General features: G+C 61.4%; 51 protein-coding genes and 1 pseudogene (1 of these 52 running past the window's edge). 18 read left to right on the forward strand and 34 right to left on the reverse strand.

Annotated features, from left to right (window positions below; translation table 11 throughout):
• Positions 1-298 precede the first annotated feature (298 nt).
• On the reverse strand, positions 299-694 hold the full coding sequence (locus tag H7995_RS08860) for a DUF4440 domain-containing protein (RefSeq protein ID WP_182343582.1): 396 nt from the start codon (positions 692-694) through the stop codon (positions 299-301).
• Complete coding sequence (locus H7995_RS08865; protein ID WP_182343584.1) at positions 694-1929, reverse strand: MFS transporter; 1236 nt, start codon at positions 1927-1929, stop codon at positions 694-696. The genes H7995_RS08860 and H7995_RS08865 overlap by 1 nt, the downstream gene beginning before the upstream one ends.
• A 110-nt stretch (positions 1930-2039) precedes the next feature.
• Between H7995_RS08865 and H7995_RS08870 the strand changes: the two genes are divergently transcribed.
• The gene (locus H7995_RS08870; RefSeq protein WP_166588690.1) at positions 2040-2921 is read left to right on the forward strand and encodes a LysR family transcriptional regulator; all 882 of its coding nucleotides are present in this window, start codon (positions 2040-2042) and stop codon (positions 2919-2921) included.
• A gap of 94 nt (positions 2922-3015) precedes the next feature.
• Here the strand turns inward: H7995_RS08870 and H7995_RS08875 are convergent, their stop codons facing one another.
• The 15 genes from H7995_RS08875 to yaaA form a co-directional block, all read right to left on the reverse strand.
• Positions 3016-3840, reverse strand: coding sequence for an SDR family oxidoreductase (locus H7995_RS08875; protein ID WP_185818249.1), 825 nt, complete (start codon positions 3838-3840; stop codon positions 3016-3018).
• A 35-nt stretch (positions 3841-3875) separates the two neighbouring features.
• Positions 3876-4340: a multidrug transporter gene (locus H7995_RS08880; protein ID WP_166588688.1), complete on the reverse strand. Its 465-nt coding sequence runs from the start codon at positions 4338-4340 to the stop codon at positions 3876-3878.
• A gap of 151 nt (positions 4341-4491) precedes the next feature.
• On the reverse strand, positions 4492-5943 hold the full coding sequence (locus tag H7995_RS08885) for a mannose-1-phosphate guanylyltransferase/mannose-6-phosphate isomerase (RefSeq protein WP_166588687.1): 1452 nt from the start codon (positions 5941-5943) through the stop codon (positions 4492-4494).
• A 149-nt stretch (positions 5944-6092) separates the two neighbouring features.
• The gene (locus tag H7995_RS08890; RefSeq protein ID WP_166588686.1) at positions 6093-6746 is read right to left on the reverse strand and encodes an alginate O-acetyltransferase AlgF; all 654 of its coding nucleotides are present in this window, start codon (positions 6744-6746) and stop codon (positions 6093-6095) included.
• 15 nt (positions 6747-6761) lie between these two features.
• The gene (locus tag H7995_RS08895; protein WP_166588685.1) at positions 6762-7937 is read right to left on the reverse strand and encodes an alginate O-acetyltransferase; all 1176 of its coding nucleotides are present in this window, start codon (positions 7935-7937) and stop codon (positions 6762-6764) included.
• 11 nt (positions 7938-7948) lie between these two features.
• On the reverse strand, positions 7949-9427 hold the full coding sequence (locus H7995_RS08900; protein WP_185818250.1) for an MBOAT family O-acyltransferase: 1479 nt from the start codon (positions 9425-9427) through the stop codon (positions 7949-7951).
• A 200-nt stretch (positions 9428-9627) separates the two neighbouring features.
• A complete protein-coding gene (locus H7995_RS08905; protein ID WP_185818251.1) occupies positions 9628-10752 on the reverse strand; it encodes a mannuronate-specific alginate lyase in 1125 nt (374 codons plus the stop codon).
• Between the two features lie 8 nt (positions 10753-10760).
• Positions 10761-12209: an alginate O-acetyltransferase gene (locus H7995_RS08910; RefSeq protein ID WP_166588682.1), complete on the reverse strand. Its 1449-nt coding sequence runs from the start codon at positions 12207-12209 to the stop codon at positions 10761-10763.
• Between the two features lie 11 nt (positions 12210-12220).
• Entirely contained in the window at positions 12221-13828 is a 1608-nt protein-coding gene (gene algG / locus H7995_RS08915; protein WP_371927738.1) for a mannuronan 5-epimerase AlgG, read from the reverse strand.
• The gene (locus tag H7995_RS08920) at positions 13828-15315 is read right to left on the reverse strand and encodes an alginate export family protein (RefSeq protein ID WP_166588680.1); all 1488 of its coding nucleotides are present in this window, start codon (positions 15313-15315) and stop codon (positions 13828-13830) included. The genes algG and H7995_RS08920 overlap by 1 nt, the downstream gene beginning before the upstream one ends.
• Positions 15312-16853, reverse strand: a complete 1542-nt coding sequence (algK, locus tag H7995_RS08925) for an alginate biosynthesis TPR repeat lipoprotein AlgK (RefSeq protein ID WP_425312221.1) — start codon at positions 16851-16853, stop codon at positions 15312-15314. Before algK ends, H7995_RS08920 begins: the two co-directional genes overlap by 4 nt.
• Positions 16854-16862: 9 nt before the next feature.
• Complete coding sequence (locus H7995_RS08930; RefSeq protein ID WP_166588678.1) at positions 16863-18032, reverse strand: alginate biosynthesis protein Alg44; 1170 nt, start codon at positions 18030-18032, stop codon at positions 16863-16865.
• 35 nt (positions 18033-18067) lie between these two features.
• Positions 18068-19549 carry a mannuronan synthase gene (gene alg8, locus H7995_RS08935; protein WP_371927735.1) on the reverse strand — a complete coding sequence of 494 codons (1482 nt, stop codon included), beginning with the start codon at positions 19547-19549 and terminating at the stop codon, positions 18068-18070.
• A 77-nt stretch (positions 19550-19626) separates the two neighbouring features.
• Positions 19627-20943, reverse strand: coding sequence for a nucleotide sugar dehydrogenase (locus H7995_RS08940; RefSeq protein ID WP_185818252.1), 1317 nt, complete (start codon positions 20941-20943; stop codon positions 19627-19629).
• A gap of 813 nt (positions 20944-21756) precedes the next feature.
• A complete protein-coding gene (gene yaaA / locus H7995_RS08945) occupies positions 21757-22536 on the reverse strand; it encodes a peroxide stress protein YaaA (RefSeq protein WP_182343600.1) in 780 nt (259 codons plus the stop codon).
• Positions 22537-22691: 155 nt separating this feature from the next.
• Between yaaA and H7995_RS08950 the strand changes: the two genes are divergently transcribed.
• The 6 genes from H7995_RS08950 to H7995_RS08975 all read left to right on the forward strand — a co-directional run bounded on the left by H7995_RS08950 (position 22692) and on the right by H7995_RS08975 (position 27821).
• A complete protein-coding gene (locus H7995_RS08950) occupies positions 22692-23816 on the forward strand; it encodes a polysaccharide deacetylase family protein (protein WP_166588674.1) in 1125 nt (374 codons plus the stop codon).
• A gap of 346 nt (positions 23817-24162) precedes the next feature.
• Positions 24163-25557: a PhoH family protein gene (locus H7995_RS08955; protein WP_166588673.1), complete on the forward strand. Its 1395-nt coding sequence runs from the start codon at positions 24163-24165 to the stop codon at positions 25555-25557.
• 129 nt (positions 25558-25686) lie between these two features.
• Positions 25687-26160, forward strand: coding sequence for a cyclic pyranopterin monophosphate synthase MoaC (gene moaC / locus H7995_RS08960; protein ID WP_095171238.1), 474 nt, complete (start codon positions 25687-25689; stop codon positions 26158-26160).
• Positions 26157-26399 (forward strand): molybdopterin converting factor subunit 1, encoded by a 243-nt coding sequence (moaD, locus tag H7995_RS08965; RefSeq protein WP_166588672.1) that lies wholly within the window; start codon positions 26157-26159, stop codon positions 26397-26399. Before moaC ends, moaD begins: the two co-directional genes overlap by 4 nt.
• Positions 26400-26402: 3 nt before the next feature.
• Positions 26403-26855 (forward strand): molybdopterin synthase catalytic subunit MoaE, encoded by a 453-nt coding sequence (moaE, locus tag H7995_RS08970; protein WP_166588671.1) that lies wholly within the window; start codon positions 26403-26405, stop codon positions 26853-26855.
• A 189-nt stretch (positions 26856-27044) separates the two neighbouring features.
• Entirely contained in the window at positions 27045-27821 is a 777-nt protein-coding gene (locus H7995_RS08975; RefSeq protein WP_185818253.1) for an ABC transporter substrate-binding protein, read from the forward strand.
• Between the two features lie 83 nt (positions 27822-27904).
• On the opposite strand, the gene H7995_RS08980 is transcribed toward H7995_RS08975, so the two are convergent.
• From H7995_RS08980 to H7995_RS09000, 5 genes are all read right to left on the reverse strand, one after another.
• Positions 27905-28531: a helix-turn-helix transcriptional regulator gene (locus H7995_RS08980; protein ID WP_166588669.1), complete on the reverse strand. Its 627-nt coding sequence runs from the start codon at positions 28529-28531 to the stop codon at positions 27905-27907.
• An 87-nt stretch (positions 28532-28618) separates the two neighbouring features.
• On the reverse strand, positions 28619-29746 hold the full coding sequence (locus H7995_RS08985) for an NAD(P)/FAD-dependent oxidoreductase (RefSeq protein WP_185818254.1): 1128 nt from the start codon (positions 29744-29746) through the stop codon (positions 28619-28621).
• A gap of 73 nt (positions 29747-29819) precedes the next feature.
• The gene (locus H7995_RS08990) at positions 29820-30770 is read right to left on the reverse strand and encodes an ornithine cyclodeaminase family protein (RefSeq protein WP_185818255.1); all 951 of its coding nucleotides are present in this window, start codon (positions 30768-30770) and stop codon (positions 29820-29822) included.
• Between the two features lie 129 nt (positions 30771-30899).
• Positions 30900-32366, reverse strand: a complete 1467-nt coding sequence (rhlB, locus tag H7995_RS08995; protein ID WP_166588666.1) for an ATP-dependent RNA helicase RhlB — start codon at positions 32364-32366, stop codon at positions 30900-30902.
• 97 nt (positions 32367-32463) lie between these two features.
• A complete protein-coding gene (locus H7995_RS09000; RefSeq protein ID WP_185818256.1) occupies positions 32464-33120 on the reverse strand; it encodes an alpha/beta hydrolase in 657 nt (218 codons plus the stop codon).
• Between the two features lie 468 nt (positions 33121-33588).
• On the opposite strand from H7995_RS09000, the gene H7995_RS09005 reads away from it, so the two are divergent.
• The 6 genes from H7995_RS09005 (at position 33589) to H7995_RS09030 (ending at position 39882) form a co-directional block, all read left to right on the forward strand.
• Entirely contained in the window at positions 33589-34620 is a 1032-nt protein-coding gene (locus H7995_RS09005; protein WP_095171222.1) for an amino acid ABC transporter substrate-binding protein, read from the forward strand.
• A 65-nt stretch (positions 34621-34685) separates the two neighbouring features.
• Complete coding sequence (locus H7995_RS09010; protein ID WP_166588664.1) at positions 34686-35867, forward strand: amino acid ABC transporter permease; 1182 nt, start codon at positions 34686-34688, stop codon at positions 35865-35867.
• 10 nt (positions 35868-35877) lie between these two features.
• Entirely contained in the window at positions 35878-36975 is a 1098-nt protein-coding gene (locus H7995_RS09015) for an amino acid ABC transporter permease (protein WP_185818257.1), read from the forward strand.
• Positions 36976-36985: 10 nt separating this feature from the next.
• Positions 36986-37750 (forward strand): amino acid ABC transporter ATP-binding protein, encoded by a 765-nt coding sequence (locus H7995_RS09020; protein WP_166588662.1) that lies wholly within the window; start codon positions 36986-36988, stop codon positions 37748-37750.
• Positions 37751-37916: 166 nt separating this feature from the next.
• Positions 37917-38576 carry a FadR/GntR family transcriptional regulator gene (locus tag H7995_RS09025; RefSeq protein WP_185818258.1) on the forward strand — a complete coding sequence of 220 codons (660 nt, stop codon included), beginning with the start codon at positions 37917-37919 and terminating at the stop codon, positions 38574-38576.
• Positions 38566-39882: a CynX/NimT family MFS transporter gene (locus H7995_RS09030; RefSeq protein WP_166588660.1), complete on the forward strand. Its 1317-nt coding sequence runs from the start codon at positions 38566-38568 to the stop codon at positions 39880-39882. The genes H7995_RS09025 and H7995_RS09030 overlap by 11 nt, the downstream gene beginning before the upstream one ends.
• 110 nt (positions 39883-39992) lie before the next feature.
• Here H7995_RS09030 and H7995_RS09035 read toward each other — a convergent pair.
• From H7995_RS09035 to H7995_RS09060, 6 genes and pseudogenes are all read right to left on the reverse strand, one after another.
• Positions 39993-40535 (reverse strand): annotated as a pseudogene (locus tag H7995_RS09035) (DUF1120 domain-containing protein); the annotation flags it as partial.
• Between the two features lie 193 nt (positions 40536-40728).
• Positions 40729-41349: a DUF1120 domain-containing protein gene (locus H7995_RS09040; RefSeq protein WP_166588658.1), complete on the reverse strand. Its 621-nt coding sequence runs from the start codon at positions 41347-41349 to the stop codon at positions 40729-40731.
• 82 nt (positions 41350-41431) lie between these two features.
• A complete protein-coding gene (locus tag H7995_RS09045; RefSeq protein WP_185818259.1) occupies positions 41432-42574 on the reverse strand; it encodes a DUF1120 domain-containing protein in 1143 nt (380 codons plus the stop codon).
• A 10-nt stretch (positions 42575-42584) separates the two neighbouring features.
• Positions 42585-45062, reverse strand: coding sequence for a fimbria/pilus outer membrane usher protein (locus H7995_RS09050; protein WP_166588656.1), 2478 nt, complete (start codon positions 45060-45062; stop codon positions 42585-42587).
• A gap of 130 nt (positions 45063-45192) precedes the next feature.
• Complete coding sequence (locus tag H7995_RS09055; protein ID WP_425312222.1) at positions 45193-45906, reverse strand: fimbria/pilus chaperone family protein; 714 nt, start codon at positions 45904-45906, stop codon at positions 45193-45195.
• 182 nt (positions 45907-46088) lie between these two features.
• Positions 46089-46721, reverse strand: a complete 633-nt coding sequence (locus tag H7995_RS09060) for a DUF1120 domain-containing protein (RefSeq protein WP_166588655.1) — start codon at positions 46719-46721, stop codon at positions 46089-46091.
• Between the two features lie 380 nt (positions 46722-47101).
• Between H7995_RS09060 and H7995_RS09065 the strand changes: the two genes are divergently transcribed.
• Complete coding sequence (locus H7995_RS09065; RefSeq protein WP_166588797.1) at positions 47102-47737, forward strand: response regulator; 636 nt, start codon at positions 47102-47104, stop codon at positions 47735-47737.
• Here H7995_RS09065 and H7995_RS09070 read toward each other — a convergent pair.
• Positions 47698-48234: a hypothetical protein gene (locus tag H7995_RS09070; protein WP_182343614.1), complete on the reverse strand. Its 537-nt coding sequence runs from the start codon at positions 48232-48234 to the stop codon at positions 47698-47700. The genes H7995_RS09065 and H7995_RS09070 overlap by 40 nt on opposite strands.
• A gap of 283 nt (positions 48235-48517) precedes the next feature.
• Positions 48518-49147 carry a DUF1120 domain-containing protein gene (locus H7995_RS09075; protein WP_166588653.1) on the reverse strand — a complete coding sequence of 210 codons (630 nt, stop codon included), beginning with the start codon at positions 49145-49147 and terminating at the stop codon, positions 48518-48520.
• A gap of 682 nt (positions 49148-49829) precedes the next feature.
• Here H7995_RS09075 and H7995_RS09080 point away from each other — a divergent pair.
• The 3 genes from H7995_RS09080 to H7995_RS09090 all read left to right on the forward strand — a co-directional run bounded on the left by H7995_RS09080 (position 49830) and on the right by H7995_RS09090 (position 51676).
• Entirely contained in the window at positions 49830-50300 is a 471-nt protein-coding gene (locus H7995_RS09080; protein WP_166588652.1) for a nuclear transport factor 2 family protein, read from the forward strand.
• A gap of 41 nt (positions 50301-50341) precedes the next feature.
• Positions 50342-50653 carry a GIY-YIG nuclease family protein gene (locus H7995_RS09085; RefSeq protein WP_166588651.1) on the forward strand — a complete coding sequence of 104 codons (312 nt, stop codon included), beginning with the start codon at positions 50342-50344 and terminating at the stop codon, positions 50651-50653.
• A gap of 87 nt (positions 50654-50740) precedes the next feature.
• On the forward strand, positions 50741-51676 hold the full coding sequence (locus H7995_RS09090) for a glutathione S-transferase family protein (RefSeq protein ID WP_185818260.1): 936 nt from the start codon (positions 50741-50743) through the stop codon (positions 51674-51676).
• 52 nt (positions 51677-51728) lie between these two features.
• Here H7995_RS09090 and H7995_RS09095 read toward each other — a convergent pair whose 3' ends face one another.
• Both H7995_RS09095 and yejK read right to left on the reverse strand, forming a co-directional pair.
• Entirely contained in the window at positions 51729-52079 is a 351-nt protein-coding gene (locus H7995_RS09095) for a glutaredoxin family protein (RefSeq protein ID WP_166588649.1), read from the reverse strand.
• Positions 52079-53083 carry a nucleoid-associated protein YejK gene (yejK, locus tag H7995_RS09100; protein ID WP_166588648.1) on the reverse strand — a complete coding sequence of 335 codons (1005 nt, stop codon included), beginning with the start codon at positions 53081-53083 and terminating at the stop codon, positions 52079-52081. The genes H7995_RS09095 and yejK overlap by 1 nt, the downstream gene beginning before the upstream one ends.
• 396 nt (positions 53084-53479) lie before the next feature.
• Here yejK and H7995_RS09105 point away from each other — a divergent pair, with 396 nt between their 5' ends.
• Positions 53480-53761, forward strand: a complete 282-nt coding sequence (locus tag H7995_RS09105) for an HU family DNA-binding protein (RefSeq protein WP_007905514.1) — start codon at positions 53480-53482, stop codon at positions 53759-53761.
• A 78-nt stretch (positions 53762-53839) separates the two neighbouring features.
• Here the strand turns inward: H7995_RS09105 and rlmF are convergent, their stop codons facing one another.
• Entirely contained in the window at positions 53840-54862 is a 1023-nt protein-coding gene (gene rlmF, locus H7995_RS09110; protein WP_166588647.1) for a 23S rRNA (adenine(1618)-N(6))-methyltransferase RlmF, read from the reverse strand.
• Between the two features lie 167 nt (positions 54863-55029).
• A protein-coding gene (locus H7995_RS09115) for a valine--tRNA ligase (RefSeq protein ID WP_185818261.1) crosses the window boundary here: on the reverse strand, positions 55030-57671 show its 3' portion. Its footprint extends 205 nt past the window's final position; the window shows 2642 of its 2847 coding nt (coding positions 206-2847); its start codon lies off the right edge, out of view — the gene reads right to left on this strand; the stop codon is at positions 55030-55032.

Consider the following 57671-nt stretch of genomic DNA (forward strand, 5'->3'; position numbering starts at 1 on the left):
GCGCGTGGCGGCGGCCCACGGATTCAAGCCGGAGTGAGGGCACACCGAGCCCAGGCGAGGTGCCAAGTGGTGGGGCAAGAGCCTTTTGCTTACTTTTGGGCTCTCAAAAGTGAGCCGCTGTAAGAGCGGAACCCATATCAGCCGTTACCGAAGAAATGGATATGTACTCCGCCTAATCCAACACGCCAGAAGCCCAGAGGCCGCCACGGTAGCAAGCTCCTCCCTCGCCACAGGCCGCTACAAAGTTGGGTAGATACCTATGGATATCGCGGGCTCGACAGCGGCTACGGGCACCCCGTCATTGGCAGAAGGTTTCGTGCAAATGCCGCCACCGCAGTTGGCCTGACGGCAGTTTCTCGATCACCGCCGTGGCCCGGCGATCATTGAGGACCCCGCTGGCATCCGACTGCAACTCGCGGTAGCTGAGGGTGGCGCCGTGGGCATGCTGGTCGAGCCCGTGCATTTCGCTTAACTCGATGCGCATCCCCGCACGCGCACCGCCCAGGGTTTCGAACAGTTGCTGCAAGGCCCCAAAGTCCAGGCTGTTGCCGTTGGGAGCAATCATCGAGAACTGCGGGGAGAAGCGCGCCAGCAGGCGGTCCAGTACGCCCCGATCGGGGGTGCCGGCGAACCATTGCTCAATGTCGACCAGGGTCTGGGTGACTTCAGTAACGTAATCGCGATAGTCGTTCATCAGCTTTTTTCCAGGAGTGGGTGGGCGGTGACGAGCGCTTTCACGCCCGATGAATCAAAGCGCAGCACGGCCCACAGCGGTACCAGCGAGAGCAGTGCGGCAGCCAGAAAACAGCGCTCGAAGGCATGCGCCGAGTGCGGGCCGAGGACGCTGAGCAATCCACTCAGCACGGCGCCGCCGAGGCAGAAACTCAGTTGCCGATTGATGTTCCACAGGGCGCTGGCGTGGTTCATACGGGCAGGAAGAATGTCGATAAAGGCCAGGGTCTGCGCGCAACTGCTGCACAGGCTGCCGCCCAGGCCCATCAGGGCATAGGCCAGCACCGGCAGCCAGCCTTGCGGTTGCTCGATCAGCACCAGCAGGCCAATGCCCAGGCTTTGCAGCAGGGCGCCAACCACCAGCAACGGCTTGGGGCCCCAGCGGTTGAACCCGCGTTTGCCGACGGCAATCGCCAGCGCCGAGCCCAGCGCCCACGGCAGCATCAGGGCGCCGATCTGCGCGTTACCCCAACCTTGTTGGTGCAGGTACAGCACAGCGATCAGGCTGGTGCCGATGAACACGCCGGGAATCAACAGGTAGACCCACATGGCCAGCCGCAGGGACGGGCTGTGCAACAGCTGAAGATCGAGCCAGGCCGACAGATTGCCCGCGCTATCCTGGGCACGCTGCGTGGCCCGCGGCGCGTCGGCCTGCAGCCAACAGGCCGCGAGCACCAGCGCCAGCAGGGTCAGCGGCAGATTCAGGTAGAACACCCAGCGCCACGACAGCGCTTGCACGATCAGCCCACCCGCGGCCGGCGACAGCGCGGGCACCAGCAACGCCACCGACATCACCCAGGTGGTCAGTTGGGCCCGTTGTTGCGCCGGGAATTGGCGAAACGCCAAGGCCTGGCCGAGGGGGATCAACAGCCCGCCACTGAGCCCTTGCAGCAGCCGCCAGCCGATCAGCGCTTCAATCGACTGGGCACCGGCCACCAACAGCGACGCGCAGCCGAACAGCAGCAGTGACGCGAGGATCAGCCGGCGTTCGCCGAACCGCGCCGCCAGCCACACACTCAGTGGAATGATCAGGGTCAGGCCGAGCATGTAGGCGTTGCTGATCCACGCCAGTTGGGTCACCGAGGCGTGCAATTGCAGCGCGATGTCGGGGTAGGCGATGCTGGCGACGAACATGTTCATCAGGTCGAGGGCGAACCCCAGCAGATACACCAATGCGACTTTCCAGCGATAGGCCATGACAACTTCCCGGTCCAAGAGACGGGCAGGGTAGTGCGCTGCAAATGCTAGAGAAACACTGATTTGCCTGCTAGTTTGTCAAAATTATTTTGACAAGGAACGCCGTCAACATGGTCAGCCTGGACCGTTTCGATACCTTCAAGGCCGTCGTCGAGGCCGGCTCGTTGACCGCCGCAGCCGATCTGCTGGGGCAAACCCGGGCGGTGGTCAGCTTCAACCTCAAGCGTCTGGAAGCCGAGTTGGGGGTGACCCTGCTGACCCGCAGCACCCGGCAACTGGCGCTGACCGATGCCGGTGAGCGCTTTTATCTGCGCTGCTTGCGCACCCTGGATGAAGCACGCCTGGCGATCGAGGAGGCGCGCTCCGAGCACACCCAGCTCAAGGGCACGCTGCGGATCACCACCACCCTGGAGTTTGCCCTGGCCCAGGTGGTGGCCGCGTTGGAGGTGTTCCGCCAGCAGCATCCGCAGTTGAACATTCACTTATCGACGTCCTCGACCCATGCCGACCTGATTTCCGAGCGGTTTGACGTGGCGATTCGTCTGGGGCGTATGCACGACTCCAACCTGCGCGCCGTGCAGTTGTCGACCTTCGAGATTTACCCGGTGGCGACGCGCACGCTGCTCGAACGCCACGGCCCAGTGACCCGCCTGGCCGAGCTGGAGGCACTGCCGACCCTGGGGCACGGGCGGGTGCCCGAGTTGACGGTCACCGACCCCGCGGGCACTGAGCATGTCTATCAACCTCAACCTGGAAAGACCGCGATCATCGCCGACAACTCGGCCACCCTGCGGGCATTTGCCCTGACGGGGCAGGGGGTGGCGATTCTGCCTGAATGGCTGATCGCCGAGGATCTGCAGCAGGGCCGCTTGCAACGCTTGTTGCCCGATCACCGGTTTGCCCAGCAGGGGGTGTATGCCTTGTACCCGGACACCCGGCACCTGCCGCTGAAGGTGCGGGCGTTTATTGATTTCATGAAGGAATGGAGCTGAGGTTGGTAGGTGCCTGTTCGGTCGCCATCGCGGGCACGCCCTGCTCCTGCACCTCTCCTGTGGGAGCGGGCTTGCCCGCGATGCTTTTCGACCTTCAGAGCTGCCCGCGCAAGCCAAACCGCTTCTTCAACACCCACTCCAGCAAGCCCTTGGGCACCCACGCCGCCAGCAGCGGCAGGGCGCGACTGCCGTTGCCCACGCGCAGCAAGCGCGGAGGTCGGTCTTGCTGCACGGCCTTGAGCAGGTCGGCGGCGAACTCGCTGGCGGCGGTTGGCTTGTCCTGGGACGCCTTGGCCCGGGCGCGAATGCCTTCGCGCAGCGGGAACCACGGCGATTGTTCGCTGATCAGTCGCTCGGCTTCGTGGCCGGCATTCTTGGCGAAGCTGGAGGCGATGGCCCCCGGCTGGACTTCCATCACCCGCACACCGAACGGCGCCAGCTCCATGCGCAGGGCATCGCTCAAGGCATGCACGGCGGCTTTGGACGCGCAGTAGGCACCAGCGAACGGCGTGACCAAGACGCCAGACACACTGCCGATGTTCACCACCAGCCCTTTGGTCCGACGTAGCACGGGAAACATTGCGCGCGTGACGCCAACGATGGCGAACACATTGGTTTCGAACTGGCGCTGCATGGCCGGTACGCCTCCATCGAGCAGAGGGCCCATGGCACCGTAACCCGCGTTGTTGATCAGCACATCCAGGCCGCCATGCTGCTGGTTGATGCGCTCGCTCAACTGTTCCAGCGCCGGGCCATCGTTGACGTCCAGTTGCACGGCGGTGAAACCGGCGGCGGTCAGGGTTGCCACGTCTTCGGGCTTGCGGGCGCTGGCCCAGACTTGGTAGCCGGCGGCTTTGAACACATCGGCCAGGGCACGGCCGATGCCGCTTGAACATCCGGTAATCAACGCAACGGGCATGGCGCGGTCCTTGTGCAAAAAAAGAGGGGGAGGGCTCAGTCGGAGAAACTACCCTGCAAACGCTCGGCGCGAAACTCCAGGGTGTGTGGGCGATAGCCAGGGCGCAGTGGCGGCATTGGCAGGCAGTCTTGCCAATGGGCGCCGGCCTGCAATTCGCCGGGACCTCGGTAGCGCGGTGCGGCGTATTGATTGTCCGCCAGGTTGACCGTATCGCCCGGTGCATAGGCGGCGATCCGCCAACGCAATTCGGTCAGCGGCACAGCGTTGCCGTTGTTCATTGTCAGCAGCAAGGGACGGTCCGCCGGGCACTGCTCGGGGGCGTAGGTGATGCGCAACTCCAGGCGCGCCAGTTGCTTGGCCTCGCGGTTGTCCAGCCACACCACCCAGACAGCCACCAACCCCAACCCGAGCGCCGCCGCCAATGACACAGGCAAGGCCTTGGCCGGGTAACGCAACAATAGGACCAACCAGGTAATGACCAGCAAAACGCCGATGAACATGGAGCAAACCTCGCAAGCGGGAACCCGCATCCTACCTAAGCGTAGGGGAGGTTGGCGATCAGGCTGGCTGGGGACGCAAAAAAGCCCCCGCCCAACCCACTGCGGATAGGGGACGCAGTCGGCTGGACGGGGGCTGGTTTGTTGCCTGTGATTACTGGGCGATGGTCTTCACCGACACCCCACGCTCAAGCGGAGTCGAGCGTCCGTAGATGTCCTCGAACCGCTCGATATCGTCCTCGCCCAGGTAGCTGCCCGATTGCACCTCGATGATCTCCAGCGCGATCTTGCCCGGGTTGCGCAGGCGATGCACCGAGGCAATCGGGATGTAGGTCGACTGGTTTTCGGTCAGCAGGAACACGTTTTCATCGCAGGTCACCTCGGCCGTGCCGCTGACTACGATCCAGTGTTCGGCGCGATGGTGGTGCATCTGCAACGACAGGCACGCGCCCGGCTTGACCGAGATGTGCTTGACCTGGAAACGCCCGCCCATGTCCACCGAGTCGTAGGAGCCCCACGGCCGGTAAACCTCGCAGTGGTTCTGGGTTTCGCTGCGGCCCTGTTCGTTGAGGGTGTTGACCATCTGCTTGACGCCTTGGACCTTGTCCTTGTGGGCGATCATCATGGCGTCCTTGGTCTCGACCACGACGATGTTGTCCAGACCGATCACCGACACCAGTTTGCCGTTGCCGTGGATCATGCAATTGCGGCTGTCCTGGATCACCACGTCGCCCTTGCTGACGTTGCCGTTGCTGTCTTTCTCGTGCACATCCCACAACGACGACCAGCACCCGACATCGCTCCAGCCGGCGGTCAGCGGCACCACGCAGGCGCGCTGGGTTTTTTCCATCACGGCGTAGTCGATGGAGTTGTCCGGGCAGCAGGCGAAAGTGGCTTCGTCGAGGGTCAGGGTGTCGGCATCCTGCTCACTGCGTTCGAGGGTCAGCAGGCAGGTGTCGTAGATGTCCGGGTCGTGTTTTTTCAGCTCTTCGAGGAAACGGCTGGCGCGGAACAGGAACATGCCGCTGTTCCAGAAGTAGCCCCCGGCCTGGACGAACTCGGTGGCGCGCTTGACGTCGGGTTTTTCGACGAAGTGCGAAACCCGGCTGACGCCTTCGGGCAGCAGCGCATCGTTGCAGGACTTGATGTAGCCATAGCCGGTTTCCGGTTTGGTCGCCGGCACGCCGAACAGCACCATCTCACCACGCTCGGCGGCCACGGTGGCCAGGGCCAGGGCGCGTTGCAGGGCTTTCTGGTCTTCGAGCACGTGGTCGGCCGGCAGCACCAGCATCAGCTCGTCGCGCCCTTCGTTGACCAGCATCATCGCCGTCAGCGCCACGGCCGGTGCGGTGTTGCGTCCGAAGGGTTCCATCAGGATGCGCTGGGCTTCCAGCTTGCGGGTGCTCAGTTGCTCATTGACGATGAAACGGTGGTCCTTGTTGCAGACCACGATGGGCGTGTCCATGCCCTCGAACACCAGGCGCTCGAGGGTCTGCTGGAACAACGTGTGCTCACCGGTCAGGGCGAGGAATTGCTTGGGGAACTGTTTACGCGAAAGCGGCCAGAGACGTGAACCGCTACCACCTGACAAGATCACTGGAATCATGGTGTTACTCCTCGACAATCGTTTGATTAGGCCTTTGTGGGAGCTAGCCTGCTAGCGATGGCATCACCTCGGTACACCGGTAAAGCCGAGTTGCCTGCATCGCCGGCAGGCCGGCTCCCACAGAGAGCCAGGACATTTCTGGAAATGTATTAGCGGGTCGACACCGGGCGCTTCACCCACACAGGCGACAGGCTGCTGCCGTTGCCGGTGACGTACAGCACCGCGGCTTCACCGCGCTCCAGGGCGACCGGCTTGAGGTCGCCGACTTTTTTCTCGCCCTCGTACAGCGCCAGGCTGACTTTCACCGGGTTGATTTCCCGCTCGCCACGGCCCTTGGCGGCGACGCTCTTGACCACTTCGGTCTTGCCATCGGCGGTCTTCAGCGTCAGGGCCTTGTCGGTGAGGTTCTGCACCCGTACCAGGGACTTCTGCTTGTTCTTGAACGGCGGTTCTTCGATCAGTTGTGGCTGGCCACTGGCGTTGTTGACCAGGGTGTAATAGTGGTCGGCGGCCAGCTTCACCGGCAGGGTCTGGCTGCCGACCTTGGCGCTGTAGTCGCCGCCGGGCATGAAGCTGAAGTCACTGCTGGCCAGCGGTGCAACTTCGCTCAGTTGGGTGCTGCCGACCGTGGCGCTGACTTCGGCGTTGCTGGCGTTGTAGATGCGCACGAAGCTCGAGCCCTTTGGCGCAACGGGACCGTAGAGGGCGGCATCGCCGGCGAAGGCCGACAACGACAGCATGCTCATGCCGGCAACGAGGGCGAAGGTTTTGGCGAGACGACGAGGAGTGGAAGTGCAAGTCATGGGAGTTACCTCTTTTCAGTTTTGCGCCCGGTCGGGCGTCTCGGATTGAGTGTTTGCGGCTACGTTCTGTTGGCGCGCACCGGCTTGTTTGAGTTCTGCGACCCACTGCGGGTCGGCGTCGCCGATTTCGTTGTTCACGGGCAGATAACGTTCAGGAAACTCCCAGATCAGCACCTGGGGCGGGCTGTTCTTGAAGTCGTCGCTTTTCAGGTAACTGAGCATCGGCAGGATCGGCCCGTGGCCGTCCTCGGCGTAATTGACCACGTCGCTGCGCAGGGCCTGCTGCAATGCACCGACGAAGTTCCAGTTGGGGTTGGCGCTGTAGCTGGTGCCGATCAGCGCTACGGGCACTTCGGTGTTGGCGAACAGTGCGTCGTCACCGGCGGGCTGGTCGGAAGCGGCAACGGTGGTGCGCTTGTGCAGCGGTTCTTGCGCCGGCATCAGGTTTTCGAACAGCGGGTCCAGCGGCAGGAACAGGCGCAGGTCGCCCTTGTGCGTGACGTTCTGCGCGGGTTGGGTGACGAAGTCTTGCGGGGCACCGCTCAGCGGGAACTTGTCGGCAATGGTCTTGGCCAGGCGGTTGGCGGCGACCTCGGCACCCTCCGGGGTCCAGTGGGTGTCAGTGCGCAGGAACACTTGCTTGCCGGCGTGCTTGGCCGCTTGCAAGGGGCCGAGCAAATCAGGTGCAGGGATCCGGTCAGCCGCCAGGCGCTGGTGGAAATCCTGGTAGAGGTTGGCGTGGATGCTGGCCGGCTTCACCTCCGCGAGGTGTTCCGGGTACAGGCGCACCTTGGCCGGCACCACCGCCATCACCAGTTGCACGCCTTTCTCTTTCAGCGTCTGGCGCACGCCTTCGACCAGCGCGTAGTTGCCTTGCAGGTTCAGCTCTTCGTTGACGATCGGGTTGAATTCTTCATCGCTGTACAACCACTGGTCGCGCCCGAGCACCACGCCCGGACGGCCTTCGTTGAACAGCTTGAAGTCCAGCGCGGCCCACAGGTTGGTGCCCAGGCGCTTGATCGGGAACTGCTCGTCGTAGTGGGTTTCCACGGCCTTGCTCCAGCGGCCGTTGAGCACGGTCGCCTCGGCGTTGGTGCTGAAACCGAAGAAGCTGCGTACCGACCACAGGCCCAGGACCATCAGGGTCACCAGGAACAGGGCGATGTAGAACACGCGTAATGAGCGGGTCATGGTCAGAGCCCTCAGAACTGGAAGTAAAGGAACGGCGAGAAGCTTTGCGCCGAGAGTTTCAGGATGGAGGCGAGGAACAGCAGCAGCACCAGGGCGCGCATGGCGTAGCGTGGCCAGACCGCCACCGCGCCACTGGCCAGCACCAGGCTGTCACCACCGCGCGGCGGCTTGGCCGCTGTGCCTTGGGGGGCGGCAGGGCGGTTGCGGTAGAAATCCCGCAGGCCAAAGAACGCCAGGGTCGCGTAGGCCACCACCAGGGTTGCCACTTGCAGGCCGGTCAGGCTGGCGCGGTTGAGCTCCGACAGCGACCAGTCGCTGAAGCTGAACATCGCGCCGTACATGCGCCCGGCGACGTGCAGGTTTTCGGCGCGGAAGATCACCCAACCCATTACCACCAGCAGGAACGTCAGGGCCCAGCGGATCGGGTTGAAGCGGTGCGGCGAGGTGTTCAGGCCGATGGCTTTTTCGATCGCCAGCCACATGCCGTGCCACGCGCCCCAGACGATGTAGGTGATGTTGGCGCCATGCCACAGCCCGCCAAGCAACATGGTCAGGAACAGGTTGCGGTAGGTGGTCAGGGTGCCTTTGCGATTGCCGCCCAGGGTGATGTACAGGTAGTCGCGCAGCCAGGTCGACAGGCTGATGTGCCAGCGCCGCCAGAACTCGGTGATCGACTGGCTGATGTACGGCTGCTTGAAGTTTTCCATGAAGCGGAAACCCATCATCAAGCCCAGCCCGATGGCCATGTCGCTGTAGCCGGAGAAGTCGAAGTACAGCTGCGCGGTGTACGCCAGGGCGCCCAGCCAGGCGTCGCCGGTGGTCGGGTTCTGCAGGGCGAAACAATGGTCGGCGACCACCGCCAGGGTGTCGGCGATGAACACCTTCTTGATGAAACCCTGCATGAACCGCGTGCAGCCCTCGGAGAATTTATCGAGGGTGTGGGTGCGGTGGTTGAACTGGTCGGCGAGGTCGCGAAAGCGCAGCACGGGACCGGCGATCAGGTGCGGGAAGATCGCCACGAACGCCGCAAAGTCGATCAGGTTGCGGGTGGCCGGCGTGTCGCCGCGGTAGACGTCGATGATGTAGCTGATGGACTCGAAGATGTAGAACGAAATCCCGATCGGCAACAGCACGTGGGTCAGGATGAACGGCTCCAGCCCCACCGAGGTCATCATGGCGTTGATGCTGTCGACGCCGAAGTTGGCGTACTTGAAGTAGCCGAGGATGCACAGGTCCACGCCCACGCCCAGCAGCAACCAGCGCTGGGCCGGCTTGGTGCGCACGCCGGCGGCACCGACCTTGAGGCCGATCCAGTAGTTCCACAGCGTGACGGCGGCGAACAGCGCGAGGAAGTCCACCCGCCACCAGGCATAGAACACGTAGCTGGCGATCAACAGCAGCAGGTTGCGATAGCGTTGCCCGCTCAGGTAGTACAAGCCGAGGAAGATCGGCAAGAACAAAAACAGGAACACGTTGGATGAAAACACCATCCCGATCTCTCCTAGTTGAACTCACATTCAAGGGCCAACGGCCCCCCAAACCCCCCATGAGAATCTGGAGGGCGACACCTTCACTGTGGGAGCGGGCTTGCCCGCGATTCGGTCTGACATTCACCAAAGATGTCGACTGATACACCGCCATCGCGGGCAAGCCCGCTCCCACAGGTTCTCTATTTCATTGGGAATCTATGTCAGCTCCCTTTGTTAGCCTTGTCATTGGCCGGGTCATAGACCTTGGTCAGATCCCCACCCAGGCGAAAGGACTTGAACGGCTGCATGCCGTGCTTTTTCTCCAGCACATCCGCCGAGCAGCTGTAGAGCGAGCAGTAGGGTTCGAGCCAGGCGAATTTGGAGTCGACCTTGAGGTCGGTCATGTCCTGCTCCTTGCCGTTTTTCTGCTCGAACTCGTCCGGGTCCTTGACCCCGGCCAGCACCCGCTCACCCAGGCGCTTGAGCGCGCTGTTGTTTTCCTGGCGCAGGTCGACACCGTTGACCTGGGCGAAGCTGGCGATCATCGCCAGGGGGGGCAGGGCGTAGTTGTGGTAGGCCAGTGCTCGCTGCTGACGCTTGAGCTCGTTGGGCAGGAAACCCTCGGCGTCGACCTGGTTGGCGCCGACCTTGAACTCCTTCACGGCCCAGTCGAACAGGTCGCGGCGGTTGGTCGCGACCGAGGTGGCCATCACCGACCAGGCAGCCCAGTACGAGTGGTTGTTGGTTTTCTCCAGCGGCAGGTCGTTCCAGTCGCTGACCACCTGATCGGCCATCTTGCTGAACCAGGCTTCGATCTGCTGCGCTTGCTGCGGGTGATTCGCCAGCGGACGGGAGTCGGAGAATTTCAGGCGGATGTAGGCCGAAGCCATGCTGCCCAGCGCCCATTTGCGCATCGACTTGCCGGTGTGGTTGAAGTCCCTGGACATCAGCGCATCGGCCTGGGCCCAGGCGGTCAGCCAGTTCAGCGTGCATTCCAGTTGCTGCGGGCGACCGTCGCGCATGAACTGCATGACCCGCTTGCTGGTGCCGCGCTCGATTTTGGTGATGTCGGCGGTGGTGTCGCGGAAGGCTTTTTCCGATTGCACATTCAGGGTCGAACGGGCCTTGTCGGAGCCTTCGTATTTGCTGCGAAATTGCAGGGCACCGGTGTACGGCGTCGGCACCGCGTCGCAGCCTTCACTGCTGTCGCCAGTCTTGAATTTTTCCACTGGGGCAAAGTAACCCTGGGGCGGACGCAGTGGTGCGGCGGCCTGGGTGGCGCCGGCGAACATCGCCAGGCTGAGCAGGGCCGGTACCCAGAGCTTTTTGCGTTGTGCAGTGTGCATGGCAGACCTCATTGCCCGGCCTGGGCGGTACGTTGCCCAGTGCTCGGGAACACGTTGCGTTTGCAGATTTTCGCTTCGACTTTCTGTGGCGCAGCACCCGCTTGCGGGCCCTGGACTTCAACGGCCAGCAGGTTCTGCGTGGCCCAGTCTTCATCGGTGCGCAGTTCAAAGGCGAAGCGACCGTCGGTGTCGGAGGTTTCCGGTTTGTCGATCTTGATGTCCTCGTGGCGACCGTTCATGTACCAGAGGGTGGCTTGCAGGGTTTTCACCGACGGGTCGGCGAAGCGGATATCGATCTGATGGCTGCTGTTGCGCAGGTCCATGTTCTGGCTGTTGACCATCAACTCGTTCTTGCCCGGCTTGAGGGTCGAGTGGCTGCTCAGGAGCGCGTCCTTGCCTTCGCAACCGTTATCGAGCAGGGCCATCATCTGGCGGTAGATGGTTTCCTGGTCCAGGCGATACAGCGGCGAGAACTCCCAGATGAGGATCTTCGGCGGGGTCTTCTGGAACTCTTCGCTGCCCAGGTATTGCAGCATCGAACCTTCCAGGCCACCGCCGGGGAAGGCGACGTTGAGGATGTCGGCGCCGATGGCCTCTTCCAGGAAACCGGCGAAGTTGTAGTTCTTGCCGCTGTGGCTGGTGCCGACCAGGGTGATCTGCGGGTTGCCGGCATCGCTGAACAGGTCGCCGTCCGCCGCCTCGCCCTTGGGCTCGGTGGTGAACTGGTCCATGTACTGGATGGCGTAGCTGGTGCCGCACAGTTGCCCGGCCATGTTGTGCAGGGTGCCGGTCTTGCCCATGCGCCCGGACTTCCTGGTCTCGAATTCGCGCTTGGGAATGTCGGCGAACCCGGGCAGGTGCTTGACCTTCTCGGCGACGATTTTTGCCGTGCGCTGGGCGCCATAAGGGGTCCAGTGCTGGTCGCCACGGAAGTAGAAGTCATGGGCCGGCAGGGTCTCGGGCAGTGCCTCGTTGGTCAGCGGCGAGAGGTCCGGCACCACGTAGCCCATCTCGGCAAAACGAGCGAGCATGCCCTGGTAGTTTTTCAGGGCCTTGTCGTAATCGAACGCGGCTTTCTCTTGTGGGTTGAGCTTGTTGCGGTTCACCAGGCCACGGGTCGGCTGGTAGACCACCACCAGTTCAATGCCCTTGCTCTTGAAGGCTTCGCGCAGTTGCTTGAGACGGCGAAAGCCCGCCGGCGTGGTGGTGAATTCGGTGCGCAGGTCTTCCTGGGTACGGAATAGCCAGTCGCCCTGGGCTTGTACCAGGGTGGTGAAGTTCTGCTGGTAGCGGGTGGTGTAGTTCTTCGCGTCATGGGCTTCGGGGCACAGGTTGCAGCACGGCTCGGCGCTGAAGTTCGGCGCCTTGGCGGCATCGGCGCTGGCCGCGTCACTGACGCTGAACAGGGCGGCGGCCAGGCCGGTGAGGCCGAGCAGTTTGATCAAGTGGGGTTTCATGGATGTCATCCTCAGTCGCGCATTTCGGTCTGGCGTTCGACGGGGTCGATCAGCACGGCTTTTTGCTGGCGCACCAGCAGGTCGAGGATTTCGTCCTGGCGTTCGCCGAGGATCCCCGAGAAGCTGATGCCACTGGATTTGGTCGGGGCAAGCATCGACACCCGGTACAGCTCGACGCTCAGCGGCGAGTCGATGGACAGCGGTCCGCTGCCGTTGGCGGCCAGTTCACCGCCGACCACGATCAGCGACACCTGGGCGTCGAACGGGTCGAGTTCGATGTCGCGGTCGGTGTCGGAAAGGTCCTTGATGTGGCCGTAGACCCCGGTCAGGCCGTTGGCCATGGCGATGTTTTCGTAGAGGCGGATGTTCACGCTGTTACGAATGCGGATGCCGTGGCGCCGGTTGTTGATGACCTTGTTGCCCCACAGCAGGTTGTCGCCACTCTCGTAGAGGGTGATGCCGTCGGTGTGGTTGCGGTAGATCTCGTTGTAGGCCACCAGGTTGTTGACGCTGTTACGGTCGATCACCAGCCCCGACAGTTTGTTGTCGTAGCTGCGGTTGTTGAAGATGAAGCTGTCGTTCACTTCCCGGGAAATGATGATCCCGTGCTTCTTCTTGGTGCCATGCACGGTGTTGTCGGCAATGATCAGCCCGTGGGAGCGGTCATGGGGGTCGATGCCGTAGACGATGTTGTCTTTGTAGGTGTTGCCCTTGACTACGAAGTCGCGGGTTTCATAGCAGTAGAAGCCGTACCACATGTCCGAGAACTCGGAGTCGACGATCCAGCCGGTCGGCTCAGGGCGCTTGAGCACCTTGGCCATGTTCGGCGTGTACTGGGAAATACTGACCCCGTAGGACTTGCTGTTGGCGTAGCCGAAGCTGGCCATCTGGCTGTTGACGATGTAGGTCTGGGTGCCGCCCCAGGCCAGCAGGAACGGGCGGAATTCCTTGGGTGAGCGGAAGGTGGCCGGGCCGTTGGTTTTCTCGCGCCAGCCGGTGATTTTGCTGTCGCGCACAAACAACTGGCCGTCGTTGACCAGGAACGAGCCGGCTTCCTCGGACAGGCGCAATTCTTGGGTCTGTTTGTCGATGTCGAGGATGCCCTTGGCCCCGACCACGATCGGCAGGCGGGCCAGGAACACCCCGGGTGAGGTTTCGCTGAAGTACTGTTTGGGCAGCTGCTTGCTCAGGTCCTTGAGGTTGAGGTAGCCGTCGTCGATGAAAATCGCCTGGGGGATGCCGTGTTGGCGCACCACCCATTCGGCCATCTTGTTGTCGCCGCCGATGAAGTCCTTCAACGCGTCTTCCTGCATCATCCGCCGCACGCTGACCTTGCCGGCCTTGCTGCGCACGATCTTCGCCTCCACCGCTTGCGCGGTGTAGCCGGACAGGTCGGGCAGCGTCGGCGCGGCCAGCTCCAGGGGCGCCGTCGGCGCACTGCTGACGGTGTAGGTCTTGGCCTGTTGCAGCTCCTTGGCCACGGTCGCCGGCGGGTTTTTGCCCACCGCTGCGCCAGGCTCGACGCTGGCGAACGCAGCGTTGCCTGCCAGCAGCAGGGCAGCGGCCAACAGGTTGATCGCGGGGTTGTTCATCCGGGGCACTCCCTTGGCGGCTCGCATCAGAAGCGCCAGATCACGTCGACGAATGCGCGGTGCATGTACGAGTCGACCTGGTTGCCGTAGGCATCGCCGGGCTTGAACACGCCGCCACGAAAGCGCACCAGCGCCGCTGGCTCGTCGATCGACTTGCTCAGGCTGGCTGGCAGCAAGCCTTGCTTGAAGTACTTGGTGACCACCAGGTCGACTTCCTGGCCGAGGTCCTTGTTGCCGTCTTCCAGGGGCAGCGAGGTGCTCGACAGCAGTGCGCCGGTGACGTCGTCGTAGTTGTTGTCCACGGCATTGATGCCGTTGCTGCCCACCGGCTTGTTGCCGTCGACGCGCCAGAACTTGTGGTAGACCAGGCTGGCGTCGTAGTCGTCCTGGAGCATCCAGGAGCCGAACAGGGTGGCGCTTTGCATGTTGTTCATTTCGCCACGGAAGGCCTCGCCGAAACGGTGGACCCGGGCGCGGGTGCCGGTGTAGTTGGAGCGGTTGCTCTGCAGGCCGTTCTGCTCGTAGTCGGCGCTGGAGCGGGCGTAGGCGGCACCAACCTGCCACTTCGGATCAAGGCGCAGGCGCACCCCAAGGTCAGTGGCCCAGCCGTCGACATCGCCACTGCGCTTGGCTTCGGTCGGGCGGCTGCCATCGGCGTTGAGCGGGTTGACCGTGTCGCGGTCGCCCGACATGCCGGTAATGCTGGCCCAGTAGTTGACCGGGTTGGTATTGCGCCAGTTGTAGGCGTCGCTGTTGGCTTCCAGGCCGACCCAGCTCAGGTCGCCATTCTGTTTTTTGTCGGTGGCCTCGCTCGCTTCGCCCGGTGTCGGGTAATCGAGCTTGCCGTCGTCATGGGTGTGATGGGCGCGCAGGCCGACCCATTGCCCCGGTGTCCATTGAGTCGCGACGTCGCCGAACACATGCAGGCGGTCCTTGTCCTGGGGGGACAGTTCGGTGAGGTCGGTGCGGTATTCGCTGAAGCGTTCGGCGACCCCGACGTTGGCTTTCAGCAGGGTGGTGTCGAAGGTCCAGTTCAACGCTTCGATGTTGGTGTCGCGCCATTGCCCGTCGTCGTTGCGCAGGCGCTGGCGACCGAACTTGAGGACCTCGCCGGGGTAGGGGGTCAGGCCGCCGTAAGCGACCCAGAACTCGCGCATGGCCAGGTAGTTCTTCTTGCTCTTGCGACCGTCGTCGTTGCTGCCCTGGGTGCCTTCAGTGTCGGACTGCTGCAGGGTATCGGTCTCGATGATGTCGGTGGAGGTCACGGCCTGGCCCATGGCGTAGGCGCTCCAGTTGCCGCTTTCGCCATAGACCCACGGACGCAGGTCCAGGCCCACGCCGTTGACATCGCCGCCAGGGGCGGTGCCCAGGTCGCGGTCATCTTCGGATTGACCGGTGATCTTCACGTCCAGGCCCATGTGCTGGGTATCAGTCATCGCCGCCAGGGTCGGGCAGGACCACAGCAGGGCGAAGCTCAGGCCGATGCCAGCCTTTACAAAGGGATTCAACTTCATAGGGATTCCTCACCATCTTCTTGCAGGGCCTGCACGTTCAAGGGGGTCTGGCTGACGGCGCCACGGATCGCCTGTTCCTGTTGCAACAGGCGCTGCGCCTCAGCCCGTTGTGCGGGCGGCAATTGGGCTTCGAGTGTCTGTGCCAGCTCAGTGGCTTGCGGGGTGTTCTGGGCCTTGGCCAGTTGGCTGAAGACATAGGCGTTGAGCAGGTTGGGCTGGGTGCCCTTGCCTTGGGAGAACAGCTGGGCGATGGCGAAGTCGGCGCTGTTCTGGCCGTTGCGCGCAGCGGTCAGCAGGTGCTCCAGGGCTTTTTGCGAATAGACCTGGCCCAGGTAGCCACGGCGGTAGATCTGGCCGAGGTAGTAGTCGGCGGCGACTTCCCGGCCCACGGCTTTCTGGAAATGCGCTTGCGCCTGCTGGGCGTCTGCCGGCACCCACTTGCCGTCGTAGTAGAGTTTGCCCAACAGCAGTTCGGCCCGTGGCTGGTCGGCGGCGCGGCCGTTTTCCAGGTACTCCATCAGCGTGTCGACATCCCCCAGTTCAGGGAAGTCGTAGAGCAACTGGGCCAGGCTGACCCAGGCGGCGGGGTAGGCGGGGGCGATCTGCTCCAGCATGGCCTGGGCGGTTTTTTCGTCCGGGGTGCCGAGGCTGGCATCCGCCAGGACCCGCGCCACGCTGTCGATGCGCTGCGCCGACACGGTGCCGCGGCTGAAGCCGGCCTGCAGTTGCTTGAGCAGTTCGGCCTGCTGTTCGGGTTGGGCACGTTTCTGATAGACCGTGGCCAATTCGACGTAGCAGATGTCGGTGCTGTTGAGCTCGGCTTTGCAGATTTTCTCGACGTCATCCAGGTGCTGGTCGTAGGTGCCCTGGGTGCGATACAGCAGCACCTGGGCCAAGCCGGCTTGTGGGTAACCGGCGCTGCGCCATTGGCTGATCTGCTGCTGTGCATTCACGTCTGGAAAGCTGTGGGGATATTGCAGGTACAGCATCGCCAGTGGGATCAGGGTATTGACCTCGCCGTTGGCGAAGGCCTTTTTCAGCAGGCCCTCGGCTTCGTGCTGCTCGGATTCGCTGGACCCTGGCTTGGCCACCAGCAGGCGGCCCAGGCGGGCCTGGGCACGCGGCGAGGTTTGGGCGGCGGCACGGTAAGTGGCTTCGGCGGCCTTGATCTGCGCCGGGTCACGGGTTTGCACTTGCAGGTCCGCCAGGCCAACCTGGGCTTCGCTGTAACCCAGCGCTGCCAGTTGCTGGTAGTTCTGCTGCGCCAGCGCCGTGTCGCCACGCTTCAGGGCTTCATTGGCCAGGCGTTGGTCGGGCAGGCCGGCGCAGCCACTGAGGCCGATGGCCAGGGCCAGTGCGCAGAACGCATAACCCTTGTGCAAATAGGCTTTTGTGGGCGCCGGGCTTGCCCGCGATGGGCATGGTTGGGTGTGCCCGGCGGACCGAGGCGCTGCTTTCGCGGGCAAGCCCGCTCCCACAATGGCTCGCTCCCACAGAGGCTGCGGTGTTCTTTGGAATGGGGGCGTGATCACAGGCATGTCCTCCGCTTAAAGACCTTTGGCCATGGCTTTGTCGATCAGCCAGTTGAGGGACGGACCACGGTCGCTGCTGACTTCCACCGGGCGGCCGGCGAAGGTGCTGTCCAGGGGGGCGTCTGGCTTGATCTGCACGCGGATGTCGGAGGACAGGTCGGCGCTGTTGAGGCTGGTGCTGCTGACGATCTTGCCGCTGCGCAGCTCGTCGTCGCCGGCCACCTGGAAGCTCACGGCGGTGCCTGGGCGCACGTCGGCGAACTGGCGGTAGGTGAAGCGTGCCTCGACGTTGGCCTGGCTGTTGCGCGGCACCAACTGGAAGATCACGTCGCCCTTGCTGGCGTACTGGCCGTCGGCAACCATCTGCTGGGCCACGGTGCAGTCGCAGGGGGAGGTGAGGGTGCCGGTCATCTGCTTGCCGAACAGTTCCTCGACCTTGGCCGGCTGCAACTGGTCTTGGTCCAGATGGCCCTTGAGTACGTCGAGCATGCTGGTGCTGAAGGTCGCCAGGGGCGCGCCCTTGGCGGCCACGCCGTCGGTTTGCACCAGGCTCTGTACCGTGCCGTCGCGGGGCATGGTGACGTTCATTCCCGGCACGCTGACCAGCCCGGCCTGGGCGTGGCTGACGAAGTACATGCCGTACACCGACTTGAGGATGAAGCCGAATGCCGCCAGGCCCACGATGAAGATCCCGGCGCTGAAGGTCACGGCGCGCAGGCGACCGAAGGCGGTCATGCCGCTGCCACCGTCCTTGACCTTGCGCGCCTTGGTGAAGTTGTCCCGCTGCAGGGTCGCCAGCACGTCGCCCATGGTCACGATATCGCCGGACAGGTGCGAGGTGATCAGGTGGCGCAGGGTCGAGATGTCCTGGGGTTCCAGGTTCTGGAACTGGCAGCCGACGCGACCGGTCTGGCGGTCGAACGAGCGGACCATCAACTCGACGTCCATGGCCAGGCCAAGGTTGTCGATCAGAAACTGCAGCCGCCCCTTTTTCACCTCGCCGACCTTGAACGGGATCTGCCCGCCATTGAAGCTCAGGCCACCGGCCGACAGGTCGATCAGGCGCGCCTCCACGGGCGTGCGGTCCGGGCCGAAGAAGCGCAGCTTGGCCGGGATCTTGACTCGGGCGTGTTGGCGTTGGGCTTCGGATTCATGCACTACGTTGACGTTCACGGCGGTATTCATAGGGGCGATTTCCTAGTTAATTCAGGCAAGGCGGGTCAGACCATCATCAGCAGCACGGCGACGAAAATGCTGCCGGCGGAGAAGGTCATGGTCCGAGACGACCAGGTGTTGAACCAACGTTGAAAGCTGGCGAGATCACGGGTCAGGGAAGTGGGCTGGCGCGTCCAGGACTGCTGGTCGAGGCGAAAGAACACGTAGATCTTCACCAGCGCGCCGACGATCTGGTTGTAATAGAGAATCACCGGGTAGGCCGGGCCGATCCGGTGACCGGAGCAGGACAGCAGCAGGGTCAGGAGCAGCCGGGTGATGCCGATCCACAGCAGGTACACCAGGATGAAGGCGGTGCCGTACTTGAAGCTGGCGATGATCGCCACGGTCAGGCCCAGCAGTGAGGTCCACATCGACACGCGCTGGTCGAACAGCACCACCGAGGTGAACAGGCCCAGGCGTTTCATCCCCAGGCCCAGGGCCCGGGAGTTCTGCCGCAGGTTGTTGCCGTACCAGCGGAACATCAACTTGCGACTGGCCTTGATGAAGCTCTTTTCCGGCGGGTGTTCCACGGTGTTGATGGCGGCGTCGGGCACGTAGAAGGTGTCGTAGCCCAGGCGCATCAGGCTGAACCAGCTGGACTTGTCGTCACCGGTGAGAAACTTGAAACGGCCCAGGCGCCAGTGTTGCAGCGAGTCGCTTTCGACGTCGGCGATGAAGTCCGGGTTGGTGACCACGGTGGCGCGGAATACCGACATGCGCCCGGTCATGGTCAGCACGCGCTTGGACAGGGCCATCGAGCACATGTTGATGTGGCGCTGGGCGAAACGCAGCTTGTGCCATTCGCTCATGATGTAGCCGCCACGCACTTCGCAGAATTCGTTGGTGGTCAGGCCACCGACGTTTTCGAACAGTTGGAACCAGGGCACGGTCTTGCGCACGACACCTTCGGCGAGCACGGTGTCGCCATCGATCACGGCGACCACGGCGCGGTTGTCCGGCAGGTGGCGGGAGATGGCGCGAAAGCCGTAGGCCAGGCCGTCTCGCTTGCCGGTGCCGGGGATGCGCACGAAGTCGAGTTTGACGTGGGCCGGCGGGTTCATTTTTGCCCACAGGCTTTTCACCAGCAGCTCATCGGACATTTCCACGATCGAGCAGACCAGGGTGGTCGGGAAGCCGCACTCGATGGCTTCGCGGATTACCGAGCTGTACACCTGGGCGGTGGTCAACGCGTCGATGCGAAAACTGGTGACCATCAGAAATACATGGGACGGGTCCGCCGCGCTGCCCAGCTTGCGCACTTTGCGCCGCAGGTGCGGGTAGACCACGTAGAGAAACAGCATGCCGCGCAGAAAGTGCGTGGCACCCATCGAATAGCGCCAGATACCCACGGCGCCAATCAGGAAAATAAAGTCCTTGGACTCGGCGTCGAAGGTGGACGCGGGCAACAGCAAGGCCAGGCCCATCAACAAACATAAAAACAACAGCCAACCGGCGGCCTGGAGTAGGCCGTGCTTTAGCCTGTGCATAAGCTGCATCCGTCTAGATCTCGGGTTAACGCAGGCGTACAAACCCGTAGGAGCGGGTGCCCGCTCCTACAGGGTGCTTACCAGCAGATGCCTTCGGTGCGACCGCTCACGCTGGTGGCCTTGGACATGAAGCCCACCAGGTCGATGACCTGTTTGCCGTGGGGGGCGTCCAGGGCCAGGGCGCGGAACTTCTCGTCGCGGTTACCGAGGATGATCACGTCGCAGTTGTCGATCACCGAGTCGAAGTCCGAGTTGAGCAGGGACGAGACGTGGGGGATCTTCGACTCGATGTAGTCGCGGTTGGCGCCGTGAACCCGGGCGTACTCGACGTTGCTGTCGTAGATGCTCAGGTCGTAGCCCTTGCCGATGAGCATTTCTGCCAGGTCCACCAGCGGGCTTTCGCGCAGGTCGTCGGTGCCGGCCTTGAAGCTCAGGCCGAGCAGGGCGACTTTGCGTTTGTCGTGGCTTTCGACGATGTCGAAGGCGTTCTGCACCTGGGACTCGTTACTGCGCATCAGCGAGTTGAGCAGCGGCGCCTCGACGTCCAGGGAGCTGGCGCGGTAGGTCAGGGCACGCACGTCCTTGGGCAGGCAGGAACCGCCAAAGGCGAAGCCGGGGCGCATGTAGTACTGGGACAGGTTGAGGGTCTTGTCCTGGCAGACCACGTCCATCACATCGCGGCCATCGACGCCGACGGCCTTGGCGATGTTGCCGATCTCGTTGGCAAAGGTGACCTTGGTGGCGTGCCAGACGTTGCAGGTGTACTTGATCATCTCGGCCACGGCGATGTCCTTGCGGATGATCGGCGCGTCGAGTTCTTCGTACAGTGATTGCAGAACGTCGCCCGAGGCGGTGTCGAATTCACCGATGACGGTCATCGGCGGCTGGTCGTAGTCCTTGATCGCCGTGCTTTCACGCAGGAACTCGGGGTTGACCGCAACGCCGAAGTCGACGCCGGCCTTCTTGCCCGAGCAGTCTTCGAGAATCGGGATCACCATATTGGCCACGGTGCCCGGCAACACGGTGCTGCGTACCACGATGGTGTGGCGGGTGGTCTTGTCGCGCAGGACAAAACCAATCTCGCGGCATACCGCCTCGATGTAGTTGAGTTCCAGGTCGCCGTTTTTCTTGCTGGGCGTACCCACGCAGATCATCGACAGGTCGGTGTCGCGAATGGCCTCGGCGAAGTTGGTGGTACCCCGCAGGCGACCGGTCTGGATGCCTTGTGCGAGCAACGCTCCCAGGCCCGGTTCAACGATCGGCGAACGACCGGCATTGATCATATCGATCTTGTCTTTGGCGACATCGACGCCGATAACGTCATGGCCCCGTGCAGACAGGCAACCGGCACAAACTGCACCGACGTAACCCAAACCAAATATGCTGATGCGCATCGCATTTACCTCTGTGTTTATCACGCCATTAAATGGCCGAAGTTAATAGTGTTCAGCGGTCGTCATTAATGCGGAAGTGCGGCAGGCGAACACCGCACTGCCTTTTACTGGCATGCTCAATGGCGAGTGTCTAAATAAGTGCACTCAAGTTGTGCGTAACTTGGCCTGATTATGTTGGCTCGCCCTGACAGGCAGCCGGGCTCCCTTGGGGGAAGCCGTGGTGCAACAGCCGGGTGGTTCCAAGGTTCGGCAAAATGCCAGTAACCTCAATCACTTAGGTGCTCGTGTGAGCACGCTTGTGGGGGCGCAGCCTTGGCCTATTGGGCAATAGTGAGGTGAGGCAGTCTCCTGTCGTTCACTGTTATCCCGATTTAATGGTGCGTCCTGCCAAGTTCACGCTGACAACTTTGTGAGTGGCTTGGCACTTGGCGTAAGTTATCTCCTACAGCGGCGTGGAGAATCGTTACCGGTGGTATGAGCGGCGTATTTTCAGATAGTTCATGGCCGTTCATCCCTCATTCTGAAATTTCTTGAAATATTGGCAAAGATGGCACTGCTCTCATATTGATAGCACTTACCGTTTGGCCCTTTATTAATGGGGCGTTAATTGGCGAAGATAGTTTTATGCCACTACCGGATTAAAAAACCGGTGCCACTAGTGAAAAAAATCACCCCTGTCGAGTGAAATTAAAGTTAGCGCAACGGGCGGGTGGTTTTTTGGCGCCATGAAAATGGCGTGATGGCGCGCAGAGATGGGGGGGAGTCGAGCGGGGCGCACGTACCGCTGGTCGGGCCGTGCGCCAGGAGGGGGCGTCAGTCTTCGGCGTGGTCGCGCAGGAACACCAGGTTGTCGGGTTTCGACTGTTCGGCGCTGTAGCGGTAACCCTGCAGGTCAAACTGCTTGAGGTCGGCGGGGGTGTTGATGCGTTCCTGGATCACGAAGCGGCTCATCATGCCGCGGGCCTTTTTCGCGTAGAAACTGATGATCTTGTACTGGCCGTTCTTCAGGTCCTTGAACTCGGTATTGATGATCCGGGCGTTGAGGGCGCTGCGCTTGACCGCCGAGAAGTACTCGTTGGAGGCCAGGTTGAGCAACACGTCGTCGCCTTGCTCGGCCAGGGCTTCGTTCAGCCATTCACTGATCTGGGTGCCCCAGAACGCGTACAGGTCCTTGCCCCGGGCGTTGGCCAGCTTGGTGCCCATCTCCAGGCGGTATGGCTGCATCAAGTCCAGCGGGCGCAGCAGGCCGTACAGGCCCGAGAGCATGCGCAGGTGCTGCTGGGCGTAATCGAAATCGGTTTCGCTGAAGGTCTGGGCATTCATCCCGGTGTAGACGTCGCCCTTGAAGGCCAGCAGCGCCTGCTTGGCGTTCTCTGGGGTGAACGCCGGGGTCCAACTGCCAAAGCGTGCGGCATTGAGGCCGCCGATCTTGTCGGAAACGTGCATCAGTTCACTGATCTGCGCCGGGCTCAGCTCGCGCAACTGCTGGATCAGCGCCTGGGAATGATCGAGGTATTGCGGCTGGGTGAAGCGCTGGGTGGCCGGCGGTGTTTCGTAATCGAGGGTCTTGGCGGGGGAAATCACCATCAGCATGAAGTCGTCTCCTTTAATCGTGCGGGGATTCTAGGGGGTTGGGCGGTTTGACTCCAGCTATGAGGGCGATAGGCGCCGGGCGGTGTGCGTGAGATCGGAGAGGCGACGTGCGGATGGGCTATAGTGCCGCGGGGTTTTGGAACGGAGACATCCCTTTGCGTATCGCTTTACTGTTTGGCGCCTGGCTGTTCAGTGCGGGCGCGCTGGCCGCGCCCAACGAACCGGCCACCCTCGATCGCAGCACCTGGCCTGAGCAACTGAGCAGCCCGACCCTGTTCGATGTCGCCTCGCGGGCGGAGATCCTCGCGTTCTCTCGGGCCCTGCTCGACAGTGAAGGGCTCGACGAGACGGCCCTCAAGCAGCGCCTGGGCTTGCGCATGATCAATCTCGAGGCGATCAATGCCGTGCGTGAGCGGATGTGGTTGCGCCTGTTGGCCAACTACGGCTTCGCCGAGCAAAGCTGCGACCAGGATGCCTCCTTCTGTTTCCTGGTCGAGGACCGCGAGACCTTGCGCCAGCAGGCTGCCAAGTTCGAACTCGGGCCGGACTCGTTTTACACCCGCTGGGCCGAGCCGAGCCGAGAGTTCCACCAGCGCTACCTGGACGAACAATTGCGCAAGGCCGCGTTGCTGCCCCAGACGAGCAGCGAAGTCGAGCTGTTTGGCGACTATGAGCGCAATGGCGAGCCCCTGCATGACCGGTTGTTTGTCCTGAGTTTCGACAGCGGTGCCAATCTGGTGCCGGATCACACGGCATGGCTGACCGAGTACCTGCGCAAGGCCAATCTGTCCGGGGTGTTCTTTGTCTTGGGCAGCGATATCCAGAGCCGCCTGGCGCAACAGTCGGTGGCCCAGTTGCAACAGCTTTACGCGCGCCAGTGCGTCGGGGTCCAGGGGTGGCAGTTCCGTTCCCACAGCCATTGGCAGGACTGGCAGTACTCGGTGACACGCAGCGTCGAGCTGGTGAAGAACCGGCTGCCGGACAACTACGTGCCGCTGTTCCGCCCACCCAATGGACAACGACGCGCCGATGCCGCGGGGTTTTTCGAGGCTCAGGGGTTACAGGTGGCGCTGTGGGACATCGATCCGGCCGACAGCACCCGGCAACTGACGGGGGAGCAGAGTGCGCAGCGGGTCTTGACCCTGATGCTGCTGTGGCGCCACGGGGTGATCAATTTCAACACTCGGCAGGATGGGGTGAAAACGGCGCTGCCCTGGCTGTTGGCGCGAACGGCGCAAAGCGGGATCGGTTGGGAGGAGTGCCGGCAGGCTTTTCGCTGAAAAGGCAAAAGCCCGGAATCATTGGGCTTGGGCCGATTTCGGGGGGTAATTCGGTGCAGGCGGACTTCCGACTTTAACGGTGCTGGCGCCATGCGCCAAGCGGTATTTATCGGGTTAAAAAATAAACTTCAAAAAAGCATCAAAGTGCTTTTTTCTGTCACGGGTTTTGGAGTATTACGAAGACAGACCGCCGAAACCTGCAACACAGGTGGCGTCTTCCAAGACCCCTTGTGTGCAATTCACTTGAGTCGTGCCGTAGGCGCACGGTCAGTGAATTCGGTGGCCACTTCGAGGCGCAGCACTGTCACGGTATTGCGTCGAATGGCTCCCACAAAGGTGACCGAGTATGGATGATCACGGACGTAGTTCTTCCTCCAACCAGCCAATCCTTTATGTACTCGATACCAACGTATTGATTCACGATCCCAACGCGCTGCTCAACTTTGAAGAGCATCACGTTGCCATCCCGATGACCGTCCTTGAAGAGCTGGACAAGCTCAAGAGTGGTCATCACAGCGTTGCCGCCGAATGCCGCCAGGCCATTCGCCTGATCGACAAGACCCTGGGCGATGCGTCCCCTGAAGACGTTGAACTGGGCGTGCCGATCCAGCGTGGAAAAAGCGGGCCCAAGGGGCTGCTGTCGATTCTGATGAGCAAGCGCGCCGAACCGAACATCGTTCTGCCCGAGCACCTGAACGACAACATCATCATCAACCAGTTGATCGACCTGCACGCGCGCGAGCCGGAACTGCCCGTGGTGCTGGTCACCAAAGACATCAACATGCGCCTCAAGGCCCGCGCCTGCGGGATCGCGGCGGAGGACTACAGCACCGACCAACTGGTTGATGACGTGTCGTTGCTGCCGAACGGTTATCACACCATGACCGGCTCCTTCTGGGACCGCGTGAGCAAGGTCGAGACCCGTCAGGACCATGGCCGCACCTGGCACCAGGTGCAGTTGATCGACAACCTGCCGGCGGTGCACATCAACGAATTCATCATCGACGAGCAGGGGTTTGTCGGCTGGATCAAGGAAATCCAGGTCGACAAGCTGCTGATCCTCGATCTGCATCAGGAACCCCTGTTGCACCAGGAAGCCTGGGGCCTGAAACCTCGCGACATCTACCAGAGCCTGGCGCTGTACGCGCTGCTGGACCCGGATATCCACCTGGTCAACCTGTCGGGCGCTGCCGGTTCCGGTAAAACCATCCTGGCCCTGGCCGCGGCCATCGAGCAGACCATGGTCAGCAAGCGCTACCGGCGCATTATCGCCACCCGCAGCGTGCAGGGGCTGGACCAGGAGATCGGCTTCCTGCCAGGTACCGAAGCGGAAAAAATGGAGCCTTGGCTTGGCGCCATCACCGACAACCTCGAAGCCTTGCACATGGATGACGAAAGCACCCATGGCAGCGTCGACTACATCCTCAGCAAAGTGCCTTTGCAGTTCAAATCCCTGAACTACATCCGCGGTCGCAGCTTCCAGCAGAGCCTGATCCTGATCGACGAATGCCAGAACCTCACGCCGCACCAGATGAAAACCATCATCACCCGTGCCGGCGCCGGTTCCAAAGTGGTGTGCCTGGGTAACCTGGCGCAGATCGATACCCCTTACCTGTCCGCGACCAGCTCCGGGCTGACGTACCTGACCGAACGCTTCAAGGACTTCCCCAACGGTGTACACATCACCCTGCAAGGGGTGCCTCGTTCGATTCTGGCCGAATACGCCGAATCCCATCTGTAACCTCCTCGGCAAACACGGGCGGCTCAGTGCCGCCCGTGTTCGTTTGTGGAGCGGACTGATCCAATAATCCTGCGTGCGAAAAATTGACCCGCGGGTTTACAATCGGCGCTCCTGATCAGGAGTAACCCCGTGCTGACTCATCTCGATTCCCAAGGTCGCGCCAATATGGTCGACGTCACCGAAAAAGCCGTGACGTCCCGTGAGGCCACGGCCGAAGCGCTGGTGCGCATGCTTCCCGAAACCCTGCAAATGATTGTCAGCGGTGGCCATCCCAAAGGGGATGTGTTCGCCGTGGCCCGCATTGCCGGAATCCAGGCGGCGAAAAAAACCTCCGACCTGATCCCGCTGTGCCATCCGCTGATGCTGACCGGGGTCAAGGTCGAGCTCAGTGCCGAAGGGGTTGATGCCGTGCGCATTACCGCGCGGTGCAAGCTGGCCGGGCAGACCGGGGTGGAAATGGAGGCCCTGACCGCCGCCAGCATCGCGGCGCTGACCATTTATGACATGTGCAAGGCCGTGGACCGGGGCATGGTCATTGAAAGTGTGCGCCTGCTGGAGAAACTGGGCGGCAAGAGCGGGCACTATCAGGTGGCCGGGCAATGAACCTCACCGTGAAGTTTTTTGCCCGCTACCGGGAGGCACTGGGGGTGGATTCGGTAAAGGTCGAGGGCGATTTCGCCACGGTCGACGATGTCCGGGCCCTGCTGGCGCAACGTGACGGCGCCGAGGTGCTGAGCGAGCAGAACCTGATGTGCGCGCGAAACGAAGAGCTGTGCCAACTGGATGAGCCGGTCGGCGACGGCGATGAAGTGGCGTTTTTCCCCACTGTGACCGGAGGCTGAGCCATGGCGATTCGCGTGCAGGGCTCGCCCTTCGATCCGGGCGCTGAAGTCAACGCGATGCACGCCGCCAATGTCGGCGTGGGCGCGGTGGTGAGTTTTGTCGGCTACGTGCGCGACTTCAACGACGGCCTCGATGTGGCGGGGATGTTCCTGGAGCACTACCCGGGCATGACACAGAAGGCCCTGGCCAAGATTGCCGAGGAAGCCGAGCAGCGCTGGCCGCTGCTCAAGCTGGAAGTGCTGCATCGCATCGGGGCGTTGCCGCCGGGCGAGCCGATCGTGTTTGTCGGCGCCGCCAGCGCCCACCGCCAGGCGGCGTTCGACGCCTGCGCCTTTGTCATGGACTACCTCAAGACCCGCGCGCCGTTCTGGAAAAAAGAACTGACCAGCGACGGCCCGCGCTGGGTGGACGGGCGTGACAGCGATCATGCGGCGGCGGATCGCTGGAAACCGTAACCTCCAACGCTTGATATCCCCCCACTCGACCAATGGCCGAGTTACCTCCGTTCGCCTGATTGACGACTAATACATAAAAGTCCAGTATGGAATTATAAGTATAAAAATACGCTTGAAGCTTCAAGCCTTGAGCGCGCAATTGCTTCTCTTCCTCTTGCCAAACCAACAACAACTCGCGAGAAAATCACCATGAAGAAGCTTCCCCTTATCAGTGGTCTGGCCCTCAGCCTGTTGGCGTGCAGCTCGTTGTTCGCCGCTGAGAAAACCCTGCGCCTGGGCATTGAAGCGGCGTACCCACCCTTCGCCTCGAAAACCGCCGAAGGCACGATCACCGGTTTTGACTACGACATCGGCAATGCCCTGTGCGCGCAGATGAAGGTCAAGTGCGAGTGGGTCGAGGGTGAGTTCGATGGGCTGATTCCTTCCCTGAAAGTGAAGAAAATCGACGCGGCCCTGTCGTCCATGACCATCAACGAAGACCGCAAGAAGTCGGTGGATTTCAGCCACAAGTACTACTTCACTTCGTCGCGGTTTTTGATGAAGGAAGGCGCCGTGGTGGATGACCAGTACGCCAGCCTCAAGGGCAAGACCCTGGGGGTTCAGCGCGCCACCACCACTGATCGTTTTGCCACTGAAGTGCTGGAGCCCAAGGGCGTGCTGGTCAAGCGCTACAGCAACAACGAAGAAATCTACATGGACCTGGCCGCCGGACGCCTGGACGGCATTTTCGCCGACACCATTCCGCTGAGCGACTTCCTGTCGATGCCGCGTGGCAAGGGTTATGCGTTCGTCGGGCCGGAACTCAAGGATCCGAAATACGTCGGTGAAGGCGCCGGGATTGCGGTGCGCAAGGGCAACACCGAGCTGGTTGCCGAGTTGAACAAGGCCATCGACGGCATTCGCGCCAATGGCCAGTACCAGCAGATTTCCCAGAAGTACTTCAAGTCGGACATCTACGGCGACTGATCAACCGCGATCGCAGGCACGTCTTGCCCCTACCGATTCACTGATGCCGGTAGGGGCAAGGCGTGTGCGCGAACACAGTCGGTTCAGCCCTTCAGTTCCTTCAGGTGTTTGTACACCGTCGCCCGTCCCATATTCAGCACATTGGCCACATAGTTGGAGGCGCTTTTGCCCTTGAAGGCGCCTTCGGCATGCAGGGCCAGCACCAGTTCGCGCTTGTGCTCGCGAGTCAGGACGCTCAAGCCCAGTTGTCGCTCCCGCAGCCAGTTGTGCAGGAAGGTGTTGATGCGCTCCTGCCAGTCATCGCGAAACAGCGAATCGGGCTGTGGGATCAGCTTGCTGGGTGACAGGAACAGGTCCAGCGCGGCCTTGGCGTTCTCGAACAGCGAAATGTTCAGGTTGATGCACAGCACGGCCATGGGATGGCCATTGCTGTCGCGCAGGACGCTGCTCAGGCTGCGGATTTTCTGGCCATCCCAATTGAGCTTCTCGTAGGGGCCGATGTTGCGCTCGCTGATGTCGTCGCTGAGCATGTCTTCGAGCGCCGCATCGCCGCCGATTTCGCGCTTGGACAGGTTGTTGGCGATGTAGTCGATTTTTTGCGTGCGCAGGTCGTGCAGCACCACCTCGGCGTGGGGGAAAAACAGCGTGGCAATGGCGTCGGCGATTGCCCGGAAGTTATCCAGTGCAGGGTCTTGTAGAGGTGGGGTCATCGGTGTTGCTCCAGGCAATCGGCGCCCCGTGAGCCGGGGCGCTGGAAGTTTGCCGCAATCGGGATCGAACGTCACCCCGGCGCCGGTTCAGCCCAGGCGCGAGGGGGAGAGCATGCTGGCGCTGAGGCCAAACTGTTGCAGTGCCGGCGGCAGGTCTTGCCCACGTACCAGCGCGGCGCTGGCCTGGCCCATGGCGGGGGAAGTCTGGATGCCGTAGCCGCCCTGGGCGGCCACCCAGAACAACCCGGGTACCTGTGGGTCGAAGCCGCTGACCAGGTCACCATCGCTGACAAAGCTGCGCAGGCCGGCCCAGGTGCGGGTCGGGCGGCGGATGGTCAGGGTGGTGGCCTCCTCGATCTGGTAGATGCCCATGGCGATGTCCAGTTCTTCGGGCTGCACGTCGTGGGGCTCGACGGGGTCGGCGTTGGCCGGCGAGCCGAGGAACATCCCGGCGTCGGGTTTCATGTAGAAGGATTCGTCGAGGCTCACCAGCATCGGCCAGGCGTGGCAATCGAGGTCCTTGGGACCTTCGAAGATAAACGCCGCGCGCCGCTTGGGAATCAACCCCAGCGGCCGGGCGCCGGCCATGGTGCCGAGGTGATCGGCCCAGGCGCCGGCGGCATTGATGATGATCGGCGCGCTGAACGTCTGGCCGGCGGTCTGCACGTGCCACTGGCCCTGGGGATCGCGGCTCAGGCCCAACACTTCGCAATCGGTGTGCACCTGTCCCTGATTGCGGCGGATGCCCCGCAGGTACCCCTGGTGCAGGGCATCGGTGTCGATGTCGGTGGCGGTCGGGTCGTAGATCGCGCCAAAGACCTTTTCCCGACGCAGGATCGGCAGGCGCGCCAGGGCCTCGTCGGCGCTGAGCAACTGCATCTGTGGCACGGTGGCCTTGGCGCTCAGGTACTGATTGTGCAACTCGTCGGGGTCGCCGGTGAAGTCCACGGTCATTTCGCCACGGGGGGTGAGCAGCGGGTGTTCGCAGAAACCCGCTGGCGGGGCATCGAAGAACTCCCGGCTGGCCTGGGTCAGTGCGCGCACCTGCGGGGTGCCATACGCGGCGGTGTACAGCGCCGCGGAACGTCCGGTGGAATGGTAGGCCGGGTGGGATTCGCGCTCGAGCACGATGACCCGGCCGTGGGGCGACAGCCAGAAACCGGTGGAAGCCCCGGCGATACCGCCGCCGATGATGATGAAGTCTGCCTGGGTCATGAGTGTTTCCTTAAAGGCGTAACCCCCCACCCCCTGTAGGAGCAAGCGCCTACAGGGGGTGGGGCGGCGTGGGTCAGTTGAGCCGCTGGTAGATGGCATTGGCCAGCGCGATGTCTTCCAGGCCCAGGCCGATGGAGCGGAAGAACACGTGGCGCTCGTACGTCGGGCGTGGTGTCTGTCCGCTGAGCAGTTGGGGCAGGTCGCCGACGATCGCCGCCGGGTTCCAGTCGTGTTGTTCGCGGGCGATCAGCATTTCCCCGGCAGCGTCCGGAGTGGTCCGGCGGTAGTCGCAATACACCTGTATCTGGCCGAGGCAGTGCGGCGGGACTTCGTGGGCGCGCACCGCGTTGGTGCTGATGGAGGTGATCAGGGCGGGCTTGCGCAAGCGCAGTGGGTCGATCACCGGGCCGGCAGAGGAGGTGCAGAGCATGATCACATCGGCATCCTCGAGCGCCGCTTCCAGGCTGGCCTGGATCTGCAGGCGCGGATCGATGGCCATCCACTGCGCCAGCGCCTCTGGATTGCGCTTGGCCAGGCTTGGCGAATAGAGGCTGATGGTCTGCCACTCGCGCAGTTGCCGGGCGTAGTGCAGGTGCGCTTGGGCCACCGGACCGCTGCCGATGATCACCAGGCGAGTGGCGTCCGGCCGGGCCAGGGCGTCCACCGCCACGGCCGTGGTGGCGGCCGTGCGCGCGGTGGTCAGTTCGCCGGCATCGCACAACAGCAGTGGCTGGCCGGTGTGCATCGACATCAGCAGCGTCCAGGCGGTCACCAGCGGGCCGCCTTGCGGGCGCACGATGTAGGGCGAGGTTTTCACCCCATAGACGCCGTCTTCGGCCAGCACCCCGAGGTAATTGATGAAGTCCCCGGCGCCCTGGGGAAACTCCACCAGTTGCTGGGCCGGCTGCACGGCCTGGCCCGCTGCCAGGTCACGGAACAGCTTGCGCAGGATCTGCGGCACGTCGACCTGTGCCAGCAGTTCGCGAGCCTGGGCTTGGGCGATCACAAAAGGGGAAGGGGGCATGCGCAGGCTCCGTGGATGTGCGATTGAACTAATTTGTCCATTGTGGACTTATTGTTCTGATTGGCAATATCCAGGCGTAAAAAAAGCGCAGTCGGTGGCCGGCTGCGCTTGGGGTGTGACGACCCGATCTTACGGACGCTTGCGCTCTACCGGGCGCAGCAGATGGGTCGGCGGGGTTTCGCAGCTGATCTTGCGGCCCAGCAGCGCCTCGATGGACGGTAGCTGGTAGGAGTCGTCTTCACCGGCAAAGCTGATGGAGACGCCTTCAGCGCCGGCACGACCGGTCCGGCCGATGCGGTGCACGTAGTCGTCCGGCACTTCCGGCAGGGTGAAGTTGATCACGTGGCTGATGCCGTCGATGTGAATCCCACGGCCGGCGACATCGGTGGCCACCAGGACGCGGATCTTGCCCTCGCGGAAACCTTCCAGGGTCTTGATGCGCTTGTGCTGCGGCACGTCGCCCGACAGTTGGGCGGCGTTGACGCCGTCGCGGACCAGGCGTTCTTCGATGCGCCGCACTTCGTCCTTGCGGTTGGCGAAGACCATCACCCGTTCCCAGCCGTTGTCGGTCACCAGGTTGTAGAGCAGCTTGTACTTATCGGCACCGGCAACGGCGTAGATGTGCTGTTCGACGTTCTCGCTGGCGACGTTCAGGGCTTCGATCTCGACGATGGACGGGTCGGTGGTCCATTGCTTGGCCAGGTTCATCACGTCTTCGGTGAAGGTGGCGGAGAACAGCAGGGTCTGGCGTTCGCTTTTCGGTGGGGTCTGGCGAATGATCTGACGCACTTGTGGGATGAAACCCATGTCGAGCATCCGGTCCGCTTCGTCCAGCACCATGACTTCGACCATGTCCAGGTGCACGTCGCCGCGCTGGTTGAAGTCCAGCAGGCGGCCCGGGGTGGCGACCAGGATGTCGCAGTGACGCGCCTCCAGGTGCTTGAGCTGCTTGTCGAAGTCCATGCCGCCGACAAAGGTCATGACGTTGAGGCCGGTGTACTTGGTCAGGTCGGCTGCGTCCTTGGCGATCTGCACCACCAGTTCACGGGTCGGCGCGATGATCAGGGCCCGTGGCTCACCCATGTAGCGCTCTTTCGGCGGTGGGGTCTGCAGCAACTGGGTGATGATCGAGACCAGGAACGCGGCGGTCTTGCCGGTGCCGGTCTGGGCGCGGCCGATGGCGTCTTTGCCGGCCAGGGTGAAGCCCAATACCTGCGCCTGGATCGGCGTGCAGTACGGGAAACCCAGGTCCTGGATGGCGTGCATCAGTTCCGGGGCCAGCTTGAAGTCGTGGAAGCGGGTCTTGCCTTCCTGGGGTTCGACGACGAAGTCTTCGAGTTTCCAGGCCACGACCGGCGGTTTTGGCGCGCGTTCGCGACGCGGCTTCGGGGTCTCGCTGCGCGCTTTTGGCGGGGCAGCGTCGGTGGCCGGTGTGTTCACCGGCTCGTTTTGCGGTGCCGCGACAGCTGCGGTCCGACCAGGCTGATGACCGTCGGTGCGGTGGCTGGCGGTTGGGGAGGGTGCGCTGGAGCTGGGCGCGAGCTGCTCAGCCTCGCTTTTACCGAACATTTTCTTGAGTGCTTTGAGCACGGTCATCTCATCAATTGGTTAAGGAATGTACGCCGGCCAGTGTAATGCAAGAATCGGGCGCGGCGTAGTGCGTTGGTCACACTGCTACATAGATGTGGGCGGATTAGCGCAAACGGTCGGCGAGCCAGACGCCAATATCGCGAATTTCTTCGGGTAACACTTCATGACCCATTGGGTATTCCTGCCATGCCACGGTGACACCACGGGTCTTCAGGTACTCATAGGCGCTGCGGCCCATGGCGTTTTGCACCACCTCATCGTACTGGCCATGCAGGCACAGCACCGGGATCCGTTGCTGGCTGGCGGACAGCTCGAGGTCTTCAGTGAAGGTTGGGGCATAAGTCGAGAGGGCAAGTACGCCACCCAACGGACCCTGCCACTTGAGGAAGGTGCTGTGCAGGACCACCGCGCCCCCCTGGGAAAAACCCGCGAGGAAAATTCGCGAAGGGTCTATTCCGCTCGCGCGCTGCTCTTCGATCAATTCGATGATGCGTTGCGCCGACGCTTCCAGTTGCTCGCGGTCGATCGCCCGGGCCGGACTCATGGCCAATATGTCGTACCAGCTGGGCATCTCGTAACCACCGTTGATGGTCACCGCGCGGGTCGGCGCCTGGGGCAGCACGAAGCGTGTGGTCTGCAGGGTTTCCTGCAGGGCTTCTGCCACGGGCAGGAAGTCGTAGCGGTCGGCGCCCAGGCCGTGGAGCCAGATGACACAGGCGTCTTCCGGTTTGGCGGGGTGAAGAATCAAGGGCTCGGTCATGGCTGCTCCATTGTTGTGCGTTCGCCCGCTTTGAGTGCGAGCTCAAAGTGCACGGCGGGTCGATCAGTTAAGAAGTTGTCGCAAGGTTGCAAGTTTTGCTCTTGACCTGCGGCTGAATCGCTTTAGCGCCCGGTGTGGTACGGGCCTTGCTATGGGAAAACCTGTACGTGCGATCCTACGCTTGGCGGTAACACTATCAGGCAACCGCCCGGCGCGGGAGAGCAAAAAATCCGGTGATGGACGTTCGCCAATGGCCGCTACGGGCTTGGCAAACAAGAAAGGGCTACAGCCCGTTCGGCCGATTGGTGAGCAGTGAGTTTTCCATGATGTGGATTTTCTCCTACTAGACTCATAGCTAAGGTCTTACGCCGCTTGACCCTAAAACAAGCCAACACGGGTCAACAGCGCCTCATAAGGGTGCGGCAGGACTCAAGCTCCGACACAACAAGAGCAAAACTGGAGGTTTGAATGAAGATGTTGAAATCCACCCTGGCAGTGATGACTGCGGCCGCAGTACTCGGTGTCAGCGGGTTCGCTCAGGCGGGTGCAACCCTGGATGCAGTGCAGAAGAAGGGTTTCGTACAGTGCGGCGTCAGTGACGGTCTGCCGGGTTTCTCGGTACCGGATTCCACCGGCAAGATCCTCGGCATTGATGCCGACTTCTGTCGCGCGGTGGCCGCCGCGGTATTCGGCGACGCAACCAAAGTGAAATTCAGTCAGTTGAACGCCAAGGAGCGCTTCACCGCGCTGCAGTCCGGCGAAATTGACATCCTGTCGCGCAACACCACCATGACCAGCTCCCGTGATGCGGGCATGGGCCTGAAGTTTCCTGGCTTCATCACCTACTACGACGGCATCGGCTTCCTGGTCAACAACAAGCTGGGCGTCAAGAGTGCCAAGGAACTGGACGGCGCCACCATCTGCATTCAAGCCGGTACCACGACCGAGCTGAACGTTTCCGACTACTTCCGCGGCAACGGCCTGAAATACACCCCGATCACTTTCGACACCTCCGACGAAAGCGCCAAGTCGCTGGAATCCGGTCGTTGCGACGTGCTGACTTCGGACAAATCCCAACTGTTCGCCCAGCGCAGCAAGCTGGCCGCACCGAAGGACTACGTGGTTCTGCCGGAAACCATTTCCAAGGAGCCACTGGGCCCTGTCGTGCGTAATGGCGACGATGAGTGGCTGGCCGTGATCCGCTGGACCGGCTACGCCATGCTCAACGCTGAAGAGGCCGGCATCACCTCGAAAAACGTCGAAGCCGAAGCCAAGTCCACCAAGAACCCGGATGTCGCTCGTATGCTCGGGGCGGACGGTGAATACGGCAAGGACCTGAAGCTGCCCAAAGACTGGGTCGTGCAGATCGTCAAGCAGGTCGGCAACTACGGTGAAGTGTTCGAGAAAAACCTCGGCAAGGGCACTCCACTGGAAATCGACCGCGGGCTGAACGCTCTGTGGAACAACGGCGGCATTCAATACGCACCACCCGTGCGCTGATGGTTCTATCACCCGGTGGGCCAACCACCGGGTGATGTTCTGTACCATTACTTCTGGGGCACTCCATGCAAAACTCTATCGGCGCACCAAAGCAGAGGCTCAGCCTCAGCGATCCCAAAGTGCGTGCGTGGCTATTCCAGATCATCACCATTGTGGCGGTGGTCTCGATGGGCTGGTATCTGTTCGACAACACGCAGACCAACCTGCAACACCGGGGTATTACCTCCGGCTTCGACTTTCTTGAGCGCAGTGCCGGTTTCGGCATCGCGCAGACCCTGATCGACTACACCGAATCGGACAGCTATGCCCGGGTGTTTGTCATCGGCCTGCTCAACACCTTGTTGGTGACCTTCATCGGCGTGATCCTGGCGACGATCCTGGGGTTTATCGTCGGCGTATCGCGGCTGTCGAAGAACTGGATCATTGCCAAGCTGGCGACCGTGTACGTGGAAGTTTTCCGCAACATTCCACCGCTGCTGCAGATCCTGTTCTGGTACTTCGCGGTGTTCCTGACCATGCCGGGACCACGCAACAGCCATAACTTCGGCGACACGTTCTTCGTCAGCAGCCGTGGCCTGAATATGCCCGCTGCGTTGATGGCAGACGGCTTCTGGCCGTTTGTGGCGAGCGTCGGCGTGGCCATTGTGGCGATTGTGCTGATGAACCGCTGGGCCACCCGACGCTTCGAAGCGACCGGTGTACCGTTTCATAAATTCTGGGTGGGCCTGGCGCTGTTCCTGCTGATCCCGGCGCTCTGCGCGCTGATCGTCGGCACTCCGCTGCACTGGGAAATGCCCAAGCTGCAAGGCTTCAACTTCGTCGGTGGCTGGGTGCTGATCCCGGAACTGCTGGCACTGACCCTGGCCTTGACCGTCTACACCGCGGCGTTCATCGCCGAAATCGTGCGTTCGGGCATCAAGTCAGTCAGCCACGGCCAGACCGAAGCGGCGCACTCCCTTGGCCTGCGCAACGGCCCGACCCTGCGCAAGGTGATCATTCCCCAGGCGCTGCGGGTGATCATTCCGCCGCTGACCAGCCAATACCTCAACCTGGCGAAGAACTCCTCGCTGGCGGCCGGTATCGGTTACCCGGAAATGGTCTCGCTGTTTGCCGGCACGGTGCTGAACCAGACCGGGCAGGCGATCGAGGTGATTGCCATCACCATGAGCGTGTACCTGGCGATCAGCATCAGCATTTCCTTGCTGATGAACTGGTACAACAAGCGCATTGCGCTGATCGAGCGGTAGGGAATAGCGCATGAGTACTCATACTTTCAAACCGGATATGCCTCCGCCGAGCAGCAGCATCGGCGTGGTGGCGTGGATGCGCGCCAACATGTTCTCCAGCTGGCTCAACACCCTGCTGACGCTGTTCGCGTTTTACCTGATTTACCTGGTGGTGCCGCCGCTCCTGCAGTGGGCGATCATCGACGCCAACTGGGTCGGTACCAGCCAGGCCGACTGCACCAAGGACGGCGCCTGCTGGGTGTTCATCCAACAGCGCTTTGGCCAGTTCATGTATGGCTACTACCCGATGGACTTGCGCTGGCGCGTGGACCTGACCGTGTGGCTGGCGGTCATCGGCGTGGCACCGCTGTTCATCTCGCGCTTCCCGCGCAAAGCGGTGTACGGGCTGAGCTTCCTGGTGCTGTACCCGATCATTGCCTGGTGCCTGTTGCATGGTGGCGTTTTCGGCTTGACCCAGGTGGCGACGAGCCAATGGGGCGGGCTGATGCTGACCCTGGTGATCGCCACGGTCGGGATTGCCGGAGCGTTGCCGCTGGGCATCATCCTGGCCCTGGGCCGGCGCTCGAACATGCCGGCGATTCGGGTGGTCTGCGTGACCTTCATCGAGTTCTGGCGCGGCGTGCCATTGATCACGGTGCTGTTCATGTCCTCGGTGATGCTGCCGCTGTTCCTGCCTGAAGGCATGAACTTCGACAAGCTGCTGCGGGCGCTGATCGGGGTGATCCTGTTCCAGTCGGCCTACGTCGCCGAAGTGGTGCGTGGCGGCCTGCAAGCCATTCCCAAAGGGCAGTACGAAGCGGCTGCCGCGATGGGCCTGGGGTACTGGCGCAGCATGGGCCTGGTAATCCTGCCGCAAGCCTTGAAGCTGGTGATCCCCGGTATCGTCAACACCTTCATTGCGCTGTTCAAGGACACGAGCCTGGTGATCATCATCGGCCTGTTCGACTTGCTCAACAGCGTCAAGCAAGCCGCCGCCGACCCGAAATGGTTGGGCATGGCCACCGAAGGCTACGTGTTCGCGGCCCTGGTGTTCTGGATTTTCTGTTTTGGTATGTCGCGCTATTCCATGCACCTGGAACGCAAGCTCGACACTGGCCACAAGCGTTAGGAGTTCTGTAATGAGCGAAGCAAGCAAACAGCCGGTGAGCCCTGAAGGCATTATTCAGATGCAGGGCGTGAACAAGTGGTACGGCCAGTTCCATGTGTTGAAAGACATCAACCTCAACGTCAAGCAGGGCGAGCGGATTGTCCTGTGCGGGCCTTCGGGTTCCGGCAAGTCGACCACCATTCGCTGCCTCAACCGCCTGGAAGAGCATCAGCAGGGGCGGATCGTGGTCGATGGCGTGGAGCTGACCAATGACCTCAAGCAGATCGAAACGGTGCGCCGTGAAGTCGGCATGGTGTTCCAGCACTTCAATCTGTTTCCGCACCTGACGATTTTGCAGAACTGCACCCTGGCGCCGATGTGGGTGCGCAAGATGCCCAAGCGCAAGGCTGAGGAAATTGCCATGCACTACCTGGAGCGCGTGCGCATTCCGGAGCAGGCGCACAAGTTTCCGGGGCAACTGTCGGGTGGCCAGCAGCAGCGGGTGGCGATTGCCCGGGCGCTGTGCATGAAGCCCAAGATCATGCTGTTCGATGAGCCGACGTCGGCGCTCGATCCGGAGATGGTCAAGGAGGTGCTCGATACCATGATCGGCTTGGCCGAAGATGGCATGACCATGCTTTGCGTGACCCATGAGATGGGCTTTGCGCGGACGGTGGCCAATCGGGTGATCTTCATGGACAAGGGGGAGATTGTTGAGCAGGCGGCGCCGAATGACTTCTTCGATAATCCGCAGAATGAGCGGACCAAGTTGTTCTTGAGCCAGATTTTGCATTGATCGAGCCCAGGCACTGAAATAAACCCGGACTGCGTTCCGGGTTTATTTTTGCCTGTGATTTATCGCCGTTCAGAATCCCTGTAGGAGTAAATCCGTTGCCCTCCGTGCTGATGTTGACTAGCATGCCGATAAATACATCCTATGATTGGATGAGAGGGCGAATTTCATGTCAGAAATATCTCCATTGGTGAAACGATCCCTGGTCGATCAGGCCCTGGACCAACTGCGCCAGCGTATTAACCAAGGCTTTTGGACCGTGGGCCAGCGGTTGCCTACTGAGCCCGAGTTGTCCGCCGAGCTGGGTATCAGCCGCAACACCGTGCGTGAGGCCATGCGGGTGCTGGCGTTTTCCGGGTTGATCGAGATTCGCCAGGGTGACGGCAGTTACCTGCGGGCGGTGGTCGATCCGTTGGATACGATGAAAGCCCTGTCCCGTTGCTCCCATGAACAGGCCCGGGAGACCCGGCATATTCTCGAGGTCGAGGCGATTGGCCTGGCGGCGTTGCGTCGCACCGATGAGGACCTGGTGGCCCTGCGTGAGGCGCTGACAGTCAGTGGTACCCACTATCACGGCGACCTTGATAGCTACATCGCCTGCGACATGGTGTTTCACCGCCGCCTGGTGGATGCCGCGCACAACCCCACCCTCAGTGAGCTGTACCGCTACTTCTCCAGCATTGTCGGCGCGCAGTTGCGCGAGACCTTGAACATCGTCCCCAGACGCCAAGCCGTGTTCGACTTGCATGTCGATTTGCTCGATGCCGTCGAGCAGCGCGATCCGGAACGGGCCAAGGCCCTTTCCCGGCAGTTGATCAATGAGCCTTGAAACCGAGAATTCCATGTCCAGCCAACCGGCCAATACCCGCGATACCGTCTCCCCCAAACGCTCGGCAGAGCTCGAAGAACTGCTGATCGATGCCGAGGCCGATGACGAGCAAGTCCAGCAGAGCCAGCCGCTGTTGCGGCGTCCCTGGCTGTTGTTGCTGGGGCTGATCCTGGTGGCGTTGAACCTGCGTCCGGCGTTGTCGAGCATGGCGCCGCTGCTCAGCGAGGTGTCGAAGAGCCTTGGCTTGTCGGCGGCCCAGGCGGGGTTGCTGACCACCTTGCCGGTGTTGTGCCTGGGGCTGTTCGCGCCCTTGGCGCCGATCCTGGCGCGGCGTTTTGGTGCCGAACGGGTGGTGTTGGGGATTCTCCTGACCCTGGCGGGTGGGGTTCTGCTGCGCAGTTCGTTCGGCGAGATCGGCCTGTTTGCCGGCAGCATCCTGGGCGGCGCCAGTATTGGGGTGATCGGCGTATTGCTGCCGGGGATCGTCAAGCGCGATTTTGCCAAGCACGCCGGCGCCATGACGGGCGTCTACACCATGGCCCTGTGCCTCGGTGCGGCGATGGCCGCCGGGGCGTCGGTGCCCTTGAGCGAACATTTTGGGCAGAGCTGGGCCGTGGGCCTGGGGTTCTGGATGGTTCCGGCGCTGCTGGCGGCGCTGTTCTGGCTGCCGCAGGTGGGGCCCAAGCACGGCGCCCACAATGTTGCGTATCGGGTGCGCGGGCTGCTGCGTGATCCCCTGGCCTGGCAAGTGACCCTCTACATGGGCCTGCAATCGTCGCTGGCCTACATCGTCTTTGGCTGGTTGCCGTCGATCCTGATTGGCCGTGGCCTGACGCCGACCCAGGCCGGTTTGGTGCTGTCGGGTTCGGTGATCGTGCAATTGGCCAGTTCCCTGGCCGCCCCCTGGCTGGCCACGCGGGGCAAGGACCAGCGCCTGGCGATCGTGGTGGTGATGCTGATGACCCTGGGCGGGCTGTTCGGTTGCCTGTACGCGCCGATTGAAGGTTTGTGGGGCTGGGCGATCCTGCTGGGCCTGGGCCAGGGCGCAGCCTTCGCCCTGGCGCTGACCTTGATTGTGTTGCGCTCGCGTGATGCCCATGTGGCGGCGAACCTGTCGAGCATGGCCCAGGGCTTCGGTTATACCCTGGCGTCCATGGGGCCGTTCGCGGTCGGGATCGTGCATGACTTGACCGGTGGCTGGTCGGCCGTGGGCTGGATTTTCGCGGTCATCGGCGGCGGCGCGATCATTGCCGGGCTCGGTGCCGGGCGGGCGTTGTATGTGCAGGTCGAAAGCGAAAAGGTATGAGCGTGAAGGGCATCGGTCCATCACGGTCTGGGACAGCATCGTGGATATCCAGAGCCGATAGATGCCGCCCCTTCGGTCGGAGGCGCACCGAAGGGGGCGGCGTTGCAGGCCTACAGGTAGGCCAATTCGAAGGTTACCGAACCATCAAGGGTGATGTCGTCGGTCAGGGTGAGGCTGTCAGTAGGGTGGATCGTGGTTTTTATCCGCATATCCAGCGTCGCGTTGTTCACCCTGATCGGTGTGGTGTGGTCAGTGGTGGAACTGACCGACCACAGATCATCACGGTAAATTTCTGAGGTGGCTTTCCAGGTTGTCCCCCCATCGATGGAGTAGATCGACTGGGCGCTCACCCCATCCACCAGCGTTTGATCGATATCGAGGTAAAAGTACCCCGGCTTTTCACCGGCGGGCGTTAATGCCATTCCAAAGTAGGTGTAGTCAACCAGGTCCAGATACGGGCGATTGTCGATGACCTTCAGTGCCATCAGTGTTGGCTCGCCACAGGTGACATTCAATTGCAGCGCGCGATCATTCAGTTCAGTGGGTACGGTGGGGTTCAGATCTTTGACCAGGATCTTGCCGTAGTCCACGACACTGCTGCCGGTAAAGCCAGGCGTGCAGGCGTGCGGGGTGATGGTGCCGGTGACGCTCAGGTCAGTGCTCGATGCCGCGAGGGCATAGGGTGCAACGCCGATCAATGCAGTGGCAGCGAGTGCCGCAAAATATTTATGCATGGGATTGAGCGCTTCTTTTCAGTGGTTGTTTTCCATCCCCGGCAAAAACGCCGAGGCTGGGGGGATGCCGAACCACTCGCTCTGATGCCGTGAACGGTTCGGCGTCATACGCTTACAGGTACATCACTTCGAGGGTGATTTCTCCGTTGATGTTTTGCTCGTCAGTCAGCGTCAAACCGTTTGCCGGGGCGATGAAGGTCGTTACAGAAAGCGGTACGCTGAGATCTTTTATCGGGATCGGCGTGCCGAGATCAGAGTGATGAGCGAACGACAGGAGATTGTTTGTAAGTAAGGTGTGCTCATCCTCCCAGCTTGCTCCGCCATCGTATGAGGCAATGGTGGCTACCGACAGCCCATCGGCCACTGGACTCAATAAGCCAAGCTTGATGGCACCCAGTTTTTCGCCAGCCTGGGTGAGTCCTACACCAAAGTAACCGGGCTCATGTTCAGTACCCGCCATGTGATCGATTGCATTCAGTGCGAGTAGGGTCGGCGAGCCACACTCCACGGTCAATTGCAACGTGTTTTTGCCCACTTGTGTGCTGCGGGTTGGGTGAAGGGTATGCGATTGGATTTTCCCAAGGTCTATCTGACCGCCTCCGAGCAGGATTGGCCTGCAGGCTTCCGGGGTGATGGTGCCGGTGACGCTCAGGTCAGTGCTCGATGCCGCGAGGGCATAGGGTGCCAGGCTGATCAGGGCGGTGGCGGAAAGTGCAGCGACGTATCTGTTCAAATTTACTGCTCCAGTTGCTGGTGTGTTCTTGACGAGCCCAACGCACTTCAATGTGTGCAGGCAGCGCCAAGCAGGTTGGGTGTTACAAGTAAACGATTTCGATCGTGCCCGAGCCGTCGAGGTTGACGGCGTTGCTCAGGTCCAGGCTTTCGGTGGGGGCGATGACCGCCTCGACCGTGACGGCGGCGCTCAGGTTCTGGATCGCGACGGGCCCCGAGGTGCTGCCGGCGAGGTCGGTGAACCCCAAGTAGCTGTTTTGAGCGAGTGGAATCGCGCTCGTGCTGGCCGTGCTCCAGGCCGTGCCACCCGTGGTGGAGTCGGTTCGAAATAGCCGCGCATAGCTGTCGGCGCTGGCGCTGCCCGGGTCGAGGGTCAGCGAATACAGGCCGATTTTGTTGTTGCGGCCGTCCACGTCCAGGCCGTAGTAGATTTCGCTGTTGACCGTCGCCGAACCGGCGCGGTTGTCGTGCATGCGCAGGGCGAAATGCGTCGGTGCATCGCAGCCGACCTGCAGGTTCAACCCCTTGGGCGGCAGGCGCGTGCTTTTATCGGTGTTCAGGTCGTTTTTCGACATCCGGCCAAAATCCACCAGGCCACCGTTTGACAGGCTCACATTGCATGCCCCGGGGGCGAAGCTGGCCCGCAAGGCGATTTCCCTGGAGCGCCCGGCCGCGACCGCGTCGAGCAGCCCTGTGGCCTCCCAGACCACCGCGTCGCGCACTTGTGATGCCTGCTCCTGGGCCCAGGCCGTCAGTTCAAGTTGTGCCGAAAAGCTCTGCCCCTTGGCAACGGCACCTGCCCGCACCGGGACGATTGCCTGTTCCGGTCGCCACAGCAGGCTGGACGCCGTGGCTTCCGGTGTCTGACCGGTGGCGGAGACCAGTCCCAGGTCGACCGACTGCCCATCGAGCACCGCATGGCCCACGCGCACGGCGTAGCTGCCCTGGTCGGCCAGACGAAAGCGTTCGGCGGTCGCGGCCATGGCGCGATAGAACAGGGTCATGTCGGTGGGGTGCGAGCAGCTCAGGGTCAGGCTCACGCGGCGTTCGCCTAGCGTGCGTTCAGGCAGGCTGTCGGCGCGGATCGCACGGTTCATCAAGCCGTAATCGAGTACGGGCTGGCTCACGTTGAGCTGACAGTCGTTGGCGTCGGCCCAGGCGTGCGGTGCCATTGTGCTCAGCGATAGAGCGCCAAGGGTCAGAAGCAAGGGGTGGGACAGTTTCATGCAGTGATCCTCAAATCGCTCGGCACTGGGCGGCGGCGGTTTCGTAGTACGCGTCGGTATCGGCCTTGGCCGGCAGTTCGAAGCTCAATTGGCAGCGGTCCATGCCCGGCGCGGTGATCCACAGGGTCGGGGTTTCCAGTACGTTTGGCAGGAACACCACGCCGCCTTCCTGGGCGAGCGTGATGAACTCGCCGTCCTCGGTATTCACCGTGGCGCCACGGGGCAGTGGCGCACCGTTGGCGGTGGTGACCTTGAGCAACGCACGGCGGGTCTGGGTGATGCCGAAGTCGATGTTGTCGACGGCGCCGCGCCCGGCGGTGACTACTGCCAGCCCATTGTGGATATCGAGGTTGCGCGGCAGCGAACGGGTGTCGACTTCCACTGCGCTGCGACCATAGGCCGTCAGTTGCGACACTACCGCGTTGCCTTTGCTGTCGGTCCAGACCGGACCACTGGGGGTCGAGACCTTGATCGAATCGGCATCGCCGACCGACACCAGCGCAAAGGTTTCGCGCACCGGGTAGGGCGTGAACGTCACGCCGTCACCGTGCACTACGGCACCTCCGCGCGCGCCCACCTGATAACTCGAACGCTCGGCATCGGTGCGGGTGTAGTTCAGGTCCAACTGGCTGTAGCGCGGCAACAGCGAAACACCGGCGGTGGTCTGCACTTGCTTGTCACGGGTGTCGTGTTCGACGCCGACCCGGTAGCTCAGTTGATCATTGACCTGCTCGTTCAGGCCGACGCCGCTGCGGTATTCACCGCCGGCATTGCGCACCCAGGTACGGCCCCGGCGGTTTTCACCCAGCGGAATACTCAGGTTCAGATACACGCTGTCATCACTGCTCTGGTTACCGCTGACTTGCCATTGCGCCGAGGCCGACACCGAGACGCCGCCTACATTGGTGCCCCACGAGAGCAGCGCGCGGTTGCTGCTTTGCCCGTCAAACGAGGTCGAACGGCTGAGACTGCCGCTCAAAGCGCCCAGCCCCGGCGGTGACCAGTTCAGCCCCAGCGTTTGCTGGTCGCGATTACGGGAGTGGCTGCGCTCGGACTCGATTTCGGTCACGGCTTGCGACAGATCGCTGTAACCGAACGTGCGGTGCGAGGTGCTGGCATTCACCGACCACTGTTCACCCAGGCGTTGCGACACGCCCAGATCTGCCTGAACACCTTTTGCAGGTTGCCCGACGCGGGTATCGGAGGCTTGCAGGGTGGTCTGGATCTGCGTGCGCTTGCCGGGCTGCAAGCCCAGGCCGGCACCCGCGGCGAGGTAGTCGGTGGCACCGGTGGCGCCGGCACTCAATTGCATCAGCGGGCTCAGTGATCCGCTCCAGCCACCGCTGATCACCCAAGGGGCGTTACCCTGGGTGTCGCCGGTGTTACGTGCCTGGCCGGCGGCCAGGGAAAAACCGGGGGCCGGCAAGCCGACGCCGAGCATGGCCGCGGGGATGGTAAAACGCTGCTCGCTGCCGTCGGTTTCCTTGACCGTGACTTCAACGTCGGAACGACTATCGAGGCGGCGCACGTCGTTTAACGAGAAGGGACCGGCCGGCACCACCGTTGAGTGGATCAGCGAGCCGTTCTGGTGGACTTCCACCTGAGCCTGGCTTCTGGCAATGCCTTCGATGGGCGAGCCTTGGCCTTCGCTTTGCAACGCCTGTTCGGTCATCAACTGCAGGCCAGTGATCTGCGCCCCGGCCAGTACCGGGTTGTAGAGGCTGATCTGGCCTGCCTGCAGCACCGTTTCCTGGCTGGCAAACGTGCGTTGGGCGTAGGCCGCCAGATGAGTGGTGGTCGACACGTCGTTTTGCCAGGTCTGCACCTGGCGGCTGCGCACGATCCAGTCCCCGGCGTTGAAGCCCAGTTCGGTGTTGGCCGACAGGTAGCGACTCGACTGGCCGGCGTTATCGCTGAACAGGCTGTTGACGTCGTAGTTGAGCAACGCGGCGAAGCCACCGGTTTGATAACCCGTGAAGTCCCGGGCCGTTGGACGTATGGCGTCGGTGGGGACGATCAGCTTCACACTGAGGTTTGCCGGGTCTTGTTCGATGGCCATTTGTGGCCAGGTGCCGACGGCATCGAAACAGCGCTGGCCGTCGACCGGGTCAGTCGGGTCCAGCAGGTTGGCGGCATCGAGCAGGGCACGGTCAAAGCACAGTTCACCTTCGCGATTGAACGCCACATCCACCCGTCCATGGGGCTTGCCGTTAACGACGAGGGTGATCGGGTACTTGCCGGCAGTGAAGCGCGGTGCCTGCAGCAATGAGGTTGCCAGTGCCGGGTCGATACCGCGTTGCGTCAACATTTTCTGGTCGAACGAGGTCGGCAGTGCCGCGCCGCTGAGGTCTTCGGCACGTGCATCGAGCAACAACAGCGCGTTACTCAGTAGCGCCACGGTACTGGCACGCAGCGTCGACAGACGAGCGTTTACAGCCTGTTTTTCAGGCATGGCTTCGCCATCACGGTAGTTGGATACGGTGTTCATGGGTTCACTGAGTGATTGCCGCCGTGCTGGCCTGATCCATTGCCGCTGCTGGCTTGCGTTGGGGACGGTAGCGACCGTCAGCCCGAAAGTTCACGCCTGTTTTTCCCTGGGGCGCTGGTTCTAAGGTGGTTCAGGGCTTGAGTGGTGCCTCGAACGGCGGCGCTGAGAAGCCATACACCGTGGCCGGCTGGATGCGTACCTGTTTGGCGGTCTGGCTCGATGCCGCGACGCTGAGCTTCTCGCCCGGCAACACGTAGGCTTTTGGCAACATCGCATTGCCCGATGGCAGCAGTTGTACTTCCTGGGCCAACCGAACGACGTAAGGCGTATCGTTGCTGACGGTCAGTTGGCCGTTGTTCAACGACCATTGCAGGTCGGTCCATGGCGTGCGATTGGGCTTGAGGCCCTTGGGGTGCAAAATCACCGGCAGGTTCTGGCGCACCGTCACACCCACGCGGGCGTTGCCTGTCTCGGCGTGGGCTTTGCCTTGAGGGATGCCTTCAAAGATCACCCGCTTCAGGCGCTGGGTCACCAGGGGTTTTTCCGATTGCAGGATGAAACGGATCAACTGGCTTTTCGAGGCTTCGACCCGGGCCAGCGGTGGGGTCACGAACACTAGCTGCTCGGTGTCCTCGGGGATGTCTTGCAGGGTGATATGCAGCAGGGCCAGGTTGGCATCGGTGTTGGTCACGGTCACGGAGGCTTCGCCATCGGCCTCGTTGACAATCACCACCGAGGTGTCGGGGACCATGCCGTCGGCCTGGGCCTGGGCAGCCATCAACAGCGCGAAGCCGCCGAAGCCGGTGTAGATCAAATGGTGTGTGAACTTGAAAATTTTCTTCATGACATGCCTCGTTGATTGATCACGCCGTTGACCGCCAGGTGTGTGCGGTGAACGGTGGAAACAGGGGCGCGCAGGCGATCAGCAGCGCTGTCGCGAGGGCAGGGTAGTGAATGTTCAGTGGGCTTTTCTTAATGGTTGGGTGGGCAACTCACGCCAGGTTCGTTGCCCGGTATTTATTTGAATTACAGGTATACGATTTGCAGGGTGGCTGAGCCGTCGAGTTGTACTTCGTCGGTCAGGGTGAGGCCGTCGGTGGGGTTGATGGAAGGCTTGACGGTGATGTCCATGGTTGCACTTGTAATATCACTAGGGCTAAAGGGAGGCGTCAAACTGCCGACAGCGATCAAGCTCTCACGCAAAATTGCGGTGTTATCGACAATGTTAGACCAGGTATTTCCGCCATCTGCTGATTGAATGAGCCTCGAAGGAACGTCTGCGTTCAGGTTTGTTAAAGTCAGCGTATAGAAGCCGAGCTTCTCACTGCCATTGATTATTCCCAAGCCAAAATGCTCAGGCATTGGGCCCTGCGAATCGCTTCTATTATCAATGGGTTGAATTGCAAATTGAGTAGCGGCGGTACCGCAGCTCACGGTCAGTTCCAGCGTTTGCTCGTCAAGCTGGGTGTTTGTCGTCGCGTTCAAATCTTTCGCAGATATTCTCCTGTAATCAACGACTCCGCCGTTCTCAAGAGTCGGCGTGCAGGCAGCAGGTGTGATGGTGCCGGTGATGGTGAGGTCGGTGCTGGAGGCGGCGAAGACGGAAGTCGTGGCGCCAAGCAACAAGGCCGTAGCCAATATTGTCAGTTGTTTGATCATGGGGGTGTGCTCCTCTCGAAGAGTATTTTGAGGTTAATGTCCAATGCGCAGCGCGATGTTGGGTGGCGGTTGCTCAAAGGAAATGCAATGTATCGATCGAGGTGAGGAGCGCAAATGCAACAAATACGAAAGTACTACTTGGTGTAAAGACAAGTGTTGCAGCATGCGTAGGTTTTCGATTTTTTAAGTGTGCGATTTGCCAAGGTTTCGTAGGGGAATTTAGTTGTATTCGTAGGATTAATCTTATTCTTTGTGCGGGTGTGCTCTCGAGGGCTTGAGGGCTTTGAACTTGCTTGGGGCGAGGGGCATGTCTGGTTGTTGTGGTGTCGTTAAAACAGAGGTACTTTCACGACATACATTCATGTAGGACAGCTCCCACAATGCGAGTCGTAATCGCTGACGATCATTCCTTTGTTCGCTTAGGAATGCGAACATTCATCAATACCAGCAGTCAATGCGAAGTTGTCGCAGAGGCCGATGGCGTAGACAGCCTGATGAACGTGCTTTCAAACACCCCCTGTGATCTGTTGATCACCGACTTTTCCATGCCGGGTGGGCAGCAGGCTGATGGCCTGAAAATGTTGAACACCCTTCACCGTCTATACCCGGCAATGCCGGTGATTTTGGTGACAATGTTTACCGGCGTGGCCACGGCGAGGGCGGTGCTGGCTCAAGGGGTGATGGGCATCGTCGCGAAAAACACCTCGGCGTCCGAGCTGCCGGCGGCAATCAATGCGGTGAGGCAGGGGCGACGCTACATCAGTGAGTTCCTGCGCGAACGGCTGGACAACGCGGACAACCAGCTGGGGGAATCGCCACTGTCGGTCAAGGAGCTTGAGGTGGTCAGAATGTTGGCCAACGGCATGACCGTCAGCGAAATCGCCCAACAGGTTAAACGCAGCGTGTCGACTATCAGCAAACAGAAAAACATGGCCATGCTCCGCCTGGGCATCCGTACTGACGTCGGGCTTTTTGCCTATGCCCGCGACAGCGGCATGGCCCACTCACCGCATTGATCACTCGGGCCAGGAATTTCTCCCAGAGTTTCGAGAGCGTCCGTGCCGATGCGCACGCGAGGGCTGCCTATTGGATGGCGACCTAGCTGTTCAGTCAGACCGACAACATCGTAGTCAACGACATCCAGGTACATCGGCAGCTTGTTCGGTTGCCTGTATGTGCCGTTCAAAGGCTTGTGGGGCTGGATCTTCGGCGTCATTGCCTGAGTACGATCATCGCCGGCCTCGGTGCCGGGCGGGCGCTGTATATGCAGGGCGGCAGTGAGGGAATTAGCCATGACTGGAATCTCTAAATAGATGAGTTCCAGGATTACCGAGCCATCAATGAACACGTCTTGACTCAAGTCCAGCGTCGAGGTCGGTGCGATGATCGCCTGCTGGAGGATCCGGCTGGACAAGTTCCGGATCGCAATGGGCCCTGCGGTGCTGGCTGGCACATCGGTCAAACCCGGATAACTTCGTGCAGCGTTCGGTGTGGGGCATCGGGATGCCTCCATGCCCGCTCTCCGGTGGTGGAGTCGGCTCGATACACTTGAGACAGAGCCCCCACTGCGCTGTTTCGAGAGTCGAAACGCAGCGAATTCAAACCAACGCTATTTTCCGCAGCCCATGAGCGTAATAGCTCCCCAGGTACAGATGTCCGGGGGAGCCGAATGTCACCAAATCTAGCCACGACAAACCACGACGCTTTCGTTATGCCAGGTGTGGCGACTGTCCGAGGGATTATCTGTGTTTTTGTTATGGTCTCGGCAATTGGATTGTGCGGGCTAAAACTGCAAATTACAGGTAGACCATCTCGATCGTGGCGGAGCCATCAATGGTTACTTCATTAGTCAGGTCCAGATTTTTCTTTGCATCAATGTGTGCATGAACCCTCAGTTCTGCACTCAATTCCTTGACCTCAATAGGTAGATTTGGGCCACCCAATGATGCGGCAGAGACATATTCATCCGGAGCCAAATATGCGTTGGATGGTATTGGCCTCCAAGTTGCTCCAGAGTTCGAGGATATGATCGCTGCAACGGCGGCGGTATCGGCATGGAGGGGGATGAACTGCATGCTGGCGTAGCCTATTTTTTGATTGCCGTTTATCAAGCCCAAACCGAGAGCTCTTGAAGTGGTCGATGTTCCTGACTGGTTATCCACGACATTTAGAGCGATCAGGCTTTTTTCATCGCAGGTTACGTCAAGTTGAAAATCAGCTCTACCGACCGAGGTGGGCAAGTCCTCATTAAGGTCGTTCACTGAAATTTTTCCTAGATCGAAGATGCCGCCTTTAGATATTGTCAGATCGCATGCATTCGGTGTGATCAGTCCCTTAACTGTCAGGTCAGTGCTGCTGGCTGCGGATACAGAAGTGCTAGCCGTGACGATCAGGGTCGCAATGAGTTTGGAGGTGAAGCTTTTCATGGTAGGTCCCTCTAGTTGGTAAGTGCGACAATTAAAAGCGCTTGGAGGTTGAGTTCGTGTTCAATACTTAAACTCGTCGATTTAGTTTTATGTAGCGCCGCCGCAGAAGCCACTCGGCGGCATTTCGTCGAGTGAGGCGCAATTTAGCGAGCAGGTGGAGAGGGAGGAATGCAACTAGTACGAAAGCTGGCGGGTGTGGGAGGGAGGAGTGTTGCAGACTACGTAGCGTTTTCCAACGAATAGCCCTTTGATTGAAGTTCGCTGACGTAGTTTTTACGATGAAGTATGGGAGTCGTCTGTTTTTCAGGTGGGCAAAAGAGTTAATCCGTTGAATACGTGAGGTTGTGACCTCAGAGGCTTTTTCGGGGCGTTGTGGAATGGATAGGAAGGGCGTTATTTTCCGCGCCTTTGCGCCTCAAGTAGGAAGTATCCCGCAGTGCGAGTCGTAATTGCTGACAGACTACTCTGTCGTTCGTGTCGGCTGCGCATACTCATCAACGCCAGCAGGCGATGCGTGATCGTCGGTGAGGCTGACAATGCCGACAGCGCAATGACGTATTGAAATGACGTGAACAGTCCCCGCGTTGTTTTCGTCATGAATGCAGATAGTGTTCGATGCATTTACAGACTATCGTGCAGGCAATCTTTTGAAGCCATTATGCAAGTCCAGGGGGACCCGCAAATGAGTGACGCCCATAGCGCCTTGATCACCCGTTTCTATCAGGCTTTCCAACGCCTCGATGCCGAAGCGATGGCGGCCTGCTACACCGATGATGTGGTCTTCAGCGATCCGGCGTTTGGCGAGTTGCGCGGCCGCGATGCCAGCGATATGTGGCGCATGCTGACCACCCGGGCCAAGGACTTTTCCCTGACCTTCGACAGCGTGCAAGCCGATGAGCGTAGCGGCAGCGCACACTGGGTTGCCCGCTACCTGTTCAGCCAGACCGGCAACACCGTGGTCAACGATATCCAGGCGCGCTTCGTCTTGCGTGACGGCAAGATTTGCGAGCATCACGACAGCTTCGATCTGTGGAAGTGGTCGCGTCAGGCGTTGGGTTTCAAAGGCCTGCTGCTCGGTTGGACGCCGTTGGTGAGCAACGCTGTTCGTGCCCAGGCCTTGAAGGGGCTGAGGGCATTCCAGGCCAGCCGCTGATAAGATCGCGGCTTGTTTCCCTTTCAAGCACAGATCGCTCCGTGAACACCCCCAGCGAAAACCCTGTCGACACTGCCATTGCGGTGAGCAAACCCTGGTTCGTCTATCTCGTGCGCGCGGCCAATGGTTCGCTCTACTGCGGGATCAGCGACGATCCCGTGCGCCGATTCGCCAAGCATCAAAGCGGCAAAGGAGCGCGCTTCTTCCTGTCCAGTCCGGCCATGGCGCTGGTCTATACCGAAGTCTGTCGCGACAAGAGCGAAGCATTGCGCCAGGAGCGCCTGATCAAAAAGCTCAAGAAAAGCGCCAAGGAATGCCTGGTGGCCAGCGCCGCCGCAGGCTTATCACTTTGACTGATCAGGTCCTATCAGGCAGATCTGTAGGCTGCTAACCGATTGCGCGCTAAGCTGCGACTTCCTATTCGTGCGGCGGAGCCGAGCATGTCCGAGTTGATCCTGCATCATTACCCGACGTCCCCATTTGCCGAAAAGGCGCGATTGCTGCTGGGCTTCAAGGGGCTGTCCTGGCGCTCGGTGAAGATCTCACCGGTGATGCCAAAACCCGATCTGACCGCGTTGACCGGTGGCTATCGCAAGACCCCGGTGCTGCAAATCGGCGCGGATATCTATTGCGACACTTCGTTGATCGCCCGTCGCCTGGAGCAGGAAAAAGCCCTGCCGGCGTTCTTCCCGGAAGGCCAGGAAATGATCGCCGCCAGCTTCGCCAGTTGGGCCGACTCGGTGGTGTTCCAGCATGCGGTCAGCCTGGTGTTCCAGCCGGAGTCGATCGCGGTGCGCTTCGGCAATTTGCCGCCGGAAGCGATCAAGGCCTTTATCGCCGACCGCGCCGGGCTGTTCAGCGGTGGCAGTGCGACACGCCTGTCGGCGGAGCAAGCCAGGCATCAATGGCCGACGATCATGTCGCGGTTGGAGCAGCAGCTGCAGCGTGAGCAGGGTGATTACCTGTTCGGCGAGCCGTCGATTGCCGACTTCGCCCTGGCGCATTCGCTATGGTTTCTGAAAGCGACGCCGGTCACCGCGCCACTGGTCGATGCTTACCCGGCGGTTACCGCGTGGCATGCCCGTGTGTTGGGTTTCGGCCATGGCGCCTCGAGCGAGATGAGCGCCGAAGAAGCGCTGCAGGTGGCGCGAACGTCCGTTCCGGCGGCATTGCCGGACGAGCAGTTCGATGAGCCAAACGGGTTCAAGGCCGGCCAACAGGTGGTGATCGCGGCCACGGATTATGGCGTTGATCCGGTGGCGGGTGAGTTGTTGTTTGCCGGTCGCGAAGAACTGATCCTGCGCCGCGAAGACCCGCGTGCTGGGGTGGTGCATGTGCACTTCCCACGGTTCGGGTTCCGCATCGAGGCTTGCTGACCGCGGGAAAGGATCGCCGCCTGCGGTGCAGGGGGCAATCTTCTGAGGGGGGTTACTTCAACGCCGCCAGAATCGCTTCGGGCTCATAGCCGCGAATCAGCGTGCCGTTCACGTCCAGCACCGGAATGCCGCGCCCGCCCAGGGCCTCATAGGCCTTGCGCGCCTCGGCATCCTTTTCGATGTCGTATTCCTTGAACGGTATGCCCTTCTGGTCAAGGAAGCGCCGGGTCAGCTTGCAGTAGCCGCACCAGTCGGTGGCGTAGAGCACCACCCGGGCGTTGGCCCGGACCTGCTCGGCGACCCCCTGCGAGGGGTTGAACAACCGCTCGATCTTGCCCCAGTTCTGATAGACCACCAGCACCAGCACAATCAGCAGGACCTTCTTCAGTGCGCCTGCGAGCATCAGTTGCGACGCTTGAGCTGGTCAGTGAGGGAGGTCGGCAGGCCCTTGATGACCAGGGTGCCGGCTTCTTCGTCATACTCGATCTTGGAGCCCAGCAGGTGCGCTTCGAAGCTGATGGACAGGCCTTCGGCGCGACCGGTGAATCGGCGGAATTGGTTGAGGGTGCGTTTGTCCGCCGGGATCTCCGGCGACAGGCCGTAGTCCTTGTTGCGGATGTGGTCGTAGAAGGCTTTCGGGCGTTCTTCGTCGATCAGTTCCGACAGCTCCTCCAGGCCCATGGGCTCACCCAGTTTGGCCTGGCTGCTGGCGTAGTCGACCAGGGTCTTGGTCTTCTCGCGGGCGGAGTCTTCCGGCAGGTCTTCGCTTTCGACGAAGTCGCTGAAGGCCTTGAGCAGGGTGCGGGTTTCGCCCGGGCCGTCGACGCCTTCCTGGCAGCCGATGAAGTCGCGGAAGTACTCCGACACCTTCTTCCCATTCTTGCCTTTGATGAACGAAATGTACTGCTTGGACTGTTTGTTGTTCTGCCACTCGGAGAGGTTGATCCGTGCGGCCAGGTGCAGCTGGCCCAGGTCCAGGTGCCGGGACGGGGTCACGTCGAGCTGGTCGGTCACGGCCACCCCTTCACTGTGGTGCAGCAGGGCGATGGCCAGGTAGTCGGTCATGCCTTGCTGGTAGTGGGCGAACAGGACGTGGCCGCCGGTCGACAGGTTGGACTCCTCCATCAGCTTTTGCAGGTGCTCCACGGCAATCCGGCTGAAGGCGGTGAAGTCCTTGCCGCCATCGAGGTACTCCTTCAGCCAGCCGCTGAACGGATGTGCGCCGGACTCGGCGTGGAACAAACCCCAGGCCTTGCCTTGCTTGGCGTTGTAGCTCTCGTTGAGGTCGGCGAGCATGTTCTCGATGGCGGCGGATTCGGCCAGCTCCGAGTCGCGGGCGTGCAGGACTGCGGGTGTGCCGTCGGGTTTTTTGTCGATCAGGTGGACGATGCAATGACGGATCGGCATGGGCTTCTCGGCTGTATGAATGGAGGAGGGCGTGCTCCCCCGAAAAAGTGCCCAGTGTACCGCACCTGCTGGTTTTGGCGGTGCTCGAAGGGACTGGGAGGCAGGTCATCCCGGGCTTATGCGCTTTTTTGCGGATTTAGAGCAATAAAGCTGACCAAATGGGTAGGTAGAGGCGGATATTTCCCCGTCTCTGTGCTAGTTTTGCCCGGTCTTACGCGAAGTCACTGCGTTAAGCGTGCATTCAGCATTTGTCAGGTCGAACCAAACCCTGATTTCGGTATCTATAACCCCGACCCGTCGGTGTTGTAGCCGAGGGTGCCAGATCCAGAAGATCGGGCTCGATGGCTGACACTGCACTCTGCAATCCATATGAATTTGATAGGGAAGGAACACTACATGGCTCTTACTAAAGACCAACTGATCGCCGATATCGCTGAAGCTATCGACGCGCCTAAAACCACTGCGCGTAACGCTCTGGACCAACTGGGCCAAATCGTTGCTGATCAACTGGAAAACGGCGGTGAAATCACCCTGCCAGGTATCGGTAAGCTGAAAGTGACCGAGCGTCCTGCCCGTACCGGCCGCAACCCTTCGACTGGCGCTGCCATCGAAATCGCTGCCAAGAAAGTTATCAAGCTGGTTGTGGCTAAAGGCCTGACCGACGCTGTTAACAAGTAAGACGCATAAAAAAGAGCCGCGCCTCGGAGCAATCCGGGCGCGGCTTTTTTGTGCCTGAAATACGGTGTCAGGCGAAACTCAGCTTTTGCGAACCCAGCGCTCGCGCCAGACTTGCTGCTCGGATTTGGTCTGGAAGGTCCAGGCGACAAAGCGGCTTTGTTTCTGCCCCTGAGACATCTCCACGACCTGGCTCTCCAGCACACCGGCCTTTTTCAGCGCGGTCTGGATGGCGGGCAGGTTTGACGCTTTCGAGACCAGGGTACTGAACCACAGCACCTTGTGTTGAAAGTGCGCGCTTTCGGCGATCAGTTGCGTCACGAACCGCGCTTCACCGCCTTCACACCACAACTCGGCGGATTGTCCGCCAAAGTTCAGTACCGGCAGTTTGCGTTTCGGGTCGGCACGGCCCAGGGCGCGCCATTTACGCTCGCTGCCCTTGGTCGCCTCGTCCATCGAGGCATGGAACGGCGGGTTGCACATGGTCAGGTCAAAACGCTCGCCCGGTTCCAGCAAGCCCAGCAGGATGTGCTTGGGGTTGCTTTGCTGGCGCAGCTGGATGGCTTTGTTGAGGCCGTTGGACTGCACAATGGCTTTGGCTGCCGCCACGGCGGTCGGATCGATTTCCGAGCCGAGGAAGTGCCAGCGGTAGTCGCTGTAGCCGATCAGCGGATAGACGCAGTTGGCGCCCATGCCGATGTCGAGCACCTTGACCGGTGCGCCGCGAGGGATCTCACCGTCGTTGACGCTGGCCAGCAGGTCGGCCAGAAAGTGCACGTAATCGGCACGCCCCGGAACCGGTGGGCACAGGTAGTCGGCCGGGATGTCCCAATGGGCGATGCCATAGAACGACTTGAGCAATGCCCGGTTGAACACCCGCACCGCATCCGGGCTTGCGAAGTCGATGCTCTCTTTGCCATAGGGGTTGATGATCACGAACTGCGCCAGTTCCGGCGTGGTCTTGATCAGCGCCGGGAAGTCGTAACGGCCCTGGTGGCGGTTGCGCGGGTGCAGGCTGGCCTTTTCGCGGGGCTCCACGGCTTTGGCCGGGGTCGCGGAATCAGGCTTTTTGCGCGCAGGGCGGGGTGTGCGGGGGGTGGTCATGGGCGTAGTCGATTCGGGTGTGGCTGAAAGAGACGGGCATTGTCCCACATCCAGGCGCTGTGAACCCATTTTCGCCAACAACGAGGATCCCTGCGGGAGCGGGCTCTGGGGGCGGGCACAAAAAAAGGGAGGCCGTTGCGGGCCTCCCTTTTTATTGCGAGTTGCCGTTACAGGCTGGCAATCCGCGCGTGTTGCTCGGCCAGCTTGCCCAGAGCCTGTTCGGCTTCGGCCAGTTTGGCGCGTTCTTTCTCGATGACTTCGGCTGGGGCCTTGTCGACGAAACCGGCGTTGGACAGCTTGCCGCCGACACGCTGCACTTCACCTTGCAGACGCTGGATTTCCTTGTCCAGACGGGCGAGTTCCGCACCCTTGTCGATCAGGCCGGCCATTGGCACCAGCACTTCCATCTCGCCGACCAGGGCGGTGGCCGACAATGGCGCTTCTTCGCCGGCTGCCAGCACGGTGATGGACTCAAGCTTGGCCAGCTTTTTCAGCAGGACTTCGTTCTCGCTCAGGCGACGCTGGTCTTCGGCGCTGACGTTCTTGAGGAAGATCGGCAGGGGTTTGCCCGGGCCGATGTTCATCTCGCCGCGAATGTTGCGCGTACCCAGCATCAGGCCCTTGAGCCATTCGATGTCGTCTTCGGCCGCCTGGTCGATGCGTGCTTCGTTGGCCACTGGCCAAGGTTGCAGCATGATGGTCTTGCCGTCGATGCCCGCCAGCGGTGCGATGCGCTGCCAGATTTCTTCGGTGATGAACGGCATGAACGGGTGCGCCAGGCGCAGTGCCACTTCCAGTACGCGCACCAGGGTGCGACGGGTGCCGCGCTGGCGTTCGATCGGGCCGTTTTCGTCCCACAGCACGGGCTTGGACAATTCCAGGTACCAGTCGCAGTACTGGTTCCAGATGAACTCGTACAGGGCCTGGGCGGCCAGGTCGAAGCGGAACTGGTCGAGTTGGCGGGTCACTTCGGCTTCGGTGCGCTGCAACTGGGAGATGATCCAGCGATCGGCCAGCGACAGCTCGTAGGCTTCGCCGTTCTGGCCGCAGTCTTCGCCCTTGTCCAGCACGTAGCGCGCAGCGTTCCAGATCTTGTTGCAGAAGTTGCGATAGCCTTCGACGCGGCCCATGTCGAACTTGATGTCGCGGCCGGTGGACGCCAGCGAGCAGAAGGTGAAGCGCAGGGCGTCGGTGCCGTAGCTGGCAATGCCGTCGGCGAACTCGTCGCGGGTCTGCTTCTCGATCTTTTTCGCCAGTTTCGGCTGCATCAGGCCGCTGGTACGTTTTTGCACCAGGGTTTCCAGGTCGATGCCGTCGATGATGTCCAGTGGGTCAAGGACGTTGCCCTTGGACTTGGACATCTTCTGGCCTTGGCCGTCGCGCACCAGGCCGTGTACGTACACGGTCTTGAACGGTACCTGGGGCGTGCCGTCTTCGTTCTTCACCAAGTGCATGGTGAGCATGATCATCCGGGCAACCCAGAAGAAAATGATGTCGAAGCCGGTCACCAGGACGTCGGTGGAGTGGAACTTCTTGAGGAATTCGGTCTGTTGCGGCCAGCCGAGGGTGGAGAAGGTCCACAGGCCCGAGCTGAACCAGGTATCGAGGACGTCGTTGTCCTGCTGCAGGGCAACGTCTGGTCCCAGGTTGTGCTTGGCACGCACTTCGGCTTCGTCGCGACCGACGTAGACTTTGCCCGACTCGTCGTACCAGGCCGGGATCCGGTGGCCCCACCACAGCTGACGGCTGATGCACCAGTCCTGGATGTCGCGCATCCACGAGAAGTACATGTTTTCGTACTGTTTGGGTACGAACTGGATGCGGCCGTCTTCCACGGCGGCAATCGCAGGCTCGGCCAGCGGCTTGGTGGACACGTACCACTGGTCGGTCAGCCACGGTTCGATGATGGTGCCGGAGCGGTCGCCCTTGGGTACTTTCAGGCCGTGATCGTCAACGCTGACCAGCAGGCCGGCGGCGTCGAACGCTGCGACGATCTGCTTGCGTGCTTCAAAACGGTCGAGGCCGGCGTACTCGGCCGGGATCTTGCCGTCGATGCTTTCGTTGAGCGTGCCGTCGAGGTTGAACACCTGGCAGGCAGGCAGCACCGCGGCGTTCTTGTCGAAAATGTTGAGCAGCGGCAGGTTGTGACGCTTGCCGACTTCGTAGTCGTTGAAATCGTGGGCCGGGGTGATTTTCACGCAGCCGGTGCCGAACTCGGGATCACAGTAATCGTCAGCGATGATCGGGATGCGGCGGCCAACCAGCGGCAGCTCGACGAATTGGCCGATCAGGGCCTTGTAGCGTTCATCGTTCGGGTTAACGGCCACGGCGGCGTCGCCGAGCATGGTTTCCGGGCGAGTGGTCGCGACGATCAGGTAATCGTTGCCTTCAGCGGTCTTGGCGCCGTCGGCCAGCGGGTATTTAAGGTTCCACAGGAAACCTTTCTCGTCGTGGTTTTCCACTTCGAGGTCGGAAATCGCCGTGTGAAGCTTGGTGTCCCAGTTGACCAGGCGCTTGCCGCGGTAGATCAGGCCATCTTCGTGCAGGCGTACGAATGCTTCCTTGACCGCTTCCGAGAGACCGTCGTCCATGGTGAAGCGCTCGCGGCTCCAGTCCACCGACGAGCCGAGGCGACGGATCTGACGGCTGATATTGCCGCCGGACTCATCTTTCCATTCCCAGACCTTTTCCAGGAATTTCTCGCGACCCAGGTCGTGGCGGCTCTGGCCTTTGGCTTCGAGCTGACGCTCCACCAGCATCTGGGTGGCGATACCGGCGTGGTCGGTGCCCGGCTGCCACAGGGTGTTAC

Source organism: Pseudomonas kielensis, from assembly GCF_014236655.1.
Taxonomy (GTDB): Bacteria; Pseudomonadota; Gammaproteobacteria; order Pseudomonadales; family Pseudomonadaceae; genus Aquipseudomonas; species Aquipseudomonas kielensis.

Bases quoted from the DNA above. Each gene is read 5' to 3' on its own strand.
- H7995_RS08860 (WP_182343582.1), bottom strand. From the start codon at position 694: ATGAACGACTATCGCGATTACGTTACTGAAGTCACCCAGACCCTGGTC.
- H7995_RS08865 (WP_182343584.1), bottom strand. From the start codon at position 1,929: ATGGCCTATCGCTGGAAAGTCGCATTGGTGTATCTGCTGGGGTTCGCC.
- H7995_RS08870 (WP_166588690.1), top strand. From the start codon at position 2,040: ATGGTCAGCCTGGACCGTTTCGATACCTTCAAGGCCGTCGTCGAGGCC.
- H7995_RS08875 (WP_185818249.1), bottom strand. From the start codon at position 3,840: ATGCCCGTTGCGTTGATTACCGGATGTTCAAGCGGCATCGGCCGTGCC.
- H7995_RS08880 (WP_166588688.1), bottom strand. From the start codon at position 4,340: ATGTTCATCGGCGTTTTGCTGGTCATTACCTGGTTGGTCCTATTGTTG.
- H7995_RS08885 (WP_166588687.1), bottom strand. From the start codon at position 5,943: ATGATTCCAGTGATCTTGTCAGGTGGTAGCGGTTCACGTCTCTGGCCG.
- H7995_RS08890 (WP_166588686.1), bottom strand. From the start codon at position 6,746: ATGACTTGCACTTCCACTCCTCGTCGTCTCGCCAAAACCTTCGCCCTC.
- H7995_RS08895 (WP_166588685.1), bottom strand. From the start codon at position 7,937: ATGACCCGCTCATTACGCGTGTTCTACATCGCCCTGTTCCTGGTGACC.
- H7995_RS08900 (WP_185818250.1), bottom strand. From the start codon at position 9,427: ATGGTGTTTTCATCCAACGTGTTCCTGTTTTTGTTCTTGCCGATCTTC.
- H7995_RS08905 (WP_185818251.1), bottom strand. From the start codon at position 10,752: ATGCACACTGCACAACGCAAAAAGCTCTGGGTACCGGCCCTGCTCAGC.
- H7995_RS08910 (WP_166588682.1), bottom strand. From the start codon at position 12,209: ATGAAACCCCACTTGATCAAACTGCTCGGCCTCACCGGCCTGGCCGCC.
- algG (WP_371927738.1), bottom strand. From the start codon at position 13,828: ATGCGAGCCGCCAAGGGAGTGCCCCGGATGAACAACCCCGCGATCAAC.
- H7995_RS08920 (WP_166588680.1), bottom strand. From the start codon at position 15,315: ATGAAGTTGAATCCCTTTGTAAAGGCTGGCATCGGCCTGAGCTTCGCC.
- algK (WP_425312221.1), bottom strand. From the start codon at position 16,853: ATGCCTGTGATCACGCCCCCATTCCAAAGAACACCGCAGCCTCTGTGG.
- H7995_RS08930 (WP_166588678.1), bottom strand. From the start codon at position 18,032: ATGAATACCGCCGTGAACGTCAACGTAGTGCATGAATCCGAAGCCCAA.
- alg8 (WP_371927735.1), bottom strand. From the start codon at position 19,549: ATGCACAGGCTAAAGCACGGCCTACTCCAGGCCGCCGGTTGGCTGTTG.
- H7995_RS08940 (WP_185818252.1), bottom strand. From the start codon at position 20,943: ATGCGCATCAGCATATTTGGTTTGGGTTACGTCGGTGCAGTTTGTGCC.
- yaaA (WP_182343600.1), bottom strand. From the start codon at position 22,536: ATGCTGATGGTGATTTCCCCCGCCAAGACCCTCGATTACGAAACACCG.
- H7995_RS08955 (WP_166588673.1), top strand. From the start codon at position 24,163: ATGGATGATCACGGACGTAGTTCTTCCTCCAACCAGCCAATCCTTTAT.
- moaD (WP_166588672.1), top strand. From the start codon at position 26,157: ATGAACCTCACCGTGAAGTTTTTTGCCCGCTACCGGGAGGCACTGGGG.
- moaE (WP_166588671.1), top strand. From the start codon at position 26,403: ATGGCGATTCGCGTGCAGGGCTCGCCCTTCGATCCGGGCGCTGAAGTC.
- H7995_RS08975 (WP_185818253.1), top strand. From the start codon at position 27,045: ATGAAGAAGCTTCCCCTTATCAGTGGTCTGGCCCTCAGCCTGTTGGCG.
- H7995_RS08980 (WP_166588669.1), bottom strand. From the start codon at position 28,531: ATGACCCCACCTCTACAAGACCCTGCACTGGATAACTTCCGGGCAATC.
- H7995_RS08985 (WP_185818254.1), bottom strand. From the start codon at position 29,746: ATGACCCAGGCAGACTTCATCATCATCGGCGGCGGTATCGCCGGGGCT.
- H7995_RS08990 (WP_185818255.1), bottom strand. From the start codon at position 30,770: ATGCCCCCTTCCCCTTTTGTGATCGCCCAAGCCCAGGCTCGCGAACTG.
- rhlB (WP_166588666.1), bottom strand. From the start codon at position 32,366: ATGACCGTGCTCAAAGCACTCAAGAAAATGTTCGGTAAAAGCGAGGCT.
- H7995_RS09000 (WP_185818256.1), bottom strand. From the start codon at position 33,120: ATGACCGAGCCCTTGATTCTTCACCCCGCCAAACCGGAAGACGCCTGT.
- H7995_RS09005 (WP_095171222.1), top strand. From the start codon at position 33,589: ATGAAGATGTTGAAATCCACCCTGGCAGTGATGACTGCGGCCGCAGTA.
- H7995_RS09010 (WP_166588664.1), top strand. From the start codon at position 34,686: ATGCAAAACTCTATCGGCGCACCAAAGCAGAGGCTCAGCCTCAGCGAT.
- H7995_RS09015 (WP_185818257.1), top strand. From the start codon at position 35,878: ATGAGTACTCATACTTTCAAACCGGATATGCCTCCGCCGAGCAGCAGC.
- H7995_RS09020 (WP_166588662.1), top strand. From the start codon at position 36,986: ATGAGCGAAGCAAGCAAACAGCCGGTGAGCCCTGAAGGCATTATTCAG.
- H7995_RS09025 (WP_185818258.1), top strand. From the start codon at position 37,917: ATGTCAGAAATATCTCCATTGGTGAAACGATCCCTGGTCGATCAGGCC.
- H7995_RS09030 (WP_166588660.1), top strand. From the start codon at position 38,566: ATGAGCCTTGAAACCGAGAATTCCATGTCCAGCCAACCGGCCAATACC.
- H7995_RS09045 (WP_185818259.1), bottom strand. From the start codon at position 42,574: ATGAAACTGTCCCACCCCTTGCTTCTGACCCTTGGCGCTCTATCGCTG.
- H7995_RS09050 (WP_166588656.1), bottom strand. From the start codon at position 45,062: ATGAACACCGTATCCAACTACCGTGATGGCGAAGCCATGCCTGAAAAA.
- H7995_RS09055 (WP_425312222.1), bottom strand. From the start codon at position 45,906: ATGAAGAAAATTTTCAAGTTCACACACCATTTGATCTACACCGGCTTC.
- H7995_RS09060 (WP_166588655.1), bottom strand. From the start codon at position 46,721: ATGATCAAACAACTGACAATATTGGCTACGGCCTTGTTGCTTGGCGCC.
- H7995_RS09065 (WP_166588797.1), top strand. From the start codon at position 47,102: ATGCGAGTCGTAATCGCTGACGATCATTCCTTTGTTCGCTTAGGAATG.
- H7995_RS09070 (WP_182343614.1), bottom strand. From the start codon at position 48,234: ATGGAGGCATCCCGATGCCCCACACCGAACGCTGCACGAAGTTATCCG.
- H7995_RS09075 (WP_166588653.1), bottom strand. From the start codon at position 49,147: ATGAAAAGCTTCACCTCCAAACTCATTGCGACCCTGATCGTCACGGCT.
- H7995_RS09080 (WP_166588652.1), top strand. From the start codon at position 49,830: ATGAGTGACGCCCATAGCGCCTTGATCACCCGTTTCTATCAGGCTTTC.
- H7995_RS09090 (WP_185818260.1), top strand. From the start codon at position 50,741: ATGTCCGAGTTGATCCTGCATCATTACCCGACGTCCCCATTTGCCGAA.
- H7995_RS09095 (WP_166588649.1), bottom strand. From the start codon at position 52,079: ATGCTCGCAGGCGCACTGAAGAAGGTCCTGCTGATTGTGCTGGTGCTG.
- yejK (WP_166588648.1), bottom strand. From the start codon at position 53,083: ATGCCGATCCGTCATTGCATCGTCCACCTGATCGACAAAAAACCCGAC.
- H7995_RS09105 (WP_007905514.1), top strand. From the start codon at position 53,480: ATGGCTCTTACTAAAGACCAACTGATCGCCGATATCGCTGAAGCTATC.
- rlmF (WP_166588647.1), bottom strand. From the start codon at position 54,862: ATGACCACCCCCCGCACACCCCGCCCTGCGCGCAAAAAGCCTGATTCC.